At 71.9% G+C, this 56,886-nt stretch carries 50 protein-coding genes (2 of these 50 only partly in view); 32 read left to right on the forward strand and 18 right to left on the reverse strand.

The window, feature by feature from the left end; all coding sequences use genetic code 11:
- Positions 1 to 156, forward strand: partial view of an acyl-CoA thioesterase gene (locus MOJ79_RS06685; RefSeq protein WP_119286752.1) — the end only. 264 nt of this gene lie to the left of the window's left edge; the window shows 156 of its 420 coding nt (coding positions 265-420); the start codon falls outside the window, past its left edge; the stop codon is at positions 154 to 156.
- A 9-nt stretch (positions 157 to 165) separates the two neighbouring features.
- Here the strand turns inward: MOJ79_RS06685 and MOJ79_RS06690 are convergent, their stop codons facing one another.
- Entirely contained in the window at positions 166 to 1,923 is a 1,758-nt protein-coding gene (locus MOJ79_RS06690) for a thiamine pyrophosphate-binding protein (RefSeq protein ID WP_241923431.1), read from the reverse strand.
- Positions 1,920 to 3,605, reverse strand: a complete 1,686-nt coding sequence (locus tag MOJ79_RS06695; RefSeq protein WP_241923432.1) for an AMP-binding protein — start codon at positions 3,603 to 3,605, stop codon at positions 1,920 to 1,922. The genes MOJ79_RS06690 and MOJ79_RS06695 overlap by 4 nt, the downstream gene beginning before the upstream one ends.
- 124 nt (positions 3,606 to 3,729) lie before the next feature.
- Here MOJ79_RS06695 and ligA point away from each other — a divergent pair, with 124 nt between their 5' ends.
- From ligA to MOJ79_RS06720, 5 genes are all read left to right on the forward strand, one after another.
- Positions 3,730 to 5,796, forward strand: coding sequence for an NAD-dependent DNA ligase LigA (ligA, locus tag MOJ79_RS06700; protein ID WP_241923433.1), 2,067 nt, complete (start codon positions 3,730 to 3,732; stop codon positions 5,794 to 5,796).
- Positions 5,797 to 5,848: 52 nt separating this feature from the next.
- A complete protein-coding gene (locus MOJ79_RS06705; RefSeq protein WP_241923434.1) occupies positions 5,849 to 6,718 on the forward strand; it encodes a 2-keto-4-pentenoate hydratase in 870 nt (289 codons plus the stop codon).
- Between the two features lie 40 nt (positions 6,719 to 6,758).
- A complete protein-coding gene (locus MOJ79_RS06710) occupies positions 6,759 to 7,994 on the forward strand; it encodes an anion transporter (protein WP_241923435.1) in 1,236 nt (411 codons plus the stop codon).
- Between the two features lie 13 nt (positions 7,995 to 8,007).
- Positions 8,008 to 8,544, forward strand: coding sequence for a peptide deformylase (gene def / locus MOJ79_RS06715; protein ID WP_241923436.1), 537 nt, complete (start codon positions 8,008 to 8,010; stop codon positions 8,542 to 8,544).
- A gap of 86 nt (positions 8,545 to 8,630) precedes the next feature.
- Complete coding sequence (locus tag MOJ79_RS06720) at positions 8,631 to 10,847, forward strand: DUF6600 domain-containing protein (RefSeq protein ID WP_241923437.1); 2,217 nt, start codon at positions 8,631 to 8,633, stop codon at positions 10,845 to 10,847.
- A 42-nt stretch (positions 10,848 to 10,889) separates the two neighbouring features.
- On the opposite strand, the gene MOJ79_RS06725 is transcribed toward MOJ79_RS06720, so the two are convergent.
- A complete protein-coding gene (locus MOJ79_RS06725; protein ID WP_241923438.1) occupies positions 10,890 to 11,555 on the reverse strand; it encodes an arylesterase in 666 nt (221 codons plus the stop codon).
- On the opposite strand from MOJ79_RS06725, the gene MOJ79_RS06730 reads away from it, so the two are divergent.
- On the forward strand, positions 11,554 to 12,231 hold the full coding sequence (locus MOJ79_RS06730; RefSeq protein WP_119286732.1) for an ABC transporter ATP-binding protein: 678 nt from the start codon (positions 11,554 to 11,556) through the stop codon (positions 12,229 to 12,231). The two genes, MOJ79_RS06725 and MOJ79_RS06730, sit on opposite strands and share 2 nt — an antisense overlap.
- Before the next feature lie 70 nt (positions 12,232 to 12,301).
- On the opposite strand, the gene MOJ79_RS06735 is transcribed toward MOJ79_RS06730, so the two are convergent.
- The 4 genes from MOJ79_RS06735 to msrB form a co-directional block, all read right to left on the reverse strand.
- Positions 12,302 to 13,108 carry a peptidylprolyl isomerase gene (locus tag MOJ79_RS06735; protein ID WP_241923439.1) on the reverse strand — a complete coding sequence of 269 codons (807 nt, stop codon included), beginning with the start codon at positions 13,106 to 13,108 and terminating at the stop codon, positions 12,302 to 12,304.
- 86 nt (positions 13,109 to 13,194) lie between these two features.
- Positions 13,195 to 13,461: a BolA family protein gene (locus MOJ79_RS06740; protein ID WP_241923440.1), complete on the reverse strand. Its 267-nt coding sequence runs from the start codon at positions 13,459 to 13,461 to the stop codon at positions 13,195 to 13,197.
- A 2-nt stretch (positions 13,462 to 13,463) separates the two neighbouring features.
- Positions 13,464 to 14,141, reverse strand: coding sequence for a septation protein IspZ (locus tag MOJ79_RS06745; protein WP_241923441.1), 678 nt, complete (start codon positions 14,139 to 14,141; stop codon positions 13,464 to 13,466).
- Complete coding sequence (gene msrB / locus MOJ79_RS06750) at positions 14,138 to 14,572, reverse strand: peptide-methionine (R)-S-oxide reductase MsrB (RefSeq protein ID WP_241923442.1); 435 nt, start codon at positions 14,570 to 14,572, stop codon at positions 14,138 to 14,140. The genes MOJ79_RS06745 and msrB overlap by 4 nt, the downstream gene beginning before the upstream one ends.
- A gap of 161 nt (positions 14,573 to 14,733) precedes the next feature.
- Here msrB and MOJ79_RS06755 point away from each other — a divergent pair, with 161 nt between their 5' ends.
- The 23 genes from MOJ79_RS06755 to MOJ79_RS06865 all read left to right on the forward strand — a co-directional run bounded on the left by MOJ79_RS06755 (position 14,734) and on the right by MOJ79_RS06865 (position 39,445).
- Entirely contained in the window at positions 14,734 to 16,374 is a 1,641-nt protein-coding gene (locus tag MOJ79_RS06755) for a 3-(methylthio)propionyl-CoA ligase (RefSeq protein ID WP_241923443.1), read from the forward strand.
- Positions 16,375 to 16,497: 123 nt separating this feature from the next.
- On the forward strand, positions 16,498 to 17,739 hold the full coding sequence (locus MOJ79_RS06760) for a branched-chain amino acid ABC transporter substrate-binding protein (protein WP_241923444.1): 1,242 nt from the start codon (positions 16,498 to 16,500) through the stop codon (positions 17,737 to 17,739).
- Positions 17,740 to 17,834: 95 nt separating this feature from the next.
- Positions 17,835 to 18,863, forward strand: a complete 1,029-nt coding sequence (locus tag MOJ79_RS06765; RefSeq protein ID WP_259374361.1) for a branched-chain amino acid ABC transporter permease — start codon at positions 17,835 to 17,837, stop codon at positions 18,861 to 18,863.
- A gap of 4 nt (positions 18,864 to 18,867) precedes the next feature.
- Positions 18,868 to 20,175 carry a branched-chain amino acid ABC transporter permease gene (locus MOJ79_RS06770; RefSeq protein WP_241923445.1) on the forward strand — a complete coding sequence of 436 codons (1,308 nt, stop codon included), beginning with the start codon at positions 18,868 to 18,870 and terminating at the stop codon, positions 20,173 to 20,175.
- A gap of 79 nt (positions 20,176 to 20,254) precedes the next feature.
- Positions 20,255 to 21,034: an ABC transporter ATP-binding protein gene (locus MOJ79_RS06775; protein ID WP_241923446.1), complete on the forward strand. Its 780-nt coding sequence runs from the start codon at positions 20,255 to 20,257 to the stop codon at positions 21,032 to 21,034.
- A gap of 4 nt (positions 21,035 to 21,038) precedes the next feature.
- Positions 21,039 to 21,734 carry an ABC transporter ATP-binding protein gene (locus tag MOJ79_RS06780; protein ID WP_241923447.1) on the forward strand — a complete coding sequence of 232 codons (696 nt, stop codon included), beginning with the start codon at positions 21,039 to 21,041 and terminating at the stop codon, positions 21,732 to 21,734.
- Positions 21,735 to 21,852: 118 nt separating this feature from the next.
- The gene (locus tag MOJ79_RS06785; protein WP_241923448.1) at positions 21,853 to 23,946 is read left to right on the forward strand and encodes a 3-hydroxyacyl-CoA dehydrogenase NAD-binding domain-containing protein; all 2,094 of its coding nucleotides are present in this window, start codon (positions 21,853 to 21,855) and stop codon (positions 23,944 to 23,946) included.
- 38 nt (positions 23,947 to 23,984) lie between these two features.
- Positions 23,985 to 25,160, forward strand: coding sequence for an acetyl-CoA C-acyltransferase (locus MOJ79_RS06790; RefSeq protein ID WP_241923449.1), 1,176 nt, complete (start codon positions 23,985 to 23,987; stop codon positions 25,158 to 25,160).
- 54 nt (positions 25,161 to 25,214) lie between these two features.
- On the forward strand, positions 25,215 to 25,676 hold the full coding sequence (locus MOJ79_RS06795; protein ID WP_241923450.1) for a PaaI family thioesterase: 462 nt from the start codon (positions 25,215 to 25,217) through the stop codon (positions 25,674 to 25,676).
- A gap of 5 nt (positions 25,677 to 25,681) precedes the next feature.
- Positions 25,682 to 27,499 carry an acyl-CoA dehydrogenase gene (locus MOJ79_RS06800; protein ID WP_241923451.1) on the forward strand — a complete coding sequence of 606 codons (1,818 nt, stop codon included), beginning with the start codon at positions 25,682 to 25,684 and terminating at the stop codon, positions 27,497 to 27,499.
- 8 nt (positions 27,500 to 27,507) lie between these two features.
- Positions 27,508 to 27,702: a hypothetical protein gene (locus tag MOJ79_RS06805; protein ID WP_241923452.1), complete on the forward strand. Its 195-nt coding sequence runs from the start codon at positions 27,508 to 27,510 to the stop codon at positions 27,700 to 27,702.
- Positions 27,703 to 27,735: 33 nt separating this feature from the next.
- The gene (locus tag MOJ79_RS06810; RefSeq protein ID WP_241923453.1) at positions 27,736 to 28,527 is read left to right on the forward strand and encodes an SDR family oxidoreductase; all 792 of its coding nucleotides are present in this window, start codon (positions 27,736 to 27,738) and stop codon (positions 28,525 to 28,527) included.
- A complete protein-coding gene (locus tag MOJ79_RS06815) occupies positions 28,528 to 28,980 on the forward strand; it encodes a PaaI family thioesterase (protein ID WP_241923454.1) in 453 nt (150 codons plus the stop codon).
- Entirely contained in the window at positions 28,977 to 30,005 is a 1,029-nt protein-coding gene (locus MOJ79_RS06820) for an NADP-dependent oxidoreductase (protein ID WP_241923455.1), read from the forward strand. The genes MOJ79_RS06815 and MOJ79_RS06820 overlap by 4 nt, the downstream gene beginning before the upstream one ends.
- Before the next feature lie 7 nt (positions 30,006 to 30,012).
- Positions 30,013 to 30,462, forward strand: a complete 450-nt coding sequence (locus MOJ79_RS06825; protein WP_119353812.1) for a GNAT family N-acetyltransferase — start codon at positions 30,013 to 30,015, stop codon at positions 30,460 to 30,462.
- Positions 30,459 to 32,114 (forward strand): isovaleryl-CoA dehydrogenase, encoded by a 1,656-nt coding sequence (locus MOJ79_RS06830; RefSeq protein ID WP_241923456.1) that lies wholly within the window; start codon positions 30,459 to 30,461, stop codon positions 32,112 to 32,114. The genes MOJ79_RS06825 and MOJ79_RS06830 overlap by 4 nt, the downstream gene beginning before the upstream one ends.
- A 22-nt stretch (positions 32,115 to 32,136) precedes the next feature.
- Positions 32,137 to 33,042, forward strand: a complete 906-nt coding sequence (locus MOJ79_RS06835; protein ID WP_241923457.1) for an SDR family oxidoreductase — start codon at positions 32,137 to 32,139, stop codon at positions 33,040 to 33,042.
- A 14-nt stretch (positions 33,043 to 33,056) separates the two neighbouring features.
- A complete protein-coding gene (locus tag MOJ79_RS06840; RefSeq protein WP_241923458.1) occupies positions 33,057 to 33,566 on the forward strand; it encodes an ASCH domain-containing protein in 510 nt (169 codons plus the stop codon).
- Positions 33,567 to 33,645: 79 nt separating this feature from the next.
- Positions 33,646 to 35,211, forward strand: coding sequence for a phytoene desaturase (locus MOJ79_RS06845; protein ID WP_241923459.1), 1,566 nt, complete (start codon positions 33,646 to 33,648; stop codon positions 35,209 to 35,211).
- Positions 35,208 to 36,263 (forward strand): phytoene/squalene synthase family protein, encoded by a 1,056-nt coding sequence (locus MOJ79_RS06850; protein ID WP_241923460.1) that lies wholly within the window; start codon positions 35,208 to 35,210, stop codon positions 36,261 to 36,263. The genes MOJ79_RS06845 and MOJ79_RS06850 overlap by 4 nt, the downstream gene beginning before the upstream one ends.
- Positions 36,260 to 36,472, forward strand: a complete 213-nt coding sequence (locus MOJ79_RS06855) for a hypothetical protein (RefSeq protein WP_241923461.1) — start codon at positions 36,260 to 36,262, stop codon at positions 36,470 to 36,472. Before MOJ79_RS06850 ends, MOJ79_RS06855 begins: the two co-directional genes overlap by 4 nt.
- A 175-nt stretch (positions 36,473 to 36,647) precedes the next feature.
- Complete coding sequence (locus MOJ79_RS06860) at positions 36,648 to 37,385, forward strand: hypothetical protein (protein WP_241923462.1); 738 nt, start codon at positions 36,648 to 36,650, stop codon at positions 37,383 to 37,385.
- Positions 37,386 to 37,582: 197 nt separating this feature from the next.
- Complete coding sequence (locus MOJ79_RS06865; RefSeq protein WP_241923463.1) at positions 37,583 to 39,445, forward strand: ABC transporter ATP-binding protein; 1,863 nt, start codon at positions 37,583 to 37,585, stop codon at positions 39,443 to 39,445.
- Positions 39,446 to 39,463: 18 nt separating this feature from the next.
- Here the strand turns inward: MOJ79_RS06865 and MOJ79_RS06870 are convergent, their stop codons facing one another.
- From MOJ79_RS06870 to MOJ79_RS06880, 3 genes are all read right to left on the reverse strand, one after another.
- Complete coding sequence (locus MOJ79_RS06870; RefSeq protein WP_241923464.1) at positions 39,464 to 40,075, reverse strand: hypothetical protein; 612 nt, start codon at positions 40,073 to 40,075, stop codon at positions 39,464 to 39,466.
- Positions 40,076 to 40,143: 68 nt separating this feature from the next.
- Entirely contained in the window at positions 40,144 to 41,106 is a 963-nt protein-coding gene (locus MOJ79_RS06875) for a transglycosylase SLT domain-containing protein (protein ID WP_241923465.1), read from the reverse strand.
- An 84-nt stretch (positions 41,107 to 41,190) separates the two neighbouring features.
- A complete protein-coding gene (locus MOJ79_RS06880; protein ID WP_241923466.1) occupies positions 41,191 to 42,978 on the reverse strand; it encodes an NAD(P)/FAD-dependent oxidoreductase in 1,788 nt (595 codons plus the stop codon).
- Between the two features lie 115 nt (positions 42,979 to 43,093).
- On the opposite strand from MOJ79_RS06880, the gene MOJ79_RS06885 reads away from it, so the two are divergent.
- Complete coding sequence (locus tag MOJ79_RS06885; protein ID WP_241923467.1) at positions 43,094 to 45,418, forward strand: YgiQ family radical SAM protein; 2,325 nt, start codon at positions 43,094 to 43,096, stop codon at positions 45,416 to 45,418.
- Between the two features lie 70 nt (positions 45,419 to 45,488).
- Here the strand turns inward: MOJ79_RS06885 and MOJ79_RS06890 are convergent, their stop codons facing one another.
- The 8 genes from MOJ79_RS06890 to MOJ79_RS06925 all read right to left on the reverse strand — a co-directional run bounded on the left by MOJ79_RS06890 (position 45,489) and on the right by MOJ79_RS06925 (position 55,217).
- On the reverse strand, positions 45,489 to 46,037 hold the full coding sequence (locus MOJ79_RS06890) for a DUF882 domain-containing protein (RefSeq protein ID WP_119286663.1): 549 nt from the start codon (positions 46,035 to 46,037) through the stop codon (positions 45,489 to 45,491).
- Positions 46,034 to 47,635, reverse strand: a complete 1,602-nt coding sequence (locus tag MOJ79_RS06895) for a L,D-transpeptidase family protein (protein ID WP_241923468.1) — start codon at positions 47,633 to 47,635, stop codon at positions 46,034 to 46,036. The genes MOJ79_RS06890 and MOJ79_RS06895 overlap by 4 nt, the downstream gene beginning before the upstream one ends.
- 64 nt (positions 47,636 to 47,699) lie before the next feature.
- Positions 47,700 to 47,966 carry a GlsB/YeaQ/YmgE family stress response membrane protein gene (locus MOJ79_RS06900; protein WP_241923469.1) on the reverse strand — a complete coding sequence of 89 codons (267 nt, stop codon included), beginning with the start codon at positions 47,964 to 47,966 and terminating at the stop codon, positions 47,700 to 47,702.
- 158 nt (positions 47,967 to 48,124) lie between these two features.
- Positions 48,125 to 49,315, reverse strand: coding sequence for an NAD(P)/FAD-dependent oxidoreductase (locus MOJ79_RS06905; protein WP_241923470.1), 1,191 nt, complete (start codon positions 49,313 to 49,315; stop codon positions 48,125 to 48,127).
- Positions 49,316 to 49,334: 19 nt separating this feature from the next.
- Positions 49,335 to 49,853, reverse strand: a complete 519-nt coding sequence (lspA, locus tag MOJ79_RS06910; RefSeq protein WP_241923471.1) for a signal peptidase II — start codon at positions 49,851 to 49,853, stop codon at positions 49,335 to 49,337.
- Positions 49,854 to 49,855: 2 nt separating this feature from the next.
- The gene (gene ileS, locus MOJ79_RS06915; RefSeq protein ID WP_241923472.1) at positions 49,856 to 52,726 is read right to left on the reverse strand and encodes an isoleucine--tRNA ligase; all 2,871 of its coding nucleotides are present in this window, start codon (positions 52,724 to 52,726) and stop codon (positions 49,856 to 49,858) included.
- Positions 52,727 to 52,926: 200 nt separating this feature from the next.
- The gene (locus MOJ79_RS06920) at positions 52,927 to 53,937 is read right to left on the reverse strand and encodes a bifunctional riboflavin kinase/FAD synthetase (protein ID WP_119286652.1); all 1,011 of its coding nucleotides are present in this window, start codon (positions 53,935 to 53,937) and stop codon (positions 52,927 to 52,929) included.
- 104 nt (positions 53,938 to 54,041) lie between these two features.
- A complete protein-coding gene (locus tag MOJ79_RS06925; RefSeq protein ID WP_241923473.1) occupies positions 54,042 to 55,217 on the reverse strand; it encodes a helix-turn-helix domain-containing protein in 1,176 nt (391 codons plus the stop codon).
- Between the two features lie 184 nt (positions 55,218 to 55,401).
- Between MOJ79_RS06925 and MOJ79_RS06930 the strand changes: the two genes are divergently transcribed.
- Positions 55,402 to 56,886, forward strand: the 5' portion of a protein-coding gene (locus MOJ79_RS06930) for a PQQ-dependent dehydrogenase, methanol/ethanol family (protein WP_241923474.1). The gene runs 207 nt beyond the window's last position; 1,485 of the gene's 1,692 nt are visible here — the first part of the coding sequence; its start codon is at positions 55,402 to 55,404; the stop codon falls past the right edge of the window.

Genomic DNA, 56,886 nt, shown 5'->3' on the forward strand with positions numbered 1-56,886 from the left:
GCGAAGACGTTCCGCCACCGCCACGTCGTCAAGCGCGGCGACGTCGTGCTGTGCGAGGGCACCGAGGTGCGCGCGTTCGTGATGCGCGACCCGGCCGACCCGGACCGCATCCGCGCGATCCCGATCCCCGAGGACATCAAGGCGCTGTGCAGCTGAGCTGCAGGCCTACATCGACAGCGACCCCTCGCGGAACGACGTCCGGTCGAGCCAGACGTTGACGAGCACCGGCCGGCCCGCGCGCGCGAGCTCGCGCGCGTGCCGCAGTGCCGGGCGCACGTCGTCGTCGCGCTGCACGAGCAGCCCGGCGGCGCCGAAGCCGGCGGCGACCTCGTGGTACGCGGTGCGCGCGAGCACGGTGCCGACGTCGTCGCCGAGCATCTTGACCTGCTCGCGCGCGATCTGCGTCCAGCCGGCGTCGTTGCCGACCACCGCGATCACCGGGATGCCCTGCCGCACGAAGCTGTCGAACTCGACGAGGCTCCAGCCGCAGGCGCCGTCGCCGAACACGATCCACACCTCGCGCCCGGGGCGCACCGTCGCCGCGCCGAGCGCGAACCCGGCGCCCACCCCCAGCGTGCCGAACGCGCCGGGGTCGAGCCAGCCCAGGGCTCCTCGCGGGCGCAGGATGTAGCTCGCGGTGCCGACGACGTCGCCGCCGTCGGCGACGAACACGGCGTCGTCGGCGGCCTCGGCGTCGAGCGCACGGAACAGCGCGAGCGGGTTGACGAACTCGCCGCGCACGGCGGCGTCGCGGTCGATCTCGGCTTCGCGCGCCGCGTCGCGCCCGCGCAGCGTCGCGAGCCACTCGGCCCAGCGCGCGGGCGCCGCGGCCGCGCGCTCGGCCAGACGCGCGATCGCGTGGCCGGCGTCGCCGATCAGCGCGATGTCGGGGCGGCGGTTCAGCCGCGCGTCGCGCGCGCTGCGGTTGGCCGCGACGAGCGTCGCGCGGCGGCGCACGTGGCGGCCGTAGTCGAGGCGGAAGTCGCACGGCACGCCGGCCAGCAGCACGCAGTCGGCCTCGCGCAGCGCGTGGCGGCGCGCATGGCGCATCTGCAGCGGGTGGTCGCGGCCGAGCAGGCCGCGCGCCATGCCCGACAGGTACACCGGCACGCCGAGCCGCTCGACGGCCTGCGCGAGCGCGCCGACGTGCCCCGCGTCGACGACGGCCTGGCTGCCGATGACCATCAGCGGCCGCTGCGCCTTTGCGAGCGCCGCCGCCGCGCGCGACAGCGCCGCGTCGCCGGCCTGCGGCACGGTCACGGGCTGCACCGCCGGCGGCGTGGTGTCGCCGCTGCCGGCGAACAGGCGCTCGGCGTGGCGGTTCAGGTACCAGTGCAGCGCGCGGTCGGCGAGGCCCGTGCCCTTGCCGGCGGCGTCGGCGTACCACTGGCGGATCAGCGCCTCGTCGTACAGCAGATCCACCGGCACCTCGACGAACACCGGCCCCGGCACGCCGGCGCGCGCGAGCGCGAACGCGTCGGCCACCGCGGGGCCGAGGTCGCGCACGCGCCGGCACGCGATGAAGCGCTTGACGTGCGGCGCCACCAGCGGGCGCTGCGCGATGTCCTGCAGCGCGCCGCGCCCCTGCAGCGCGGTCGGCGCCGCGCCGCCGAGCACGACGAGCGGCGACTGCGCGAGCTGCGCGTTCTTCAGCGCCGTGATCGTGTTCGTGATGCCGGGCCCGGCCGTCACTGCCGCGACGCCGGGCACACCGCTCAGCCGCGCCGCGGCGTCGGCGGCGAACACCGCGGTGGCCTCGTCGCGCACGTCGACGACGCGCACGCCGCGCGCCTTCGCGCCGGCGAGGATCGGCGAGATGTGCCCGCCGCACAGCGTGTACAGGTGCGTGACGCCGTGCGCGACGAGCGCCTGCGCGACGCGGTCGCCGCCGTGGCGCACGGGCACCGTCGCAGCCGCGCTCATGCCCACACCACACGGTGGCCTTCGGCGTACCAGCGCTCGACGCGGTCGGCGACCGACTTCTCGATCGCGGCGCGCTTGATCTTCATCGTCGGCGTCAGGCAGCCGTTGTCGATCGTCCACGGCTCCTTTGCGATCACGATCATCCGCAGCTTCTCGTGGTCGGCGAGCTGCGCGTTGACGCGCTCGAGCAGTGCCGCCATCTCGCGCTGCACGTCGGCGCGCACCGCGGGGTCGGCGAGCTTCGGGCGCAGGTCCTCGGCGAGCACGACGAGCGCGTACGCGGCCGGCTGGCCGACGCCCGAGACCATCGACAGCTCGACCATCGGGTGCACGTTGATCAGGTTCTCGATCGGCGCCGGCGCCACGTACTTGCCCTTGGCGGTCTTGAACAGCTCCTTCGCCCGGCCGGTGATCCGCAGCATCCCGTCGGGGCGGCGCTCGCCGAGGTCGCCGGTGCGGAAGAAGCCGTCGTCGGTGAACGACGCCGCCGTCAGCTCGGGCTGCTTGTAGTAGCCGCTGAACTGGCCGGGCGACTTGATCAGCACCTCGCCCTCGGGGCTGAGCTTGACCTCGACACCGGGCAGCGGCACGCCGACGTAGCCGGGCTCGGCGAAGCCCTCGCGCGACGAATGCGAGTACGAGTTGTCCTCCGTCATCCCGTAGCCCTCGTACAGCTTCAGCCCCAGGCGCCGGTACCAGCGGATCAGGTCGGGCGGCAGCGGCGCCGAGCCGCTGCCGGCGACCTTGACCGCGTCGAGCCCGAGGCCGGTGAGCACCTTCTTCGCGACGATCCGGCCGAGGATCGGGATCGCCAGCAGCCGATCGAGCTTGGCCGGCGGCATCTTCGCGAACACGCCGAGCTGGAACTTCAGCCACAGCCGCGGCACCGACATGAACACGGTCGGCCGCGCGCGCTTCAAGTCCTGCACGAAGGTGTCGAGCGACTCGGCGAAGAACAGGTGCGTGTCGCCGTCGACGAGCGAGGCGCCTTCGCCCCACGAGCGCTCCATGCTGTGCGCCAGCGGCAGGTACGACAGCGAGCGGCTCTCGCCCGGCCCGACGCGCGCGCGGATGTCGGCGGCGATGCCCTCGGCGGCACGCGTGAAGGCGTCGAAGCGCACCATCACGCCCTTGGGCGTGCCGGTCGAGCCCGACGTGTAGATCAGCATCGCGAGCTCGTCGGCGGTGCGCGCCGGCCGGCCCCCGATCGGCGCGGTGCGCGTCGTGATCGCGTCCCAGCCTTCGCATTCGGCGAGTGCCGACGCCGGCGCGAGCGGCAGCGCGATGCGCGGCAGGTGCGCCGGCACGCCGCCTTGCTGCTGCTCCCAGGTGTCGAGCTTGCCGACGAACAGCAGGCTCGCCTCGCTGTGCTCGAGCACGTAGCGGATCGTCTCGGCGGTCTCGGTCGGGAAGATCGCCACCGTCGTGTAGCCGCCGATCCAGATCGCCAGCTCGGCCATCACGAAGTGCGCGCAGTTCTTCGACAGGATCGCCACGCGCGCCCCGCGCGGCAGCCCCAGCGACTGCAGGTGCGCGGCCATGCGCCGCGACTGGTCGAGCACCTGGCGCCAGCTGTAGTCGCTGACGCGACCGCCGCCCAGCGGCTGCGTCAGGTAGATGCGCTCGGGGTGCGCGGCCTCGTGGGCGTAGACGTGGTCGAGGATCAGGCGGGGTTCGGGCACGGTCGTCTCCTGTCGTGGTCCTTCTCGCGGGCCGGTCGGGCGGTGGCCGCAGCGTACGCGCGGGCGCGCGCGCCGACCACTGGGGCAATCCTGCGCCGGGTGCGTTGACCCACAATGCGCGGCGATGTCCACCGCACCTGCCGCCACGCCGCGTGCCGCCGCCCAGCGGGCGGCCGAACTGCGCGCGCTGATCCAGCACCACGACCACTGCTACTACGTGCTCGACGCGCCGGAGATCCCCGACGCCGAGTACGACCGCCTGTTCCAGGAGCTGCAGGCGCTCGAGGCGCGCTACCCCGAACTGCGCACGCCCGACAGCCCGACGCAGCGCGTCGGCGGCGCGGTGCTCGAAGGCTTCGCGCCGGTCAGGCATGCGGTGCCGATGCTCAGCATCCGCACCGAGACCGACACCACCGAGGGCGGCGCGCGCGCGTTCGACGCGCGCGTGCGCCGCGAGCTCGGGCTGGCCGACGGCGACCCGCCGGTCGACTACGCGTGCGAGCTGAAGTTCGACGGCCTGGCGATCAATCTGCGCTACGAGCACGGCGTGCTCGTGCAGGCGGCCACGCGCGGCGACGGCGAGACCGGCGAGGACGTGACGCAGAACATCCGCACGATCGGCGCGATCCCGCTGAGGCTGAAGGGCGTCGACGCGCCGGTGCTCGAGGTGCGCGGCGAGGTCTACATGCGCCGCGACGACTTCGAGGCGCTCAACGAGCGCCAGCGCGCGAAGGGCGAGAAGACATTCGTCAACCCGCGCAACGCCGCGGCCGGCGCGGTGCGCCAGCTCGACCCGGCCGTCGCGCGCCAGCGGCCGCTGAGCTTCTACGCCTACGGCGTCGGCGAGGTGCGCGGCTGGACGCTGCCGGCGACGCACCACGCGACGCTCGACGCGATCGCCGCGATGGGCGTGCCGGTCGACACGCACCGCGCCGTCGTGCGCGGCGCCGACGGGCTCGTCGCGTTCCACCGCGACATCGCGGCGCAGCGCGACGCACTGCCGTTCGACATCGACGGCGTCGTCTACAAGGTCGACCGGCTCGACCTGCAGCGCGCGCTCGGCTTCGTCACCCGCGAGCCGCGCTGGGCGGTGGCGCACAAGTACCCGCCGCAGGAGCAGACGACGACGCTGCTGGCGATCGACGTGCAGGTCGGCCGCACCGGCAAGCTCACGCCGGTGGCCAAGCTCGAGCCGGTGTTCGTCGGCGGCACGACGGTGTCCAACGCGACGCTGCACAACGAGGACGAGGCGCGGCGCAAGGACGTGCGCGTCGGCGACACCGTGATCGTGCGCCGCGCCGGCGACGTGATCCCCGAAGTCGTCGGCGTCGTGCTCGACCGCCGGCCGAAGCACGTCGGCCCGCCGTTCGACATGTACCGGCTGCTGCACGGCAAGTGCCCGGCGTGCGGCAGCGCGATCGTGCGCGAGGAGGGCGAGGCCGACTGGCGCTGCACCGGCGGCCTGTTCTGCCCCGCGCAGCGCAAGGAGGCGCTGCTGCACTTCGCGAGCCGGCGCGCGATGGACATCGAGGGCCTGGGCGACAAGCTCGTCGATCAGCTCGTCGACGGCGGCATCGTGCGCACGCTGCCGGACCTGTACAAGCTCGGCGTGGCCAAGCTCGCGGCGCTCGAGCGCATGGGCGACAAGAGCGCGGCCAACCTCGTCGCCGCGATCGAGGCGAGCAAGCGCACGACGCTCGCGCGCTTCCTCTACGCGCTCGGCATCCGCCACGTCGGTGAGGCCACCGCGAAGGACCTCGCGCGCCACTTCGGCTCGCTCGACCGCATCATGGACGCCAGCGTCGACGAGCTGCTCGAGGTGCGCGACGTCGGCCCGGTGGTGGCGCGCAGCATCCGCACCTTCTTCGACCAGCCGCACAACCGCGAGGTCGTCGAGCAGCTGCGTGCCGCGGGCGTGCACTGGGACGAGCACGCGGGCGCGCCGCCCGCCGAGGCGCTGCCGCTGGCGGGCAAGACCTTCGTGCTCACCGGCACGCTGCCCACGCTCACGCGCGACGATGCGAAGGCGATGCTCGAAGCCGCCGGCGCGAAGGTCGCCGGCTCGGTGTCGAAGAAGACCGACTACGTCGTCGCCGGCGAGGCCGCCGGCAGCAAGCTCGACAAGGCGCGCGAACTCGGCATCGCGGTGATCGACGAGGCGGGGCTGCGCGCGCTGCTCGGCGGCCGATGACGCGGCCGCGGCTTCGTATCATGCGCGCCGCCACTCACGAGGAGACACGACGATGAGAACGACCCTGTCCCGCCTGGCACTGGCCGCCGCCGCGTTCGTCGCTGCCGCGCCGGCGCTGTCGGCCTGCCTGACCGACGCGCAGGTCGCCGCGCTGGCCGACGCGTACTACGACAAGCGCCCGGCGCCGAACCCCGAGGGGCTCAGCGCCGCCGACGGCGAGTGCTCGCGCGCCAAGCTGCTCGCGCTGTTCGACCTCAACCTGCGCGAGCGCGCCGGCTACAAGGCCGGGCTGACGAACCCGGCGGTGCAGAAGCGCTTCAATGCCGACGCGCCGGTGTGGGGCGTGCTCTATGCGTCGATGCTGCTGCCCGAGGGCAGTACGGTCGACGCGCGCTTCGGCGCGCGGCCGCTGTACGAGGCCGACCTGCTCGTGCGCGTGAAGGACGCGGCGGTCAACGACGCGAAGACGCCGGCCGACGTGATCGCCGCGATCGACCAGGTGATCCCGTTCATCGAGCTGCCCGACCTCGTCGTCGAGGCGCCGCCGCGGCTCAACGGCGCGGCGATCACCGCGATCAACGTCGGCGCGCGGCTGGGTGTCACCGGCCGGCCGATCGCGGTGCCGGTCACGCGCGGCGAGCGCTACCAGCTGCTCGACGCGCTCGGCAAGATGACGGTCATCGTCAAGGCCGACGGCGCCGAAGTCGACCGCGGCAAGGGCAGCGACGTGCTCGAGCACCCGCTGAATGCCGTCGTCTGGCTCGCGCACGACCTCAAGCGCCACGGGCTCGCGCTCAAGCCGGGCGACGTCGTCAGCCTCGGCTCGTTCTCGCGGCTGCTGCCGCCGAAGGCGGGGCAGAAGGTCGAGGTCGAGTACTGGGGCCTGCCCGAGCCCCGCACGGTCAGCGTGAGCTTCCGGTGACGCGGCACCGCGCGCCGGGCCCGCGCGGCGCGCGCCGCCGATGACCGCCGTCGTCGTGGCGACCTTCGCGGTCGTCTACCTCGGGATGATCGCGGGCGGGCTGCCGCGGCTGCAGCTCGACCGCACCGGCGTCGCGCTGCTCGGCGCGATCACGATCGTCGGCTCCGGCGCGCTGACGCTCGAGGAGGCGGCGCAGGCGGTGCACCTGCCGACGATCCTGCTGCTGTTCTCGTTCATGGTGATCTCGGCGCAGATGCGCCTGGGTGGCTTCTACACCTGGGTCACGCGCCGCGTCGCCGCGCTCGACGCGAGCCCGGCGGCGCTGCTCGCGGTCGTGATCGCCGTCGTCGCGGTGCTGTCGGCGGTGTTCTCGAACGACATCGTGTGCCTGGCGGTCGCGCCGGTGCTCGCCGACGCGTGCCTGCGCCGCCGGCTCGACCCGGTGCCGTTCCTGCTCGCGCTGGCGTGTGCGGCCAACATCGGCTCGGCGGCGACGCTGATCGGCAACCCGCAGAACATGCTGATCGGCCAGCGGCTCGCGCTCGACTTCGGCGGCTACCTGCTCGAGGCGATCGTGCCCGTCGTGCTCGGCCTCGCGGCGCTGTGGGGGCTGCTGGCCGCTGCGCTGCGGCGGGCGGCGCCACAGCCCGAGCCCGACGCCGCGCGGCTCGCGGCGCTCGAGGCCGAGTACCCGGCATTCGACCGCTGGCAGACGGCCAAGGGCCTCGCGGTCGCCGCGGCGCTGGTGGCGGTGTTCCTGTTCACGAGTTGGCCGCACGAGGTCGCGGCGCTGGTCGGCGCGGGCGTGCTGTTGCTGTCGCGTCGCTTCCACTCGTCGCAGGTCATGGGGCTGATCGACTGGGAGCTGCTCGTGCTGTTCATCGGCCTGTTCGTCGTCAACCAGGCGCTCGCGCACACCGGGCTCACGCACGAGGCGGTGCAGTGGCTCGCCGCGCAGGGTGTGCACCTGGGCGAGCCGGGGCCGCTGTTCGTCGTCACGCTGCTGCTGTCGAACCTGGTGTCGAACGTGCCGGCGGTGATGCTGCTGCTGCCGGTGGCCGACGGCGCGCACGCCGGGCCGACGCTGGCGCTCGTCAGCACGCTGGCGGGCAACCTGCTGATCGTCGGCTCGATCGCCAACATCATCGTCGTCGACGCGGCACGCAAGCGCGGTATCGTGATCGACTGGAAGCGCCACGCGGCCACCGGCGTGCCCGTCACGCTGGCGACGCTGGCGATCACGGCGGGCTGGATCGCGTGGCGTCACGGGTTCTGAGGAGCGCGTTCGGATGGCGGTGCGAGAGATCCTGAAGATGGGCGACCCCCGGCTGCTGCGCGTCGCGCAGCCGGTGCGCGCGTTCGACACGCCCGAGCTGCACGCGCTCGTGACCGACCTGTTCGACACGATGGCCGCTGCCGATGGCGCCGGGCTGGCCGCGCCGCAAATCGGGGTCGACCTGCAGGTCGTCATCTTCGGCTTCGAGCGCAACGTGCGCTATCCCGACGCGCCGCCGGTGCCGCAGACCGTGCTCGTCAACCCGGTGATCACGCCGCTGGGTGACGAGGAAGAAGAGGGCTGGGAAGGCTGCCTGTCGGTGCCCGGGCTGCGTGGCGTGGTGCCGCGCTGGCGGCGCATCCGCTACACGGGCTTCGACGCGCACGGCCGGCCGATCGAGCGCGAGGCCGAGGGCTTCCACGCCCGCGTCGTGCAGCACGAGTGCGACCACCTGATCGGCCGGCTGTACCCGACGCGCATGCGCGACTTCACCCGCTTCGGTTTCACCGAGGTGCTGTTTCCGGGATCCGCCGCGCCGCCCGACGATTAGCGCGGTCCGTGTAAACCTGTGTGAAGCGCGTCAGCCGGCGTGTGCGCGTGGCCGTTGAACGGACACGGAACCGACAGGAGACGCGTATGACCCGGCCCTTCCCTCCTGCCAGCGATGCGCGCGCGCACCGTGCACGCGGCGCTGCCGCCTGGGCGGCGCTGCTCGCGTTGCTGGCGGTGTTCGCCGCGCGGCCGGCGTGGGCCGATCCGCCCGGCCGCGTCGGGCGTCTGGCCGAGACGCAGGGCACCGTGTGGATCTACGACGCCGGGCGCGGCGGCTGGGACGAAGCGCTGCGCAACCGTCCGGTGACCGGCGGCGACCGCATCGCGACAGACCAAGGCGCGCGGGCGGTGATCCAGGTCGGCTCGGCGACGCTGCGGCTGGGCGGCGCGAGCGAAGTCGAGTGGGTGCAGCTCGACGACGACGCGGTGCGCGTGCGTGTGCTCGCCGGCAGCGTCGCGCTGCGTGTGTTCAGCGCCGACGTCGCGCACGAGTTCCAGCTGCTGACGCCGCGCGGGCGCGTGCTGCCGCTGTTCGCCGGGCACTACCGTGTCGACCTGCTTGCCGACTCCACCGTCGTCGAGGCGCTGCAGGGCGAGGCCGTGTTCGACGCCGACGACAGCCGCCTGACCGTCGTCGCGGGCCGACGCTTGGCGTTCTGGTCCGAGCGCGGACGCACGCACTACGACGTCGTCACGACGCCGCTCGACGACTTCGGCCGCTGGCTGCTCGCGGTGCAGCGCGACGAGCAGCGCGCGTGGGCGTCGACGCGCCACGTCTCGCCCGAGACGACGGGCTGGGAGGATCTCGACCGCCACGGCCGCTGGGACCACCACCCGCAGTACGGCTTCGTGTGGATCCCGTTCGGCGTGGCCGTCGACTGGGCGCCGTACCGCTACGGGCGCTGGGTGTGGATCGCGCCCTGGGGCTGGACCTGGGTCGACGACGCGCCGTGGGGCTTCGCGCCGTTCCACTACGGTCGCTGGGTGTGGTGGGACGGCCGCTGGGCCTGGTGGCCGGGCGGCTACGTGCGCCGGCCGGTGTACGCACCCGCGCTCGTGGGCTGGATCGGCGGCAGCCACTTCAGCATCGGCATCTCGATCGGCTCGACGCCGTGGGTCGGCTGGGTGCCGCTGTCGCCGTACGACGTCTACCGCCCTTGGTACCGCGTCACGCGGCCGCCGGTGCACGTGCCGCCGCCGCGCCCGGTGCCGCGCGACCGCGCCGCCGCGTCGACCTCGTCGTACTTCTACCTCAGCGTGCCCGGCAGCGTGACCATCGTCTCGCGTCAGGTGCTCGACGAGCGCCGCCCGGTCGGGCCGTCGCAGTGGCGTCGCGTCGATCCCGACGAGTGGCGGCGCGCCGCTCGCCCGCCGGCCGTCGTGGCCGCGCCGCCACCGCCGGCCTTCGCGGCGACGCCGCCGTCGCGCCCGGCCGTGCCGCCGCCCCCGCCGCGGCCCCCGCGCGGTGCGGGGTCCGACCGCGACGAGCGCGGCGACCGCGACGCTGGCCCAGGTGGCCACGGCGCGCGCTTCGGCCGCGATGAGCCGCGACCCGTGCCGCCGCCGCCCGGCAACGGTGCCCGCGAACGCAACGAGATCCGGGAGCGCAACGAGATCCGCGAACGCAATGAACCCGGCGACCGCAGCGGCTGGCGCGCCCGCGACGACGCGCCGCGGGCGTCGCCGCCGCCGGGCGTGCCGCTCGAGCGCGGTCGCGGGCCGACGGTCGAGCCGGCGCCGCGCTTCGATGTGCCGCCGCGCGGCGATGTGCCGCGCGCGCCGACACCACCGGTGTACGAGCGCCCGCGCGAGAGCGAACGGGAGCGGGAGAGGGAACGGGAACGGGAACGCGAGCGGGAACGCGACGGCGCCTCGCCCGTGCCGCCGCCGCGCGCGCTGCCGCGCCCGCTGGGGCCGGCTTCCGGTGCGGGCTTCTCGCGCGCACCGGCGTCGCCGGCCGACGCGCCCGCCGGTGGTGGGCAGCCACTGCCGCCGCTCGCGCGCAGCATCGACGCCGGCCCGCCGGGGCGCGGCGCCGCGCCCGATGCGCCCGAGCGCGCGCCGCGGGGGGATCGCCCCGAACGCGGCGGACGGCCCGACCGCGTCGAGGCACCGCCCGCCTGGCGCATGGGGCCGCCCGACGCCGGGCGCCCGTCACCGGCGGTGAATGCGCCGCCGCCTGCGTTCTCGCGCGAGCGCATCCAGCCCGTGCCGCCCGGCGCTCGCCGCGGCCCCGAGGCCGACGGCGCCGCGCCGCCGCGCACGCCGCCGTTCGACGATCCGCGCGCGTTGCCGCGCTGAACGCGCCGCGGTGCGTTCAGCGCCGTCGACGGCCGTGTCGATTCAGCCGCGCAGCAGCGCGCGCAGCGCGGGCCAGACGTTGTCGAGCATGATCGGCTGCGCGTCGGCGTTCGGGTGGATGCGGTCGGGCTGGAACAGGGCCGTCGGGTCGGGGCCGTCGGCGACGCCGGCGAGCAGGAAGGGCACCAGCGCCGCGCCCTCGGCCTTCGCGACGTCGCCGAACAGTGCGGCGAACTCGTCGGCGTAGCGGCGGCCGTAGTTCGGCGGCACCTGCATGCCCACCAGCAGCACGCGCGCGCCGGCCGCGCGTGCGGCGCGCACCATCGCGACGAGGTTGTCGCGCGTCATCGCCAGCGGCAGCCCGCGCAGCGCGTCGTTGCCGCCGAGCTCGATCACGACGTGCGTCGGCCGGTGTTCGGCCAGCAGCGCCGGCAGCCGCGAGCGCCCGCCCGAGGTCGTGTCGCCGCTGATGCTGGCGTTAACGACGCGTGCAGCGATCTTCTCGCGCGCGAGCCGCTGCTCGAGCAGCGCAACCCAGCCGCGCCCGCGCGGCAGCCCGTACTCGGCCGACAGGCTGTCGCCGACGACGAGCACGGTGGCCGGCCGGGCCGCGCGTGCGGGCAATGCCGCACCGCCCCAGGCCGCGAGGGCGAGGCCGCTACAGTGCGCGATCCACCGCCGGCGCGCGGGCGACAACAAGGCAGTCATGGGCGACAACGAACCGATCATCGCCGTCGAGCACGTCACCAAGCAGGTCAGCGACTCGACGGGGGTGCTGACGATTCTCCACGACATCGATTTCACCCTGCCGGCGCGGCAGTCCGCGGCCATCGTCGGCGCCTCGGGTTCGGGCAAGAGCACGCTGCTGTCGATCATCGCGGGCCTGGACGTGCCGACGTCGGGCACGGTGCGGCTGGCCGGCACCGACCTGTTCGCGCTCGACGAGGACGCGCGCGCGGCGGTGCGCGCACGCAGCGTCGGCTTCGTGTTCCAGAGCTTCCAGCTGCTGGGCAACCTGACCGCGCTCGAGAACGTGATGCTGCCGCTCGAGCTGATGGGCCGGCGCGACGCGCGTGCGCAGGCCACCGAGATGCTCGGCCGCGTCGGCCTCGGCCAGCGGCTGGGGCACTACCCGCGCGTGCTGTCGGGCGGCGAGCAGCAGCGCGTCGCGCTGGCGCGCGCGTTCGTCGTGCGCCCGCAGGTGCTGCTGGCCGACGAGCCCACCGGCAGCCTCGACTTCGCCACCGGCGCGACGGTGATGCAGCTGATGTTCGACCTCAACCGCGAGGCCGGCACGACGCTCGTGCTCGTCACGCACGACCGCGAGATCGCCGCGCGCTGCGACCGCCAGCTGCGCATCGAGGCCGGGCGGCTCGTGGCCTGACGGCCGGCAGCGGCAAAGCAAGAGGGGCGCCGCAGGCGCCCCTCGTCGTTCACCGGCGCGCGCCGCGCGCTCACTGCGAGAACTTGAAGTCGGTCTTGGCCTTGTCGCGCAGCGACTGCTGGTACTGCTGCATCTTGACCTGCGCGAGCTGCTGCTCGATCTGCGCGCGCACGTCCTCGAACGGCGGGAACTGCACCTCGCGCGTGTCCTCGAGCCTGATCACGTGCCAGCCGAACTGCGTCTTCACCGGCGACTCGGTGAGCTGGCCCTTGGCCAGCTTGGCCATCGCCTGGCCGAACTCGGGCACGTAGGCGTCGGCCTTCGCGAAGTCGAGGTCGCCGCCGTTGGACGCCGAGCCGGGGTCCTTCGAGTGCTTGGCCGCGAGGTCCTCGAACTTGGCGCCGCCCTTGATCTGCGCGATCAGCTTCTTCGCCTCGTCTTCGGTCTCGACGAGGATGTGGCGTGCGCGGTACTCGGTGCCGCTGGCCTGCGCCTTGAACTTGTCGTACTCGGCGCGGGCTTCGGCCTCGGTGACCGGGTTCTTGCGCTGCCAGTCGGCGAACAGCTCGCGGATCAGGATCGTCTGCCGGGCGAGCTCCATCTGGTTGCGGTAGTTCGCGCTTTGCGCGATGCCGCGGCGCTCGGCCTCCTGCGCGAAGATCTCGCGCAGCACGACCTCCTCGCGCACGCGCGCCTCGAGCTCGGGCGTCACCGGCTGCTGGCCCCCGCGCGTGGCCTGCTGCATCAGCACGTCGACGCGCGACTTGGGCACCGGCTTGCCGTTGACGATGGCGACGTTCTGCGCGTGGACGGGCAGCCACAGGCCGAGGGCCACGGCGGCCAGCGACACGCGCAGCGCGGAAGACTTCGGGTTCATGACGGGCACAGGCCTTTCGAGAGTGCGTGGAGGGTGCGCCGCGGCGGCGGCGTCGCGGGGGCGGCAGCGCGCCGCGCCCCGGCGGGTCAGGGATCGTCGGGGCTGCGCGCCTCGATCGCCAGCGCATGAATGCCGGCGGGAATCAGATCCCTCAGGGCATCATACACAAGGCGGTGGCGCGCGACGCGCGTGCGGCCACGGAACGCGGCCGAGACCACACGCACCGTGAAGTGACGCCCTTCGCGTGCGCCGGCGTGGCCCGCGTGGTGGTGGCTGTCGTCGATCACGTCGAGCGACTGCGGATTCAGCGCGCGCCGCAGCGCGGCCTCGATCTGCTCGGCGGTGACGGCCATCGTCAGGAACTGCCCGCGCCGACCGATGCCGGGCCGGCCTCGTCGCGGCGCCCGCAGCGCGCGACATAGGCCCACTGCGCGAGCGCGAACAGCGGCAGCAGCGCGAGCCCGGCAAAGACCTTGAACTGAAGCCACGCCGGCGCGGCGGCGCTGTACGCGACCCACAGGTGCAGCAGACCGAGCAGGCCGAACGCGCCGACCCACGCGGCATTGAGGTGCTGCCACGCGACGTCGCTCAGGGCGATGCGGTGCACCAGCAGCGTGCGCACGAGGTTGCGTCCGAGCCCGACACGGGCCAGCCACAGCACGAGGCCGAGCAGCCAGTACAGCACGCTCGGCTTCCAGCCGGCGAAACCCGGGCTGCCGCCCATCGCCGCGGCAGTCAGGGCCAGCAGCGCGACGAGCACGACCATCACCGTGAACGCCGGCGCGGCGGCGCGTGCGGCCCCCGTGCGCGGCCGGCGCCAGCGCACGGCGACCAGGTGCAGCGTGAGCACGGCGAGCGCCGCCATCGCGGCCAGCAGCGCCGGGGCCTCGCGCGCACCGACCTGCGCGACGGGCACGCGGTCGGCCATCAGCGTCGCGCCGGACCACGCCGCCGCCTGCGCCGGGTGATCGTCGAACCATCCGAAGACGGCGATGAACACGAAGGCGGGCAGCAGGTCGAACAGCGGCTTCATCGTGGCGAAAAGTCGATCGACGCCGAGTTGATGCAGAAGCGCTCGCCGGTGGGCTCGGGGCCGTCGTCGAAGACGTGCCCGAGGTGCGAGCCGCAGTTGCGGCAGCGGACCTCGACGCGCACCATGCCGTGGCTCTCGTCGAGCACGCGCTCGATGCGCGCGTCGTCGACGGCGCGCCACCAGCTCGGCCAGCCGCAGCCGGCGTCGAACTTGGCGTCGGCGTCGAACAGCACTTGGCCGCAGCCGATGCAGCGGTACGTGCCGTCGGCGAAGTGGTTCCAGTACTTGCCGCTGAATGCGCGCTCGGTGGCGGCCTGGCGCGCGATGCGGTACTGCACCGGGTCGAGCTGCGCGCGCCACTCGGCATCGCTCTTGCGCACGGGGTAGCGCGGGTCGTCGATGGGGTGCGGCGGTTCGATCGGCGTGCTCATTCGGCGTCAGCGGTGGCGGCGGCGAAGCGGTCCATGACGATTGTCGCCGTCGCGACAATCGCTGCAAGCGGGTGGGGGACAATCCCGCGTTGCCCGCGGCCCGGCGGCGCTCCGATACTGCGCGCCGGGCCGCGGGCCCGGACTTTCGCAGGAGATAACCGATGCTCGGTCTGATGCAAGACCAACCGCTGCTGATCTCGAGCCTGATCGAGTTCGCCGCGCGACACCACCACGACGCCGAGATCGTCTCGCGTCGCGTCGAGGGCGACGTGCACCGCTACACCTACCGCGACGCGGCGGCGCGCGCGCGCCGCGTGGCCAACGCGCTCGACCGCCTCGGCCTCGGGTTCAGCGACCGCGTCGCGACGCTGGCGTGGAACGGCCACCGCCACTTCGAGCTGTACTTCGGCGTCGCCGGCAGCGGGCGCGTCGTGCACACGATCAACCCGCGGCTCGCCCCCGAGCAGATCGTCTGGATCGCCAACCACGCCGAAGACCGCGTGCTGTGCTTCGACATGACGTTCCTGCCGATCGTCAAGGCGATCTGGACCCACTGCACCACCGTCAAGCACTGGGTCGCGCTGTGCGACGCCGCCGCGCTGCCGGCCGACACGGGCATCGACGGGCTGGTCGCCTACGAGGCGTGGATCGGCGGCGAGAGCGACGACTACCGCTGGCCGTCGTTCGACGAAAAGAGTGCCGCGGCGCTGTGCTACACGAGCGGCACGACCGGCAACCCGAAAGGCGCGCTGTACAGCCACCGCTCGACGATCCTGCACGCCTACGGCGGTGCGCTGCCCGACGCGCTGGGCATCTCGGCGCGCGACAGCATCCTGCCGGTGGTGCCGATGTTCCACGTCAACGCGTGGGGCATCCCGTACAGCGCGGCGATGACCGGCGCCAAGCTGGTGTTCCCCGGCCCGCACCTGGACGGCAAGTCGGTCTACGACCTGATCGAGGCCGAGCGCGTCACGATGGCCGCCGGCGTGCCCACCGTGTGGCTCGGGCTGCTCAACCACATGCAGCAGCACGAGCTGCGCTTCTCGTCGCTGCAGCGCACCGTGATCGGCGGCTCGGCGTGCCCGCCGGCGATGATCCGCACGTTCAAGGACCGCTACGGCGTCACCGTGCTGCACGCGTGGGGCATGACGGAGATGTCGCCGCTGGGCACCGTGTGCCACCTGAAGAACAAGCACCTGGGCCTGCCGCCCGAGGCGCAGATGGCGATCCTCGTCAAGCAGGGGCGCGCCGTGTACGGCGTCGAGATGAAGATCGTCGACCCTGCGGGCAGGGAGCTGCCGTGGGACGGCCAGCAAAGCGGCGACCTGCTCGTCAAGGGGCCGTGGATCATCAGCGGCTACTTCAAGGGCGAGGGCGGCGACCCGCTGCGCCACGACCCCGACGGCGACTGGTTCCCGACCGGCGACGTCGCGACGATCGACCCCGACGGCTTCCTGCAGATCACCGACCGCAGCAAGGACGTGATCAAGTCCGGCGGCGAGTGGATCAGCTCGATCGACGTCGAGAACATCGCGATGGCGCACCCGGCGGTCGCGATGGCCGCGTGCATCGCGGTGCCGCACCCGAAGTGGGACGAGCGCCCGCTGCTGGTCGTCGTCAAGAAACCCGGCGCCGAGGTCACGCGCGAGGAGCTGCTCGCGTTCTACGAAGGCAAGGTCGCGAAGTGGCAGATCCCCGACGACGTGCAGTTCGTCGATGCGATCCCGCTCGGTGCGACCGGCAAGATGCAGAAGATGAAGCTGCGCGAGATGTTCAAGGACTACCGGCTGCCGACGGCCTGATCGGTGCACGGTACCCCGCGGTCCCGGCAGCGACCGGGGCTTCGGGGTAGTCCCCGAGCCTCAAGCGTCGTCGCTTCCGGTAGGGTGTCCGTTGTGTGCGGTGCAACATCCAAGGAGAAGGCGATGGACTTCACGAGGCGCAGGTTCGGTCTGGCGGTGGGCGCGACGCTAGCGCTGGGCGGCACGGGCGCGTTCGCACAGAAAGGCGAGACGGTCAAGATCGCGTGGGTCGACCCGCTGTCGGGCATGCTGGCCAACATCGGGCAGAACAGCCTGCGCACGTTCCAGTTCATGGCCGAGAAGGTCAGCGCGAACAACCCGGCCGGCGTCAGGTTCGAGATCGTCCCGTTCGACAACAAGCTCTCGCCGCAGGAGAGCCTGACGGCGCTGCGCGCGATCACCGACCAGGGCATCCGCTACGTCACGCAGGGCAACGGCAGCTCGGTGGCCGGCGCGCTGATCGACGCGATCAACAAGCACAACGAGCGCAACCCCGGCAAGGAGATCGTGTTCCTCAACAACGCCGCGGTCGACCCCGACTTCACGAACGCCAAGTGCAGCTTCTGGCACTTCCGCTTCGACGCCGACACGTCGATGAAGATGGAAGCGCTGACGACCTACATGCGCGACGAGAAGAATGTCAAGAAGGTCTACCTGATCAACCAGAACTACTCGCACGGCCACCAGGTCGCCAAGTACTTCAAGGAAGCGCTGGCGCGCAAGCGCCCCGACGTGCAGATCGTCGGCGAGGACCTGCACCCGCTGGGCCAGGTGCGCGACTTCGCGCCCTACGTCGCGAAGATCAAGGCCTCGGGCGCCGACAGCATCGTCACCGGCAACTGGGGTTCGGACCTGTCGCTGCTGATCAAGGCCGCGAAGGACGCCGGCCTCGACGCCAACTGGTACACCTACTATGCCGGCGCCAACGGCTCGCCGTCGGCGATCGGCCCGACGATGGAAGGCAAGGTCAAGTACGTCTACATCGGCCACTCCAACATCCCCGAGCTGGCCACGTGGATGAAGGAGTACAACGCGCGCTTCAAGGAAGACCTGTCGCTGCTGTCGACGCTGCACGTGCTGCCGATGCTCGCGCAGGCGATGGCCAAGGCCAAGAGTACCGACCCGGTCAAGGTCGCGAAGGCGATGGAGGGCCTGTCGATCAAGAGCTTCTCGGGCGAGGTCACGATGCGCGCGACCGACCACCAGCTGCAGCAGCCGCTGTACATCGCGAGCTGGCGCAAGATCACCGACCCGGCCAAGCAGTACAACGTCGAGGGCACCGGCTACACCTGGGTGCAGGAGCGCGTGTTCGAGCCCTACGTGTCGAGCACGCCGACGTCGTGCCAGATGAGCCGCCCGGGCTGACGCGCCGACACCATCGCGCGCGCGCCGTGCGCCGCGCCGGGCCCGCCGGGGGCTGCTCCGACGGGCCCGTTTTTTGACCCGCCGCCGCGACCGACTTGGACCAGGTCCTCATCAATCTGCTCAACGGCGTCAGCTCCGGGCTGCTGCTGTTCATGCTCAGCGCCGGGCTGACGCTGATCTTCAGCATGATGGGCGTGCTGAACTTCGCGCACGCGAGCTTCTACATGCTCGGCGCGTACTTCGCGTACACGCTCAGTGGCCTCGTCGGGTTCTGGGCGGCGCTGGTGGCCGCCCCGCTGCTGGTGGGGCTGGCCGGCGCCGCGTTCGAGCGCTCGGTGCTGCGCCGCGTGCACAAGTTCGGCCACGTCGCCGAACTGCTCGTGACCTTCGGGCTGTCGTACGTGCTGCTCGAGATCGTGCAGCTCGTATGGGGGCGCACGTCGGTGCCGTTCGGGCCGCCGCCGGCGCTGGCCGGCACCGCGTTCACGCTGGTGTCGTCGTCGGCCGAGCCGATGCGCGTCGTGCTCGGCGTTGCACCACCCGAGATGTGCCAGCGCACCGCCGAGGTGATGGTCACGTGCACGCGCTACCCGCTCAACCGCGTGTTCCTTGCCGGTGTCGCGATCGCGATGCTGCTCGCGCTGTGGCTGATGCTCACGCGCACGCGCATCGGCCTCGTGATCCAGGCGGCACTGACGCACCCCGAGATGGTCGAGGCGCTCGGTCACAACGTGCCGCGCGTGTTCATGCTCGTCTTCGGCACCGGCTGCGCGATGGCCGGGCTGGCCGGCGTCGTCGGCGGCATCACGTTCGTCACCGAGCCGAACATGGCGCACATCGGGCCGATCATCTTCGCCGTTATCGTGATCGGCGGCATGGGCTCGCTGCCCGGCGCCTTCCTCGGCTCGATCCTCGTCGGCCTGCTGCAGACGCTGCCGCTGACGGTCGACAAGTCGCTCGTGCACCTGGCCGCGAGCTTCGGCCTGACGGTGGCGCCCGACAGCTGGCTGTACCCGGTGGCCAAGATCACGCTCGCGCAGGCCGCACCGATCCTGCCGTACCTGCTGCTGGTGCTGATCCTGATCCTGCGCCCGCGCGGGCTGCTCGGCACGAGGGAGAGCTGAGGCGATGACGCACGTGCGCGAGACGCGCCCGCACTTCCACTTCCGCCCGTGGAACGTCGCGCGCTGGCTGCTGTGGGGCTCGTTCGCCCTCGTGCTCGCGCTGGCGCCCGTCGTGTGGAACAGCGGGCTCGCGCACACGCTGCTGTCGCAGATCGGCATCGCGATCATCGTGTGCCTGTCGTACAACGTGATCTTCGGGCAGGGCGGCATGCTCAGCTTCGGCCACGCGGTCTACAGCGGGCTCGGCGCGTACCTGGCGATCCACACGCTCAACCTCGTGAGCGCCGGCGCGTTCGCGCTGCCGGTGAGCCTGATCCCGCTGGTCGGCGGGCTCGCCGGGCTCGGCTTCGCCGCGCTGCTGGGCTGGGTGACGACGAAGAAGGCCGGCACGACGTTCGCGATGATCACGCTGGGCATCGGCGAGCTGGTGTGGTCGATGTCGCTGATGCTGCCCGAGTTCTTCGGCGGCGAGGCCGGCATCACCGGCGACCGCGTCGTCGGCAAGCCGGTGATGGGCATCAGCTACGGCCCGCAGGTGCAGGTGTACTACCTGATCGCGGTGTACTGCTTCGTCAGCACGGCGGCGATGTTCGCGCTGACGCGCACGCCGCTCGGGCGCATCCTCAACGCGGTGCGCGACAACCCGGAGCGCGTCGAGTTCATCGGCTACAGCACGCAGACGGTGCGCTACCTCGCGTTCATGATCGCCGGTTTCTTCGCCGGCATCGGCGGCGGGCTGACGGCGCTGAACTTCGAGATCGTCACCGCCGACGTCGTCGGCGCGGCGCGCTCGGGCGCGTACCTGCTGTTCGTGTTCCTCGGCGGTGCGACGTTCTTCTTCGGGCCCATCATCGGCGGCGTGCTGATGGTCGTCGCGCTGGTGCTGCTGTCGGAGTGGACCAAGGCCTGGCTGCTGTACCTCGGGCTGATCTTCCTGTTCATGGTGATGTACGCGCCCGGCGGCATCGCGAGCCTGCTGATGATGAACCTGCGCGTGGCCGCGTTCGGCAAGCTCGGGCGCATCGCTGCGAGCTACCTCGCGCTGGCCGGTACCGCGGCGACCGTGCTGCTGGGCGTCGCCGCGATGATCGAGATGGTCTACCACCGGCAGCTCAATGCCGCGCTCGGCCCCGAGCTGAAGTTCCTCGGCGCGACGCTGCACACCGGCCACGTCGAGTCCTGGTTTGGCGCCGTGTTCCTCGTCGTCGTCGGCGTCGCGCTGTTCGAGCTGACGCGGCGGCAGTTCCGCCGCGAGTGGGACACGATCCAGCAGGAGATCGAGCAGGAAATCAAGCGCAGGGAGGCGCTGTGAGCAGCACCGCGCCGCTGCGCGCACGCGTCGTCCGGCCGGCCCGGGGCGGGCGGGCGTGCCGTGTCGGGAGGGGCGCCTCGTGAGCACACCCGCAGTCGAACTCGTCGACGTGCGCAAGAGCTTCGGCAAGACCGAGATCATCCGCGGCGCGAGCCTGGCGGTGCAGCCCGGCGAGCGGGTGGCGATCATCGGGCCCAACGGCGCCGGCAAGAGCACGCTGTTCAACCTGATCTCGGGGCGCTTCGGCGTCACGAGCGGCGAGATCCGCCTGCACGGCGAGCGCATCGACGGCAAGACGCCGTTCGAGATCAACCGCCGCGGGCTGGCGCGCAGCTTCCAGGTCAGCAACCTGTTCACGCGGCTGTCGGTGTTCGAGAACCTGCGCTGCGCGGTGCTGTGGAGCATGGGTCACCGCTACGCGTTCTGGAAGTTCCTCGCCGACCTGCGCGACGTCAACGACCGCGTCGAGCAGGTGATGGAGATGATCAAGCTCGACCGCCGGCGCGACGTGCTGGCGATGAATCTCACCTACGCCGAGCAGCGTGCGCTCGAGATCGGCATCACGATCGCCGGCGGCGCCGGCGTCGTGCTGCTCGACGAGCCCACTGCCGGCATGAGCAAGAGCGAGACGAAGCGCTTCGTGCAGCTGATCCGCGAGGTGACCGAGGGCAAGACGCTGCTCACCGTCGAGCACGACATGGGCGTCGTGTTCGGCTTGGCCGACCGCATCGCGGTGCTCGTCTATGGCGAGGTCATCGCGTTCGACACGCCCGACGCCGTGCGCGCCAACGCGCGCGTGCAGGAGGCGTACCTCGGCTCGGTGCTCGCCGAGCAGCAAGCCGCCTCGGCCGGAGGGTGAGGCGGTGCTCAAGCTCGACAACGTCCACGCCTTCTACGGCAAGAGCCACGTGCTGCACGGCGTGCACTTCGAGGTGCGCGAAGGCGAGATCGTCGCGCTGCTCGGGCGCAACGGGTCGGGGCGCTCGACGACGGTCAAGACGATCATGGGGATGGTCGACGGCACCGGCTCGATCACGTGGCGCGGCCAGCCGGTGATGGGCCGCAAGCCGTTCGAGATCGCGCACCTCGGCATCGGCTACGTGCCCGAGAACCGCGACATCTTCCCCAGGCTGACGGTGCATCAGAACCTGCAGCTCGGCGAGAAGCGCGGCAAGAACGCGCCGCGGTGGTCGTTCGACGACATGTACCGCCTGTTCCCGCGGCTGAAGGAGCGCCAGCACACCGAAGCCGGCGTGCTGTCGGGCGGCGAGCAGCAGATGCTCACGCTGTGTCGCACGCTGATGGGCGACCCCGACCTGATCATGATCGACGAACCGACCGAGGGCCTGGCGCCGAAGATCGTCGAGCTCGTCGCCGAGTACCTGCGCGAGCTCAAGCGCCGCGGCATCTCGGTGCTGCTCGTCGAGCAGAAGCTCACGATCGCGCTCGAGGTGGCCGACCGCTGCCTCGTGATGGGCCACGGCCAGATCGTGTTCGAGGGCACGCCCGCCGAGCTGCGCGCCAACGCGTACATTCGCAAGGAGTGGCTGGAGGTGTAGGCGCAGCCGCCCCCGACGGCGCCGACCGGGTCCTGTCGCCGAGGAGACGGATGCCGGCTGTGGCGCTCCCTAGAATCGAACGACCGTTCTATTTTTGCCCGACCGACCAGGAGAGCCCATGAACGCGAACTACGAGGTGCGCGGCGACGTCGCCGTCATCACGCTGAACAACCCGCCGGTCAACGGCCTGGGCTTCGACACCCGCAAGGCGTTCGCCGCGGGCGTCGACCGCGCGGTCGACGACCCCGCGGTGCGCGCGATCGTGATCACCGGCGCCGGCAAGGCGTTCTCGGGCGGCGCCGACATTCGCGAGTTCGGCTCGCCGAAGGCGCTCGCCGAGCCGAACCTGCTGTCGCTGATCAAGCTGCTCGAGGACTGCCCGAAGCCGGTCGTCGCCGCGCTGCACAGCGTGTGCATGGGCGGCGGGCTCGAGCTCGCGCTCGGCGCACACTACCGCGTCGCGGCGCCGGGCACGAACATCGCGCTGCCCGAGGTCAAGATCGGCCTCGTGCCGGGCGCCGGCGGCACGCAGCGGCTGCCGCGCGTGCTCGGCGTCGAGACGGCGCTGAACATGATCGTCAGCGGCGAGCCGGTCAAGAGCGAGGTGCTGTTCGCCCTGCCGGGACAGAAGCTGCTCGACCGCCTGATCGAGGGCGACCTGCTCGACGGCGCGGTCACGTTTGCGCGCGAAGTCGCCGACCGCCGGCCGCTGCCGCGCGTGCGCGACCTGAAGGCGGCGCACCCGCAAGGCGATGCCTACTTTCAGTTCGCGCGCAACACCGTCAGGGCGATGGCCAAGCACTTCCCGGCGCCGGTGCGCTGCGTCGACTGCGTCGAGCAGTCGACGAAGGCGAAGTTCGACGACGGCATGGTCTACGAGCGCGCCGCATTCCTCGCGCTGATGATGACGCCCGAGTGCAAGGCGCTGCGCCACGCCTTCTTCGGCGAGCGGGCAGCGAGCAAGATCCCCGACGTGCCCGAGGACACGCCGGTGCGCGAGATCCGCAAGGTGGCCGTGATCGGCGCGGGCACGATGGGCGGCGGCATCAGCATGAACTTCCTCAACGCCGGCATCCCGGTGACGATCCTCGAGACCAGCCAGGAGGCGCTCGACCGCGGGGTCGGCGTGATGCGCCGCAACTACGAAGCGCAGGTCAAGAAGGGCAAGCTCAAGCCCGAGCAGTACGAGCAGCGCATGGCGCTGCTGTCGACGACGCTCGCTTACGACGACATCCGCGACGCCGACCTCGTGATCGAGGCCGTGTTCGAGGACATGGGCGTCAAGGAGCAGGTCTTCCGCCGGCTCGACGAGGTGATGAAGCCCGGCGCGATCCTCGCGAGCAACACGTCGACGCTCGACCTGAACAGGATCGCGTCGTTCACGAAGCGCCCGCAGGACGTCGTCGGGATGCACTTCTTCAGCCCGGCCAACGTGATGAAGCTGCTCGAGGTCGTGCGCGGCGACAAGACCGCCAAGGACGTCCTCGCCACCGTGATGGCGATCGCCAAGAAGATCAGGAAGACGGCGGTCGTCTCGGGCGTGTGCGACGGCTTCATCGGCAACCGCATGCTCGAGCAGTACATCCGCCAGGCGATGTTCATGCTCGACGAGGGCGCGACGCCGGCGCAGATCGACAAGGCGATCGAGGCCTTCGGCTTCGCGATGGGGCCGTTCCGCATGAGCGACCTCGCCGGCAACGACATCGGCTGGGCGATCCGCAAGCGCCGCTACGTCGAGAAGCCCGAGATCCGCTACAGCCGCGTCGGCGACCGCCTGTGCGAGATGGGCCGCTTCGGCCAGAAGACCGGTGCCGGCTGGTACGACTACCAGCCCGGCAAGCGCGACGCGATCCCGTCGCCGGTGGTCGAGAAAATGATCGAGGACCACCGCCGCGAGCTCGGCATCGCGCCGCGCGCGATCGGCGACGAGGAGATCGTGCAGCGGCTCGTGTTCGCGCTCGTCAACGAGGGCGCGAAGATCCTCGAGGAAGGCATCGCGAGCAAGGCCAGCGACATCGACATGGTCTACCTCACGGGCTACGGCTTCCCGCTGCACCGCGGCGGCCCGATGTGCTACGCCGACACCTTCGGCCTGTTCAACGTCGTGCAGGCGATGAAGCGCTTCGCGCGCAACCCGCACGACGACGCCGGGTTCTGGACCCCGGCGCCGCTGCTGGCGAAGCTGGTCGCCGAAAGCCGGACCTTCACCTGAGCCGCCGCGCGAGCCCCCGACGAGAAAGGAACGCTGCCATGACCCGAGCTGTGATCGTCTCCACCGCCCGCACGCCGCTCGCCAAGAGCTGGAAGGGCGCCTTCAACATGACCCACGGTGCCACGCTCGGCGCCTTCGCGGTGCGCGCCGCCGTCGAACGCGCCGGTGTCGACCCCGCGGCGGTCGAGGACGTGCTGATGGGCTGCGCCAATCCGGAGGGCGCGACCGGCATGAACATCGCGCGCCAGATCGCGCTCGCCGCCGGGCTGCCGATCACGACGAGCGGCGTGACGATCAACCGCTTCTGCTCGAGCGGGCTGCAGACGATCGCGCTGGCCTCGCAGCGCGTGATCGCCGGCGAGGGCGAGGTCTACGTGGCCGGCGGCGTCGAGAGCATCTCGTGCGTGCAGCAGGAGATGAACCAGCACATGCTGTTCGACCCGGCGCTCAAGGCGAAGAAGCCCGAGATCTACTGGACGATGCTGCAGACGGCCGAGAACGTCGCCAAGCGCTACGCGATCTCGAAGGAGCGGCAGGACCAGTACGGCGCCGCCAGCCAGCAGAAGGCCTGCGCGGCGCAGGAGCAGGGGCTGTTCGACGCCGAGATGGTGCCCGTCACCGTCACGATGGGTGTCGCCGACCCCGTGCTCGGCCTGCGCACGAAGGAGGTCCGCGTCACGAAGGACGAGGGGCTGCGCCCGGGCACCACGGTCGACGGCATCAAGGACATCCGCCCGGCGCTGCCCGGCGGCGTGATCACCGCCGGCAACGCGAGCCAGTTCAGCGACGGCGCGGGGGCGTGCGTCGTCGTCGACGAGGCCTACGCCGAGCGCAAGGGGCTCAAGCCGCTCGGCCGCTTCCTCGGCTTCGCGGTCGCCGGCTGCGAGCCCGACGAGATGGGCATCGGCCCGGTGTTCGCGGTGCCCAAGGTGCTGCAGCGCCTGGGGCTGAAGGTCGACGACATCGACCTGTGGGAGCTCAACGAGGCGTTCGCGGTGCAGGTGCTGTACTGCGCCGACCGGCTCGGCATCCCGATGGAGCGGCTCAACGTCAACGGCGGCGCGATCGCGATCGGTCACCCGTATGGCGTCTCGGGCCAGCGCCTGACCGGCCACGCGCTGATCGAGGGCAAGCGCCGCGGCGCCAAGCGCGTGTGCGTGACGATGTGCATCGGCGGCGGCATGGGCGCCGCCGGCGTGTTCGAGGTGCTTTGACCGCCGCCGCAGCGGCCTGGCGGCCGCGCGGACGACGGCCCTGACCTGCCAGCGATGGACGCCGAACACGAACAGGCGCTGCTCGACCTCGGGCGCGACATCCTCGCGGCCCAGCCGTTCAGCCGGCTGGTCGGCACCGAGCTCGACGTGCTGCGCCCCGGGCACTGCGTGCTGTCGCTGACGATCGTCGAGGCGCTCATGCAGCAGCACGGCTTCGTGCACGGCGGCGTGCTGGCCTACCTCGCCGACAACGCGCTGACCTACGCCGGCAGCACCGCGATGCGCGCGCCGGTGCTGACCGCCGAGTTCAAGATCAACTTCCTGCGCCCTGCCGTCGGACGCCGTCTCGTCGCACGCGCCGACGCCGTGCACGTCGGCCGGCAGCAGGCGGTGTGCCGCTGCGACGTCGTGATGGTCGACGACGCCGGCGGCGAGAAGCTGTGCGCCATCGCGCAGGGCACGATCGCGCGCACCGGCGACGCCCCGCCGCACGTCGTCGCCGCCGCGAAGGACTGACGCCGGTGCGTGCGACCGTCGACTTCCTGCTGCACGACTGGCTGGCCGTCGAGTCGCTGACCGCGCGCACGCGCTTCGCCGACCACTCGCGCGAGACCTTCGCGCAGGTGCTCGACACCTGCGAGCGCATCGCGCGCGAGAAATACGCGCCGTTCAACCGCCTCGTCGACACCGAGGAGCCGCGCTTCGACGGCGAGAAGGTCGTCCTGCCGCAGGCCACGCACGACGCGTGGAAGGCGTATGCCGACAGTGGCATGCTCGCTGCGGCGCAGGACTACGCGCTCGGCGGCATGCAGCTGCCGTACACGGTCGAGGCGGCGGCCAACGGCTTCTTCGCGAAGGCCAGCGTCAGCATCAGCGCCGCGATGCTGACGGTGGCCAATGCCAACCTGCTGATGGCGCACGGCACGCCGGCGCAGCAGCGCGTGTTCGCGCACGCCGAGTTCGCCGGGCGCTGGTCGGGCACGATGTGCCTGAGCGAGCCGCAGGCGGGTTCGAGCCTGTCCGACGTCGCGACGCGCGCGGTGCCCGACGGCGCCGACTTCGAGGCCGACCCGCTCGGGCCGCGCTACCGCCTCACGGGCCACAAGATGTGGATCTCGGCCGGCGAGCACGAGCTGACCGAGAACATCGTGCACCTCGTGCTCGCGAAGATCCCCGGCCCCGACGGCCAGCTGGTGCCCGGCGTGAAGGGCATTTCGCTGTTCATCGTGCCGAAGTGGCTCGTCGACGCCGACGGGCGCCTGAGCGGCGAGCGCAACGACGTCGCGCTCGCCGGGCTGAACCACAAGTGCGGCTGGCGCGGCACGACGAACACGCTGCTGAACTTCGGCGAGGGCCGCTTCCGGCCCGGCGGCCGCGCAGGTGCCATCGGCTGGCGCATCGGCGCGCCGGGCGACGGCCTGCGCTGCATGTTCCACATGATGAACGAGGCGCGCATCGCGATCGGGATGGCCGCGGCGATGCTCGGCATGGCCGGGTTCGAGGCGTCGCTCGCATACGCGAAGCAGCGGCCGCAGGGCCGGCCGGTCACCGGCCGCGGCAAGGACCCGACACAGCCGCAGGTGCCGATCGTCGAGCACGCCGACGTCAAGCGCATGCTGCTCGCACAGAAGGCCTACGCCGAAGGCGCGCTCGCGCTCGAGCTGTACTGCGCGCGGCTCGTCGACGAGCAGCACACCGGCGAGCCCGCCGCCGCGGCCGACGCGAAACGGCTGCTCGAGGTGCTGACGCCGGTGGCCAAGAGCTGGCCGAGCGAGTGGTGCCTGGAGGCGAACAGCCTCGCGATCCAGGTGCTCGGCGGCTACGGCTACACGCGCGACTTCCCGGTCGAGCAGTACTGGCGCGACAACCGCCTGAACATGATCCACGAGGGCACGCACGGCATCCAGGCGCTCGACCTGCTCGGGCGCAAGGTCGTGATGGACGACGGCGCCGGGCTCAGGCTGCTCGCGGCGCGCGTCAACGCGACGATCGAGCGCGCCGGCCACGTCGAGGGGCTCGCGGCGCACGCGAACGCGCTCGCCGCCGCGCTGCACAAGGTCGGCGCGGCGACGAAGGCGGCATGGGCCACCGGCGTGCCCGACGAGGCGCTCGCGAACGCGACGCCGTACCTGCAGGCCTTCGGCCACGTCGTGCTGGCGTGGATCTGGCTCGACGTCGCGCTCGCGGCGCAGCGCCTGGGCGACGGTGCGATGAAGCACGGCAAGCTCGCGGCGATGCGCTACTTCTACGCCTACGAGCTGCCGAAGATCGATGCCTGGCTCGCCGTCGTCGCGTCGCGCGAGGCGGTGTGCCGCACGATGGATCCCGACTGGTTCTGACCCGCGCGATGAAGACGACGACCGTCGAGACGCTGGCCTGGGTGCTGATCTATGCCGGCCTGCTCGTCGCCTCGCTCGGCGGGTTCGTGCAGCGGCAGCACGACGCGCTCGGCTGGGGTCTCGTCGTCGGCGGTGGTGTGGCCGCCGCCGCCGGCGTCGCGCTGATCGTCGTGCGCTCGCGCATGCAGGACCCGCCTCGCTGACCCCCGGCCCCCGATCACCCAGGAGACCCGCCGATGAGCACCCCCGTCCTTCAACTGTTCGACCTTCGCGGCCGCACCGCGCTCGTCACCGGCGGCTCGCGCGGCCTCGGGCTGCAGATCGCCGAGGCGCTCGGCGAGGCCGGCGCCAAGGTGATGCTGACCTCGCGCAAGGCCGCCGACCTCGAGGAGGCCGCCGCCGAGCTGAGCACGAAGGGCATCGACGCGCGCTGGGTCGCTGCCGACGCGAGCCGGCCCGACGAGATCCGCCGCGTCGTCGACGAGACGCTGCAGCGCCTCGGACACGTCGACATCCTCGTCAACAACGCCGGTGCCACCTGGGGCGCGCCGGCCGAGGACCACCCGCTCGAGGCGTGGGACAAGGTGATGAACCTCAACGTGCGCAGCGTGTTCCTGTTCTCGCAGGCGGTCGGCAAGGCGAGCATGATCCCGCGCCGCTACGGGCGCATCATCAACGTCGCGTCGATCGCGGGGCTCGGTGGCAGCGCCGAGATGAAGTTCATCGCCTACGGCACGAGCAAGGGCGCGGTCGTCAACTTCACGCGCACGCTGGCCGGCGAGTGGGGGCCTTACGGCATCACCGTCAACGCGCTGGCGCCGGGTTTCTTCCCGAGCAAGATGACCAAGGGCGTGCTCGAGCAGTTCGGTGTCGACAACCTCGCGGCGTCTGCGCCGCTGCGGCGCATCGGCGACGACGACGACCTCAAGGGCGCCGCTCTGCTGTTCGCCAGCGCCGCCGGCAAGCACATCACCGGGCAGATCCTCGCCGTCGACGGCGGCGTGTCGGCCGTGCACCGCGGAGGCTGATTGCAGTTCGCCGCGCACATCCCGTTCGTCGAGCACCTGGGCCTCGAGCTGCGGCGCTTCGGCGGCGGCGAGGCCGAGGTGGCGCTCGCGCTGCGCGAGGCGCTGACCAACTCGTGGGGCGTCGCGCACGGCGGCGTGCTGATGACGCTGCTCGACGTCGCGATGGCGCACGCGGCGCGCAGCGCGCACCGCCACCCCGACGACGCACCCGGCGTGGCCACCGTCGAGATGAAGACCACGTTCATGCAGCCGGCCGAAGGCGTGCTCGCCGGCCACGGCCGCCTGCTGCACCGCACCGCGACGCTGGCGTTCTGCGAGGGCTGGGTCGTCGACGACCACGGCCACCGCTGCGCGCACGCGACCGCGACCTTCAAGTACCTGCGCGCCCTGCCCACGCGCGGGCGCAAGCTCAACGAACTGCGGCGCCCCGCGCCGCGCCCGGAGTCCGCATGACCGCCCTCGTCAACCATCAGATCGTGCTCGCCTCGCGCCCCAGCGGCGAAGCGACGCTCGACAACTTCCGCCTGCAGACCTCGGCCGTCGACCCCGACGCGCTCGCCGACGGGCAGGTGCTCGTGAAGATCCACTACCTGAGCCTCGACCCGTACATGCGCGGGCGCATGAACGAGGGCAAGAGCTACGCGCAGCCGCAGCCGCTCGGCGAAGTGATGATCGGCGGCACCGCGGGCGAGGTGATCGCGTCGCGCCACCCGGACTTCGCGGCGGGCGACCAGGTCGTCGGCATGGGCGGCTGGCAGCAGTACCAGCTCGTCGACGCCCGCCAGCGCGGCGTGCTGCGCAAGGTCGACACGACGCACGTGCCGCTGTCGGCATACCTCGGCGCGGTCGGCATGCCCGGCGTCACCGCGTGGGTGGGGCTGAACACGATCATCGAGCCGAAGGCCGGCGAGACGGTCGTCGTCAGCGCCGCCAGCGGCGCGGTCGGCGGCGTCGTCGGCCAGCTCGCGAAGGCCAGGGGTTGCCGCGCGGTCGGCATTGCCGGCGGGCCCGAGAAGTGCGCCTACGTCACCGGCGAGCTCGGCTTCGACGCCTGCATCGACTACAAGGTGCACCGCGACCTGAAGTCGCTCGCGGCCGCGCTCAAGCAGGCGTGCCCGGACGGCATCGACGGCTACTTCGAGAACGTCGGCGGCACGATCCTCGACGCCGTGATGCTGCGCATGAACGCCTTCGGCCGCATCGCGATGTGCGGCATGATCGCCGGCTACGACGGCCAGCCGATCCCGATGGCGAACCCGCAGCTGATCCTGATCTCGCGGCTGAAAGTGCAGGGCTTCATCGTCAGCGAACGCATGGACCTGTGGCCCGCGGCGCTCAAGGAGCTCGGTGCGATGGTGGCCAGTGGCCGGCTGAAGTACCGCGAGACGATCGCGCACGGCCTCGAGAGCGCGCCCGAAGCCTTTCTCGGGCTGCTGAAGGGGCGCAACTTCGGCAAGCAGCTCGTCAGGCTCGTCTAGGGCGACGATGCGCTGGTCGTGGTCGCGCTTCGCCGACCTCGGGGTCGATGGCCTGTACGACGCGCTGCAGCTGCGCTGCCGCGTCTTCATTCTCGAGCAGGGCCCGTACCTCGATCCCGACGGGCTCGACCGCGTCGCCTGGCACCTGCTCGGTCGCGATGGCGCGGGCACGCTGCAGGCCGTGCTGCGCGTCGTCGACCCGGGCGCGAAGTACGCCGAGCCCTCGATCGGTCGCGTCGCGGTCGCGCCCGAGGTGCGCGGCACCGGGCTCGGGCGCGCGCTGGTCGCCGAAGGCGTGGCCGGCTGCGGGCGCCTGTGGCCCGGGCGCGCGATCCGCATCAGCGCGCAGGCGCACCTTCAGCGCTTCTATGCCAGCTTCGGCTTCGAGACCGTGAGCGACACGTACCTCGAAGACGACATCCCTCACGTCGAGATGCTGCGAAAGGAAGGTCCATGAGCTTCGTCACGCACGACGTCACGAACCAGCCGCCGCCGCTGGCCGACCACGACCTGTGGGCGTGGAACCGCCCGCTGCGTGACGCGCTGGCGCACCACCTGCCGGGGTACGAGACGGCGCGGCTCGCGGCGATGGGCGTCGAGTTCGGCCGCGCCGACATGCTCGAGCACGCGCGGCTGGCCAACGTCCACCCGCCGCGGCTGAAGACGCACGACCGCTTCGGCCACCGCATCGACCAGGTCGAGTTCCACCCGAGCTACCACGCGCTGATGGCCAGCGCGCTGCGCCACGGTCTGCACGGCGCGCCGTGGGCGAAGGGTGCCGGTGCGCACGTCGAGCGTGCCGCGGCGTTCATGCTGTTCACCGAGCTCGAGCCGTCGGTGCTGTGTCCGGTGTCGATGAGCTACGCCGTGACGCCCGCGCTGCGCGCCAACGCCGGCATCACGCAGGCGTGGATGCCGAAGATCGTCGCGTCGGACTACGACCCGCGCTTCGTGCCGTTCGAGCGCAAGAGTGGGGTCACGCTCGGCATGGGCATGACGGAGAAGCAGGGCGGCTCCGACGTGCGCTCGAACACGACGCGCGCCGAGCGCGACGGCGCCGACGCCTGGGGCGAGCGCTACCGCATCACCGGCCACAAGTGGTTCTTCTCGGCGCCGATGTGCGACGCGCACCTCGTGCTCGCGCAGGCGAGCGGGGGACTCAGCTGCTTCTTCGTGCCGCGCATCCTGCCCGACGGCAGCGTCAACGCGCTGCGCGTGCAGCGCCTGAAGGACAAGCTCGGCAACCACGCGAACGCGAGCAGCGAGGTCGAGTTCCACGACGCGATCGGCTGGCGCGTCGGCGACGAGGGGCGCGGCGTGCCGCAGATCCTCGCGATGGGTGCGCTCACGCGCCTGGACTGCGCGCTCGGCACCGCGGGCCTGATGCGCGCGGCGCTGACGCTCGCGCTGCACCACACGGCGCACCGCAGCGCGTTCGGCAGGCGGCTCGTCGAGCAGCCGCTGATGAAGAACGTGCTCGCCGACCTCGCGCTCGAGAGCGAGGCCGCCACCGCGCTCGCGCTGCGCGTCGCGGTGACGATCGACCGCACCGAGTACCCCGGCCACCCCGAACGCGAGCACGAGGCCGTGCTGCGCCGCGTGCTGACGCCGATCGCCAAGTTCTGGATCTGCAAGCGCGGCAGCGCCTTCGGCCAGGAGGCGATGGAGTGCCTGGGCGGCAACGGCTACGTCGAGGAGCACGGCGAAGGCGTGATGGCGCGCATCTACCGCGAGATGCCGCTGAACTCGATCTGGGAGGGCGCGGCCAACATCATGGCGCTCGACCTGCTGCGCGCGCTGCGCAGCGCCGACGTCGCGCCGGCGCTCGAGCGCGAACTCGCGGCCGCGCGCGGCATCCACCCGGGCTTCGACCGGCTCGCGGCGGCGCTGCCGGCGCGCATCGACGGCGTCACCGACGAGATCGCCGCGCGCGCGCTGGCGCGCGACGTGGCCCTCTTGATGCAGGCGTCGCTGCTCGCGCGCCACGCACCGCGCGCGGTGGCCGAGGCGTTCTGCCGCGCGCGCCTCGCGCAGGGCAGCGACGTGTTCGGCACGCTGCCGGCGGACCTGCCGTTCGACGCGCTGATCGAGCGCGCGCGGGGCCGCTGACCACCAACGAGGAGACCCGACGATGAAGACCTTCCACGGCCGCACCGCGGTGATCACCGGCGCCGCGTCGGGCTTCGGCCTCGAGGTGGCCCGCCTCGCCGCGCGCGAGGGCATGCACGTCGTGATGGCCGACGTGCAGCCCGACGCGCTCGAGCTCGCGGCGCACGAGATCCGCGACCTCGGCGCGCCCGTGCTGCCGATGCGCGTCGACGTCGCGAAGGCGGCCGACGTCGACGCGCTCGGCGCCGCGGTGCGCGAGCGGTTTGGTGCGCCGCACTTCGTCTTCAACAACGCCGGCGTCGCCGTCGGTGGGCTGGTGTGGGAGCACACGGCCGCCGACTGGGAGTGGGTCGTCGGCGTCAACCTGATGGGCGTCGCGCACGGCGTGCGCGTGTTCGTGCCGATGATGCTCGAGGCGGCGAAGGCCGATGCCGCGTACGAGGGCCACGTCGTCAACACCGCGTCGATGGCCGGGCTGCTGAGCCCGCCGAACATGGGCCTGTACAACGCGACGAAGCACGCGGTGGTGGCGCTCAGCGAGACGCTGTACCAGGACCTTTCGCTCGTCACCGGGCAGGTCACGGCGTCGGTGCTGTGCCCGTACTTCGTGCCCACCGGCATCCACCGCAGCCAGCGCAACCGCCCGGCGGATCTGCCGCCGCCACCGCCCACGCGCAGCCAGCTGATCGCGCAGGCGATGAGCGAGAAGGCGGTGACGAGTGGCAAGGTGACCGCTGCGCAGGTCGCGCAGGCCGTGTTCGACGCGCTGCGCGAGCGCCGCTTCTACATCTACAGCCACCCGCACGCGCTCAAGAGCGTGCAGACGCGCCTCGAGGACGTCGTCCAGGGCCGCAACCCGACCGACCCGTTCGCCGACAAGCCCGAGCTCGGCGCACAGCTGCGCGCGGCGCTGCACGCGGCCGGGTGAGCACGAGGGAGCCGATGTTCGCCGACGAGCGTCCGGCACCCGGCCAGGTCGCGCTGATCGAGCCGTTCTGGCTCGCGTACCAGCGTGCCCGTGGCGTGAAGGTCGAGGGCTTCGCCGCCACCGCGCTCGGCCACACGCGGCGTCTGGCCGACGAATTGGCCGAGCTCGTCGAGCGCGGCGTCAAGCGTGCGCACGCGACGCTGCTCGCGGACTTCGAGCGCGACGGCGACGCGCTGCCCGCCGTCGGCGACCACCTCGTCGTGCTCGACGGCGCCGGCCGCCCGCGCGCGATCGTGCGCACGACGCACGTCGAGAAGCGGCGCTTCGACGAGATCGACGAGGCCGTCGCGTTCGCCGCCGGCGAGGGCGACCTGACGCTCGCGTGGTGGCTCACTGCGCACCGGCAGGACTTCGGCGAGCGCGCCGAGCGCGAGGGCTTCGCGTTCGACGCCTCGAGCGTGCTCGTGCTCGAGTTCTTCGAGCGCGTGTGGCCGCCCGAGGGCGAGACGGGGCACGGCGCCTGACTTGCCGCGCACCGGTTGCCCGCGGTACCGCACGGCACGCCGACTTGTCAACGTGCTATGACACACGTAGCATCAAGCAATGTTGACAGTGTCGCCCCCGCTGGCGGCGCGTGTGCCACGCGCCGGTGCGCCGCACGCCGTCGTGATCGGCAGCGGCTTCGGCGGCCTGGCGGCCGCGGTGCGGCTCGGCGCGCGCGGCTACCGCGTGACGGTGCTCGAGAAGCTCGACGCCCCGGGCGGTCGCGCCTACGTGCACCGGCAGGACGGCTTCACGTTCGACGCTGGCCCCACCGTCATCACGGCGCCGTTCCTGCTCGAGGAGCTGTGGCAGCTCGCCGGGCGCAGGCTGCCCGACGACATCGACCTGCGTCCGGTCAGCCCGTTCTACCGCATCCGCTTCGACGACGGCACGTTCTTCGACTACAGCGGCGACCCGGTCGCGATGCGCGCGCAGGTCGCGAAGCTGTCGCCCGGTGACGTCGACGGCTACGAGCGCTTCCTGAAGGCGAGCGAGGCCATCTACAAGGTCGGCTTCGAGCAGCTCGGCCACGTGCCGTTCGACTCGTGGACCGACATGGCACGGCTCGCGCCGCAGCTGATGAAGCTGCAGAGCTGGCGCACCGTCTACCAGATGGCCAGCCGCTACGTGAAGCACGACAAGCTGCGCCAGATCCTGACGTACCAGCCACTGCTGGTGGGCGGCAACCCGTTCAACACGACGTCGGTCTACTGCCTGATCCTGTTCCTCGAGCGCCGCTTCGGCGTGCACTACGCGATGGGCGGCATGGGCCGCCTCGTCGAAGGGCTCGTCAAGCTGATCGAAGGGCAGGGCAACACGGTGCGCTGCCACGCGCCGGTGCGCGAGATCCTCGTCAAGGAGCGCACCGCGACGGGCGTCAAGCTCGACAGCGGCGAGGTCATCGCGGCCGACGTCGTCGTCTCGAACGCCGATGCCGCGTACACCTACAAGCACCTCTTGCCGGCGCGGCACCGCCGCCGCTGGACCGACCGCAAGATCGAGCGTGCGCGCTACTCGATGAGCCTGTTCGTCTGGTACTTCGGCACCAGGCGCCGCTACGACGACGTCGCGCACCACACGATCTCGCTCGGGCCGCGCTACCGCGGGCTGCTCGACGACATCTTCGAGCGCAAGGTGCTCGCCGACGACGTCAGCCTGTACCTGCACCGGCCCACGGCGACCGACCCGTCGCTCGCGCCGCCCGGCTGCGACACGTTCTACGTGCTGTCGCCAGTGCCGCACCAGCAAAGCGGCATCGACTGGACGCGCGCGGCCGAGCCGTTCCGCCTGAACTTGCAGCGCCGGCTCGAGGCCACGCTGCTGCCCGGGCTGGGCGAGAACGTCGTCACCTCGCGCATCCTGACGCCGCTGGACTTCGAGCGGCGCCTGAACTCGGTGTACGGCGCCGCGTTCAGCCTCGAGCCGGTGCTGACGCAAAGCGCGTGGTTCCGCCCGCACAACCGCAGCGAGGAGCTCGATCGGCTGTATCTCGTCGGCGCCGGCACGCACCCGGGCGCGGGCATTCCGGGCGTGCTGTCGTCGGCGCGCGTGCTCGACACCGTCGTCCCCGACGCCGAGGCGCTCGTCGCGCGCGCCGCGGTGCCGACGGCGATGGCCACTGCGTGAGCGACACGATGGCGCCGCAGGTCTCGCCGATCGACCTCGCCGCGTGCCGCGAGCTGATGCGCGGCGGCTCGCGCAGCTTCTTCGCTGCCTCGCTGCTGCTGCCGCGCGCGGTGCGCGAGCCGGCGTGCGCGCTGTACGCGTTCTGCCGCATCGCCGACGACGAGATCGACGCCAGCGGCGGCAGTGCGCACGCGCTCGAGGCGTTGCGGCTGCGGCTCGACGCCGTCTACCGCCTCGCGCCGACGTCGCACCCGGCCGACCGCGCGCTGGCGGCCGTCGTGCACCGCTATCACATCCCGCGCGCGCTGCCCGAGGCGCTGCTCGAGGGCTTCGCGTGGGACGCGCAGGGCCGCCGCTACGAGACCTTCGACGACGTGTGCGACTACGCCGCGCGCGTCGCGGGTGCCGTCGGCGCGATGATGGCGCTGCTGATGGGCGTGCGCGGGGCCGAACCGCTCGCGCGTGCCTGCGACCTCGGCGTCGCGATGCAGCTGTCGAACATCGCGCGCGACGTGCGCGAGGACGCGGCAATGGGCCGCCTGTACCTGCCGCGCGCCTGGCTGCGCGACGACGGCCTCGACCCCGACGCGTGGCTCGCCGACCCGCAGCCACACCCCGCGATCGAGCGTGCGGTACTGCGGCTGCTCGCGCAGGCCGATGCGCTGTACCGCCGCGTCGACGGCGGCGTCGCGCGGCTGCCGCTGCCGTGCCGCCCGGGTATCAACGCGGCGCGGCACCTGTATGCCGCGATCGGCCACGAAGTGCGCCGTCGAGGCCGGCAGGCGTGGCACTCGCGCGCCGTCGTGCCGGCCTCGCGCAAGGCGTGGCTGCTGGCTCAGGCCGTCGTGCAGCTGTGGCCGCGCGGTGCCGGCGCCGAGCCGCCGCTGCCGGCCAATCGCCACCTCGTGCACGCCGCCGTGTCGGCGCCGCCGCCGCTCGACGACCGGCCCGCGGTGATCGACCGCACGGCGTGGCTCATCGACCTGTTCGACCGCCTCGAGCGCCAGGAACGCGCGCGCTACCCGGTGCGGCGTCCCGTGCGCGCATCGTGAGCCCGTCGACGCTGGTCGCGATCGAGTTCGCGCTCGTGATCGGCGTCGTGCTCGGGCTGGGCATCTGGCAGCTGGTGTCGGTGCGGCGCGAGATCGCGCGCGACCGCGAGCGCGCGTCGCGCTCGCCGCCGGCAGGCGGCGCACCGCCGCACGGCGGCACCGACAGCGCCACCCCGCGCGCCGACGTGCCTTCGGGCCCCGATCGCTGAGCGGTGCTGCGTCGCGCGGCGCTCCCGCTGCGGTGGTCACGACGCGTGCCGCGGGCTGTTACAGCTTGCTGACACCTGGCGTGCAGGGCCGCCGCTAAGCTGCGCAGCCCGAATGCCGCCCGGCGCCACGGCGCGCAGGCATTCGGCGCAGACGACCGGCTGGCGGAGGTGGGCGATGCAGGAACGCGATTTCGACGATTCGTCGCTGTGGCGCATCAGCGAGTTCGAGCGCCTGCGCCGGCAGATGGGCAGCAGCGGCTATGCGCGTCTCGACGGCCCGACGGTGCTGTCGACGACGCTGGTGGCCGAGCTGCAGCGGCGCGACACCGACGCCGCGCGCGGCGACGTGCTCGAAGTGCTCGCCGCGTGTCTGCGCCAGCGCGAGTCGGCGCTGCTGTACCTGAAGCACGACGGGCTCGTGTGGCCGGTGACGGTGTTCCCGGCTTCGGACCTGTACCACTCGCCGCGGCCGCTGCAGCCCAGCCGCGACCTCGGGCTCGCGGACCTGACGCTGCTCGCGGTCGAGCCGCCCGGGCTGCGCCCGCCGGGGCACTACCAGCACGAGCGCATCGGCCGCGCCGAGGCCTACCGGCCGCTGGTGCCGCTGCTGTGGCAGCTCGCGCTGCACGGCCCGCGCGAGCGGCTGCTCGCCGAGGTCGGCGGCACCGCGGCGTACCGTGCGCTGGGTGTGGCCGCCCGGCTCGGCGCGACCGGCGCGATGGGTGCGGCGCTCGAGCGGTTGCGCCGCGAGACGGTGTCGCTGCGCGAGATCGCGACCTGGCCGGGCATGAGCGTCGAGCGCGCCGCGCGCCTGGTCAACGCGCTGTACCTCGCGCGCAGCCTGATGGTGATGCGCGCACACCCGGCGGCGCGTGCCGAGCCGGCGTCACGGCTGCCTTCGTCGCGCCGGTGAGACGCTCACGGGCCGGGCTGGCCGGCTCGTGCGCGACCCCGTGGGCCGGCAGGGCCGGCGAGTTCGGCTAACCTCGCACCCTTCGTCGCGCGCGACGGCGCGCCGGCCCGTGCGCACTGGCGTGCGGCCCCGACCCGCACTGCGGGTGCGGTGGCCGGGCGGCGTGCCGCCCCGCCTTCCACCGAGTCCGCCTGCCCGTGTTCCGCCGCTTCGAGACGCTGGTCTCGCCATACCCCGACGCGCCGCCCGCGCCGCCGCCGCGCGGCTTCGTCGCCTTCATGTGGGCGTGCAGCGAGGGGTTGCGGCCGTGGATACTCGCGATGGCGCTGCTGACGGCCTTGGTCGGCGCGTTCGAGGCGATGCTGTTCGCGATGCTCGGGCGCGTCGTCGACTGGCTCGGCGCCACCGCACCAGGGCAGCTGTGGGCGCAGCAGCGCGGCACGCTGCTGCTGCTGGCGGGCATCCTCGCCGCCAGCCCGCTGGTGGTGGCGCTGCAGACGATGATCAAGCACCAGACGCTGGCCGGCAACTTCCCGATGCGGCTGCGCTGGAATTTCCACCGCCTGCTGCTCGGGCAGAGCCTGGGCTTCTACCAGGACGAGTTTGCCGGGCGCATCGCGACGAAGGTCATGCAGACCGCGCTCGCGGTGCGCGACGTGTGGCTGATCGTCACCGACATCCTCGTCTTCGTCGTCATCTACTTCGTCACGATGACGGCCGTCATCGGCACGTTCGACCTGCGCGCGCTCGGGCCCTTCGTCGCGTGGCTCGCGCTGTACGCCGCCTCGCTCGCGTACTTCGTGCCGCGGCTCGGGCGGGTGGCCAAGCGGCAGGCCGACGCGCGCTCGCTGATGACGGGGCGCATCACCGACGCCTACACCAACATCGCCACCGTCAAGCTGTTCAGCCACGCGCGCCGCGAGGCCGGCTATGCGAGGAGCGCGATGCAGGAGTTCATGCAGTCGGTGTACGCGCAGATGCGGCTGGTCAGCGGCTTCGAGGTCGTCAACCACACGCTGAGCATGGCGCTGATCGCGAGCACCGCCGGTGTCACGCTGTGGCTGTGGTCGCGCGGCGACGTCGGCGTCGGCGCGGTCGCAGCGGCCACCGCGATGGCGCTGCGCCTGAACGGCATGTCGCACTGGGTCATGTGGGAGTTCGCGTCGCTGTTCGAGAACATCGGTACCGTGCAGGACGGCATCAACACGCTGGCGAAGCGCCACACGGTGGTCGACCGCGCCGATGCGAAGCCGCTCGTCGTCACGCGCGGCGAGATCCGTTTCGAGCACGTCGACTTCGCGTACGGCGGCGCGCGCAAGGTCGTCGACGACCTCTCGCTCGTGATCCGGCCGGGCGAGAAGATCGGCCTCGTCGGTCGCTCGGGCGCCGGCAAGAGCACGCTGGTCAACCTGCTGCTGCGCTTCTACGACGTCGACGGCGGGCGCATCCTGATCGACGGCCAGGACATCGCCCACGTCACGCAGGAGAGTCTGCGCGCGCAGATCGGTATGGTCACGCAGGACACGTCGCTGCTGCACCGCTCGGTGCGCGAGAACATCGTCTACGGGCGCCCCGACGCCGACGACGCCGCGATGGTGGCCGCCGCGAAGCGCGCCGAGGCGCACGACTTCATCGAGGGCCTCGTCGACCCGAAGGGCCGGCGCGGCTACGACGCGCACGTCGGCGAGCGCGGCGTCAAGCTCTCGGGCGGGCAGCGCCAGCGCATCGCGATCGCGCGCGTGATGCTCAAGGACGCGCCGATCCTGCTGCTCGACGAGGCCACCAGCGCGCTCGACAGCGAGGTCGAGCAGGCGATCCAGGCCAGCCTGAACACGCTGATGGAAGGCAAGACGGTGGTCGCGATCGCGCACCGTCTGTCGACGATCGCGGCGATGGACCGCCTCGTCGTGATGGACCGCGGCCGCATCGTCGAGGAGGGCACGCACGCGCAGCTGCTCGCGCGCGGCGGGCTGTACGCGCGGCTGTGGGCGCGCCAAAGCGGCGGCTTCCTCGGCGAGGAGGCCGACGAGGAGGCGGGCGCCGCCGTCGCGCTGCCGTAGCGCGACGGCCGCGCGGTGCTACAGCCGGTCGCCGAGGTCGCCGCCCGGCCGCGCGCGCGACGGCGCGCCGGCGGCCAGCGCACGCGCCTTGGCCTCGTCGGTGTACGACAGCGTGACGTCGCCGACGCGCGGGTGCTCGTAGACGAGCCGCATCCCGTCGGCGAAGGTCCAGAAGTACGCGCCGCGCGGGCTCACGCGGCCGTCGAAACCCTGCGCCGGCAGCGGCCGTGCCGAGACGACGAGCGGCACGCCGTACTTGGCCAGCAGCGCGCGGCGCAGCGCCTCGTTGTCCTGGCCATAGCCCTTGACGGTGAAGCGCGCCGTGACGACCTTGCCCTCGTGCGCGATGACGGTCAGTCGCTCGAGCGCCGGCACGCCGGCCTGGCGGGTGTCGAACTGCGGCGGCTCGCCGGCCGGCACGCCGAGCGCGACGCCGCCGGCGGCGCGCACCGCGGCGACGAACACGTCCAGCGGTGCGTCCTTCAGCGCGACGCCGTACAGCGACAGCACCTCCTGCCCGTCGTCGCGCCGGCTGGCCTGCGCGCACACCGCGCGGGGCACCGCGAGCACGGCGAGCGCCGCGACGACGCGCCGGCGGCGCACGGCATACGACTCGATCGGACGCGGCATGGGCCGCACTGTAGCGCCGCGGGCCGGCGGCGACGCCGGCGTCGGGTACGGCGCCAGGGCGGCGAGGCTCAGCGCGCCGCGGTGCGGCGCCCGCGCAGCACCGCCGACGGTGCCGTCACGCTCGCATCGAACGGGTGCACCACGGTGCCGACGGTCTCGAGGACGCGGCGCACGTAGTCGCGCGTCTCGCGGTACGGCGGAATGCCGCGATAGCGCTCGACCGCGCCTTCGCCGGCGTTGTAGGCCGCGGTGACGAGCGCCAGGTCGCCCTCGAAGTACGCGAGCAGCCAGCGCAGGTACGCCATGCCGCCGCGCAGGTTCTGTGTCGGGTCGTAGGCGTTGAGCACGTTGAAGCGCTGCGCCGTCTCGGGGATCAGCTGCATCAGCCCCTGCGCGTTCTTCGGCGAGCGCGCGACGGTGTCGAAGTTCGATTCGACGCGGATGATCGCGAGCACCAGGTGCGGCTCGAGCTGGTACTGCGGGGCGAGCCGGTCGACGAGGTCGACGATCATCGGCGGCGCGCTGCGCCGCAGCTCGGCCGCCTGCGGCGGCAGCGCGGGCGCCGCAGGCGCCGCCGCGGCGGGTTGCGGCGGCGGCACGACGACCGCGACCGCCGGCGGTTCGCGCATGCAGTCGGGGACCTCGACCGTCTCGGGCAGGCGTGCGAGCAGCCGTTCGGCCGGCGCCAGGCCCTGCTCGGCCGCCGCGCGCAGGAAGAACGACGCCAGCGCGTCGTTGCGCTCGACGCCGCGGCCGTTGGCATACATCCACCCCAGCGCGTACTGCGACTTCGCGTCGCCGAGCCGGGCCGCCTTGCAGTACAGCGTCGCGGCGCGCGCGCCGTCGCGCGGCACGCCCTCGCCGTGCTCGTAGGCCTGCGCCTCGGCGCGGTAGCTGCGGACGAGCGCCGACTCGTCGACCGGCAGCGGGTTCGCCGTCGCGTGCCCTGGCACGGCGACGGCCAGCGCGACGCCAGCCGTGCGCAGAGGGGCGGCCAGACGGGCTATGAGGGTCCGGGGTGGGTGCGTCATGGTGCGGCCAAGGCCACAGTGTGCCAGCCGCGCCGGCGCGCGCCACCCATCAATCGAGCGGGTGGCGGGCCTGCCGCGCGCGGCTCACGCCTTGTGGTACACCGGCGCCAGCCCGTAGACCGGCGTCGGCAGGCCCTCCATGCGCGCCTTGAGCTGCAGCGCCAGGCACAGCGAGTAGTGCCGGTTCTGGTGCAGGTTGCCGCCCTGCATCCACAGGTTCGGCACCTGCGTGGGCTTCCACATGTTGCGCAGCTCGCCCTCCCACGGCCCTGGGTCCTTGCGCGTGCCCGAGCCCAGCCCCCAGCACTTGCCGAGGCGGTCGGCCGTGTCCTGGTCGATCAGCTGCGCGACCCAGCCGTTCATCGAGCCGTAGCCGGTGGCCCAGACGATCAGGTCGGCCGGCAGTTCGGTGCCGTCGGCCATCTTGACGCCGGTGGGCGTGACGCTGTCGATCGCGCCGGTCTTGAGCTTGATCTTGCCGTCGGCGACGAGCTCGGAGGCGCCGACGTCGATGTAATAGCCCGAGCCGCGGCGCAGGTACTTCAGGAACAGGCCCGAGCCGTCGTCGCCGAAGTCGAGCAGGAAGCCGGCCTTCTCGAGCCGGGCGTAGAAGTCGGCGTCGCGCTCCTTCATCTGCTGGTACACCGGCACTTGCAGCGCCGGCAGCGCCTTGTACGGCAGGCTCGCGAAGATCAGGTCGGCGGTGTCGACATCGATGCCGTTCCTCACCGCCTGCTCGCTGTAGAGGGCTCCGAGTGCGAGCTCCATCAGCGTGTCGCTGCGCGCCACGTGCGTGCTCGAGCGCTGCACCATCGTGACGTCGGCGCCGTGTTCCCACAGATCGGCGCAGATGTCGTGCGCCGAATTGTTCGAGCCGACGACGACCGCGCGCTTGCCTTTCCAGTCCTCGCCGCTGCGGAAGCGGCTCGAGTGCATCTGCGTGCCCTTGAAGTCGCCCATCCCGGGATAGTCGGGCAGGTTCGGCACGCCGCTCATGCCGGTGGCGAACACGAGGTGGCGCGGGCGCAGCACGACGGTCTCGCCCTTGTGCTCGACGGTGACTTCCCACTCCTGGTTGGCCTCGTTCCAGCGCGCGCCCTTGCACTCGGTGCTCGCCCAGTAGTTGAGCTCCATCAGCTTGGTGTAGCTCTCGAGCCAGTCGCCGATCTTGTCCTTCGGCGTGAACACGGGCCAGTCGTCGGGGAAGGGCAGGTACGGCAGGTGGTCGTACCACACCGGGTCGTGCAGGCACAGGCTCTTGTAGCGCCGGCGCCAGCTGTCGCCCGGGCGCTCGTTCTTCTCGACGATGATCGCCGGCACGCCGAGCTTCTTCAGCCGCGCGCCGAGGATGATGCCGGCCTGCCCGCCGCCGATGATCACGACGTAGGGCTGCTTCGTGAAGCCGAGCGTGCGCTCCTCCTCCTGCCGCTGCTCGAGCCACGTGCGCCGCCCCGGGTGCACGCCGTGCTCGACGCCCTTGTCGCGGCGCTCGCGCTTCTTTTCCTCGAAGCCCTTGAGCTCCTGCAGCGTCGTCAGCAGCGTCCACGCCTTGCCGCCGATCAGCCGCAGGTGGCCGCGGCCGCGTCCGGTCGCGGTCTCGAACGTGAACCAGCCCTCGGTGACCCCGTTCGCTTCGCTGCCTTCACCCTGGATCGTCCAGGCCGAAGGCTTCGCATTCGGCATCGTGCCTTCGAGCATGTCGCGGATCTGCGCCGGACCTTCGGCGGTCTTGATGTTCCAGGTGAACGACACCAGGTCGCGCCAGTACGACTCGTCGCCGAACATCGCCGTGGCCGCAGCGTGGTCGCCGCGCGCGCAGGCGGCGCCGAACTCGTCGAGCCAGCGCTGGATGGTCTGGGTGGGGGTGCTCATCGGGGAGGTCTCCTTCGCTGTTGTGGGGCGGGACGTCCGTCGCCCCGCGGCGGCGACTTTAGAGTCCCGCAGCCAGCGCTGCCACGCGCCTGCACCGAGAATCCCCGATCTCACCATGGATGCCGTCACCCACGTTCCCACCGCGATGCCCGCCGCCCGGCCGCTGACGTCGTGGCGCCCGTACTGGGCCAAGCGCTTCGGCACCGCGCCGTTCCTGCCGATGAGCCGCGCCGAGATGGACGCGCTCGGCTGGGACGCGTGCGACGTCATCGTCGTCACCGGCGACGCCTACGTCGACCACCCGAGCTTCGGCATGGCGGTGATTGGGCGCGTGCTCGAGGCGCAGGGCTTTCGCGTCGGCATCATCGCGCAGCCCGACTGGCACTCGGCCGACCCGTTCAAGGTGCTCGGCCGCCCGACCCTGTTCTTCGGCGTCACCGCCGGGAACATGGACTCGATGATCAACCGCTACACCGCCGACCGCAAGATCCGCAGCGACGACGCCTACACGCCCGGCGACGTGGCCGGCAAACGGCCCGACCGCGCGAGCCTCGTCTACGCGCAGCGCTGCCGCGAGGCGTACCCCGACGTGCCGATCGTGCTCGGTGGCATCGAGGCGAGCCTGCGCCGCATCGCGCACTACGACTACTGGCAGGACAAGGTGCGCCGCTCGATCCTCGTCGACGCCAAGGCCGACTTGCTGCTGTACGGCAACGCCGAGCGCGCCGTCGTCGAAGTGGCGCACCGGCTCGCGCGGCGCGAGCCGATCGCCTCGATCACCGACGTGCGCGGCACCGCGTTCATCCGCCGCCCCGACGACCCGGCGCTGGCCGGCTGGTTCGAGATCGACTCGACCGAGGTCGACACGCCGGGCAAGGTCGATGCGCTGGTCAACCCGTACCAGACGACGCAGCAGACGGCCGCCGAACGCGGCGGTGCGTGCGCCGCGCCCGACGCCGGCGCGGCCGACGGCGCCAAGCCGGTGGCGATCGTGCGCCGCCACCTCGAGAAAGCCGGCTCACGTGCGATCACGACGCCGCGCGAGCGCACCGTGATCCGGCTGCCGAGCTACGAGCAGGTCAAGAGCGACCCCGTCCTCTATGCCCACGCCAACCGCGTGCTGCACCTCGAGACCAACCCCGGCAACGCACGCGCGCTGGTGCAGCGCCACGGCGACCGCGACGTGTGGATCAACCCGCCGCCGATCCCACTGACGACGGCCGAGATGGACCACGTGTTCGACCTGCCGTACGCGCGCAGCCCGCACCCGCGCTACGCCGACGAGCACGGCCGCCACGACGGGCCGACGAAGATCCCGGCGTGGGAGATGATCCGCTTCAGCGTGAACATCATGCGCGGCTGCTTCGGCGGCTGCACGTTCTGCTCGATCACCGAGCACGAGGGCCGCATCATTCAGAGCCGCAGCGAAGACAGCATCCTGCGCGAGATCGAGACGATCCGCGACAGGGTGCCGGGCTTCACCGGCGTCATCAGCGACCTCGGCGGCCCCACCGCGAACATGTGGCGGCTGGGCTGCAAGAGCCCCGCGATCGAGGCCGCGTGCCGCAAGCCGAGCTGCGTGTACCCGGGCATCTGCCCGAACCTGAACACCGACCAGATGCCGCTCGTGCGGCTGTACCGCAAGGCGAGGGCGATCCGCGGCATCAAGAAGATCCTGATCGGCTCCGGGCTGCGCTACGACCTCGCGGTGCAGACGCCCGAGTACGTCAAGGAACTCGTCACGCACCATGTCGGCGGATATCTGAAGATCGCGCCCGAGCACACCGAGGCCGGGCCGCTGTCGAAGATGATGAAGCCCGGCATCGGCAGCTACGACCGCTTCAAGGCGATGTTCGACAAGTTCTCGAAGGAGGCGGGCAAGGAGCAGTTCCTGATCCCGTACTTCATCGCCGCGCATCCGGGCACGAGCGACGCCGACATGCTGAACCTCGCGCTGTGGCTCAAGCGAAACGGCTTCCGCGCCGACCAGGTGCAGACCTTCTACCCGAGCCCGATGGCCACCGCCACCGCGATGTACCACACGGGGCTGAACCCGCTGAAGGGCATCCACCGCGATGTCGGACCGGGTGGCCGCGCCGAGAAGGTCGACATCGTGCGCGGCGAGAAGCGCCGCCGTCTGCACAAGGCCTTCCTGCGCTACCACGACCCGGCCAACTGGCCGCTGCTGCGCGAAGCGCTGAAGGCGATGGGCCGCGCCGACCTGATCGGCAGCGGCAAGCACCAGCTGGTGCCCGCGTACCAGCCGTCGACAGCCGGCGGCTACGTCAGCCCGCGGCGCAAGAACTCGACACCGCCGCCGGCGGCCAAGGCGGCGCCCGCCGCGCCGCGGCGCGGCACCGTGCTGACGCAGCACACCGGACTGCCGCCGCGCGACAGCGGCTCCCGGCCGGTCAAGCCGTCGCGACGCGGCAAGGCCTGAGCCGGCGCTCGACGGGCAGGCGCCTCGCGACGCCACCCGAGACGGTGCAGCCGCTGCGCGGCGTCGAGATTCACCAGCGGCGCACGCGCCCGGTGTCGATGTGCACGAACTGCTCGCGCGGGTAGTAGCCGACGCCGCCAGCCTGCAGCGACAGCGCGGCGTCGCGCAGGTCTTCGAGCGGCACACCGGGGATGCGCACGTCGATCGCGCGGCCTTCCATGTGCAGGCTGCGCGTGGCCACACCGCCACCACGCGTGGCCTTCAGGTGCGCGTTGGTCTCGGGTGCGCGGTAGCCGGAGATCACGTGGAACGGGCGCTCGGTGCCGAGCACCTGCCGCACCGCGTGCAGCAGGTCGTGCAGCCGCGGGTCGATGCGGCCGACGGCGCCGCTGTAGTGGTCGCGCAGGAAGTGGTCGAGCGAGCCGAGCGCCTCGGGCACGTAGCTGTCGCCGACCGCGTAGACGACCTCGATGCGCTCGTGCGTGTGCAGGTGGTTCAGCGCCAGTTCGCGCACCGGCGCCGTGCGCGCCCGCGCCGTCAGGCTGAACGCCGGCAGCGTCGCGACGGCGGCAGCCCCGTGGCGCAGGAAGCGACGGCGGGCGTGGCAGGGGATCGTCATGGGAAGGGGCTCCCTCGTTCGTGGGCGGGCGACGCGCGACCGCGCAACGCGGCATCGAGGCGCGCGTCGTGCCCGTACAGATCATCGTAGAAATGAACGCGACCATTCTTCACAAGTACGGTTCCGTAGGCGATCAATACCGGTACCGGCGCCGCGAGCCGCACCGTGGTCGACGTGCCACCGGCCATCGCCTCGCGGATGCGCGCCTCGTCCCAGCCGGGCATGCCCGCCATCACGAAGCGCGCCAGCTCGACCGGCTTCTCGACGCGGATGCAGCCGTGGCTGAAGTCGCGCCGCTCGCGCTCGAACAGCGCGACGCCGGGCGTGTGGTGCAGGAAGATATTGTCGTTGTTCGGGAACACGAACTTGATGTCGCCCAGCGCGTTGCGCTCGCCGGGACGCTGGCGGATGCGCAGCCGCCCGGCGAGCACCGCATCGAGCTTGTCCGCCGTCAAGACGGTGTCGACGCGCCCGTCCGGCGCGACGAACTCGAAACCCTCGCGCTGCCAGTAGCCGGGGTCTCGGCGCAGGCGTGGCACCGTCTCGTTGCGCGCGATCGACGGCGGGATGTTCCAGTACGGCGCGAACTCGATGAAGCGCATCGTCTCGTCGAACAGCGGCGTGCGCGTGTCGAGCGCGCGGCCGACGATGACGCGCATCTGCTCGCGCACGTGGATGCGGCCGTCGACGACCTCGTAGGCGCGCAGCTCGAACTCGGGCACGTTGACGACGATCATGCGCGGGGCCTGCATCAGCGGCGTCCAGCGCAGGCGCTCCATCGTCAGTTCGATCTGGCGCGCGCGTGCCGCCGGCGTCACGTCGAGCGCGGCGACCGTCGCGCGCCCGACCACGCCGTCGACCGCAAGGCCGTGGCGCTGCTGGAACGCGCGCACTGCGTCGACGACGGCGCCTTCGTAGCGCGGAGGCACGGGCACGTCGGCGGCGAGGTCGCCGAGCACCTGCAGCCGTTGCACCAGCAGCGGCAAGCCGGACCAGGGCTGACCCGGTTCGAGTTTGCCGGCGCGGCTGCCGCGCGGCACCGGCAGTGGCGGCAGCGGCTGCGCCCACGCGGCCGGGGTGCCGAGCGCGCGGTACACGGCGAGCGCGGCGCGCAGCTGGCCGTACAGCGGCAGCGGCGGCTGCGCGGCGCGCACCGCGTCGGCCAGGCGCCCGCGCGCCAGCGCCGTCTGCAGCGCCGTGGCGGCGTCGAAATCGCTGCGCGCGGCGACCCGGTAGCGCTGGTGGATGCGCCGCGGGTCGATGCGGCCGTGCGCGAGGTCGTGCAGGAACTGCTGCATCGCCGCCGTCAGCGCGCCGTCGAGGCGCGCCGCGGCCGCCGTCGGCAGCGGCGCCGTGTCCGCGGCCGCGACGGCACGCGCCAGGGCCTCGGCGTCGTAGTCGCGCGGGTCGAGGCCGTCGTCGGCGGCGGCATTCAGCAGCGCGACGGCCTCGCGGGCCAGCGGCGTCGCTCGGCCGCCTTCGAGCCACGCCGTCGCCGCGCCGTTGGCCAGCAGGCGAAGCGGCCACGGCGTGGCCAGCGCGGCGCACGTGGCACCGAGCATCCATTGGCGGCGGCGCAGCGGCACGACGGTCACCATCGCGACATTGTCGGCGATGGCGCCCGCTCGCGCGGGCCGTGGCGCAGGCCGCGGCCGCCGTGCGTCAGTGCGCGCGGCCGCGGGCGATGAAGCCGCTGAGCGCGAGCAGCACGATCGCACCGAACGCCGCGACGAGCAGCCCGCCGGCACTGAAGTCGCGCAGCGTGGTGCTGAAGCCGAACAGCGGGGTCAGCAGCGAGCCGCTGAACAGCGCGCCGAGGATGCCGACGGCGATGCTCGACGCCACGATGGCCTTGTCCTCGACACGCATGACCAGGCACGCGATCCGACCGAGCACGGCACCGACGACGAGCCAGATGATCAGGTTCATGACGGATCCTCCGCGTGGTGGCAGTTGACTGCGCGAGGTGTGGCAGGCGACGGGTGGCGACCGGCCGGGGCCCACCGGGACTGCGCAGCGGCAACGCTGCATGCCGGCCCCATGGCAAAGTATCCGTCGGCCGGTGCCTGCGGTCCACCGGCTCTGGCTCAGATGACGTTGCGTTCGGTCAACGGACGGCCCTGTGCGATGCGCGCCGGCGACAGCGGTGCGAGGTCGGGCGCGTGCGACGGTGCGCCGACGAGCAGCGCCGCCAGCGCGCAGCCGACCGCCGGTGCCTGCTGCATCCCGTGGCCCGAGAAGCCGCACGCGGTGAACGCGTTGCACCAGCCGGGCAGCGCGCCGGCCAGGCCGTTGTGGTCGAACACGTTAATCTCGTAATAGCCGGCCCACGCTGCACGCCGCCGCACCGCCTCGAACGCCGGCACGCGGTGCGCGAGCGCGGGCCAGATCACGTCGTCGAACAGGCCGTGGTCGATCGCCTCCAGTGGCGGCTCGTCGGGGTCGCCGGGCCACGGTTCGCGCGGCGGCATGCCGCACAGGAAGCCGCGCCCCTCGGGCCGGAACCACAGCCCGCCAGGGTCGATGACGAGCGGACAACCCGGCAGCGTCGCCGGTGCGTCGAACACGAACACGTCGCGCTTGCGCGCACGCACCGGCAGCGCGACACCGAGGCACGCGGCCAGCGGTGCCGACCACGCGCCGGCAGCGATCACGACGGCGTCGGCGGCCACGCGCGCGCCGTCGGCGGTGCGCACGGCGTGCACGCGGTCGCCGCGGGTGTCGAAGCCGGTCGCCTCGGCGGCGACGAAGCGCGCGCCGCACGCCGCCGCCTTGCGCCGCAGCGCCTGCGCGAGCGCCGGGCCGTCGAACCAGCCTTCGCCCGACGCGGGCGTCGACAGCCCGAGCGCGCCGAGCGCGAGGTCGCCGGTGTGCAGCCACGGCCAGCGCGCGCGCAGCGCCGCGGCATCGAGCAGCGCGACCTCGGCACCGCAGCGCTGCTGCACCGCGTGGTTCGCGCGCAGCACGCCGGCGCCGGCGTCGGTCGCGAGGTACAGGTAGCCGGGCTCGACGAGGCCGATCACCGGTCGCTCGCCGCCGACCGCGAGCTCGTCGCCGACGCGGCGCAGGAACGCGAGGCTCCAGCGCGACAGCGCGATGTTGACCGGCTGCGAGAACTGCACGCGGATCGAACTCGCCGACAGCGCGCTCGACGCACGCGCGTACGTCGGGTCGCGCTCGAGCACCGTCACCGCGGCGCCGTGGTCGCGCGCGAGGAAGCACGCGGTGGCGGCGCCCATCACGCCGCCGCCGACGATCACGACGTGCCGTTGCGCCATCGCTGCCGCCGCGGCGCGTTCAGCGCCCGCGGCGCACGCGCAGGATCTCGTCGAGCACGAGGCTCGCGGCGCCCACCGTGATCGCGCTGTCGGCGAGGTTGAAGCTCGGGAAGTAGCCGCCGCGGAAGACCGGCTCGAGGACCGCGAAGCGGAACTGCAGGAAGTCGACGACGTAGCCGTGCAGCAGGCGGTCGACGACGTTGCCGACCGCGCCGCCGAGGATCATCGTGACCGCGAAGCAGAACAGCGTCTGCGTCGGGTGCTTCTTCAGCATCCAGACGATGAAGGCGGAGGCCGCGACGCCGATGCCGACGAAGAACCAGCGCTGCCAGCCCGACGCGCCGGCGAGGAAGCTGAACGCCGCGCCGGCGTTGTGCACGCGCACGAGGTTGAAGAACGACGTCACCGGGCGCACCTCGCCGTGCGCGAACGCGCCGAGGATCAGCGTCTTCGTGAACTGGTCGAGCACGACGACGAAGGCCGCCAGCGCGAGCCAGAACACGAGGCCGGCGCCGCCGGCCGACGACTTGCCGCCCATGGTCAGGCGACCGTGCGCGCCTCGCCGGCGCCGTACAGGTTGCTCGTGCAGCGGCCGCAGATCGTCGGGTGCGCGGCGTCGTGGCCGACGTCGTCGCGCCAGTGCCAGCAGCGCTCGCACTTGGTGGCCTGCGACGGCGTCACCGTCACCGCGAGCGCGTCGCCGGGCACGAGCGTGGCCTTCGACGTGATCAGCACGAACTTCAGGTCGTCGCCGAGCGAGGCGAGCAGCGCGTGCGTCTCGGGCGGCGCGGCGATCGTGACCTCGGCTTGCAGCGACGAGCCGACGCCGCCGGCGGCGCGCACGTCCTCGATGGCCTTGTTGACGGCGTCGCGCACGTCGCGGATCGCCTGCCACTTGGCCAGCAGTGCGGCGTCGGTCGCGGCACCGACACCGGCGAAGGTCCAGTACGTCTGCTTGAAGATCGAACCCTGGCCCGGCGCGACGAGCGCCCACGCCTCCTCGGCGGTGAAGCTCAGGAACGGCGCCATCCAGCGCAGCATCGCCTGCGTGATCTGCCACAGCGCCGTCTGCGCGCTGCGCCGTGCGAGGCTCTTCGGGGCCGTCGTGTACAGGCGGTCCTTCAGCACGTCGAGGTAGAACGCGCCGAGGTCTTCGGAGCAGAACACCTGCAGCTTCGCGACGACGGGGTGGAACTCGTAGACCTCGTAGTGCTTCAGCACCTCGGCCTGGAAGTCTTCGGCGCGCGCGAGCGCCCAGCGGTCGATCTCGAGCATCTGCTCGAGGGGCACCGCGTCCTTCTGCGGGTCGAAGTCGCTCGTGTTGGCAAGCAGGAAGCGCAGCGTGTTGCGGATGCGGCGGTACGCGTCGACGACGCGCGCGAGGATCTTGTCGTCGCCGGCGATGTCGCCCGAGTAGTCGGAGGCGGCCACCCACAGGCGGATGATCTCGGCGCCGAGCGTCGAGCTGACCTTCTGCGGCTCGATGCCGTTGCCGAGCGACTTGCTCATCTTGCGGCCCTGCGCGTCGACCGTGAAGCCGTGCGTCAGCAGCCCGCGGTACGGCGCGCGCCCGAAGATCGCGCAGGCCAGCAGCAGCGAGCTGTGGAACCAGCCGCGGTGCTGGTCGTGGCCTTCGAGGTAGAGGTCGGCCTCGGGGCCTTCGTCGTGGTGGCCGAGGCTGCCGTGCTGGTTCGCGTGCGTGCCGCGCAGCACGTGCCAGAAGGTCGAACCGCTGTCGAACCAGACCTCGAGGATGTCGCTGCTCTTGACGTAGTGCTTCGCGTCGTCGGGGCCGAGGATCTCCTCGGCGCTCACCCGGCTCCACGCTTCGATGCCGCCCTTCTCGACGATGTCGGCGGCCTGGTCGAGGATTTCCATCGTGCGCGGGTGCAGCTCGCCGGTGTCCTTGTGCAGGAAGAACGGCAGCGGCACGCCCCAGCTGCGCTGGCGGCTGATGCACCAGTCGGGGCGGTTGGCGATCATGTCGCGCAGCCGCGCGCGGCCGTTCTCGGGATAGAACTTCGTGTGCTCGATGGCTTCCAGCGCCATCTGGCGCAGCGTCTTCGGCGCCTTGTCCTTCGTGAAGACGCCGTCGCCTTCGTCCATGCGGATGAACCACTGCGCCGCCGCGCGGTAGATCACCGGGCTCTTGTGGCGCCAGCAGTGCGGGTAGCTGTGCGTGAGCGGGCCGGTGGCCATCAGCCGGCCGGCGGCCTTGAGCGCGTCGATGACGACGGGCACCGCCTTCCAGATGTTCTGGCCGCCGAACAGCGGGAAATCGTCGGCGTAGCGGCCCTGCGGGCCGACCGGGTTGAGGATCTCGTCGACCGCCATGCCGTGCGCGCGGCACGAGTTGAAGTCGTCGATGCCGTACGCGGGCGCCGAGTGGACGATGCCGGTGCCCTCGTCGGCGGTCGCGTAGTCGGCCAGCAGCACCGGGCTCGCGCGGTCGTAGCCGGGGTGTGTCGCGGCCAGCGGGTGGCGGAACTTCAGACCGCCGAGCTTCTCGCCCGCCGTCGTCGCGACGACGGCACCGACGAGGCCGTAGCGCTCGAGGCAGCGCTCGACGAGCGACGCGGCCATCACGAGCAGCCCGCGCTCGGTGTCGACGAGCGCGTACTCGAGCGCCGGGTTCAGGTTCAGCGCCTGGTTCGCGGGGATCGTCCACGCCGTCGTGGTCCAGATCACCGCGAACGCGTCCTTCGCGATCGGCGTCGTGCCGAACGCGGCGAACAGCTTGTCGGGCTCGGCGCAGGGGAACGCGACGTCGAGCGTCTGGCTCTGCTTGTCGGCGTACTCGATCTCGAATTCGGCGAGCGACGAGCCGCAGTCGAAGCACCAGTACACGGGCTTGAGCCCGCGGTAGACGAAGCCGCGCTCGATCACGCGCTTGAACGCGCGGATCTCGCCGGCCTCGTTGGCGGGGTCCATCGTGCGGTACGGGTGCTGCCAGTCGCCGAGCACGCCCAGACGCTGGAAGTCGGCCATCTGCTGCGCGATCTGCTCGGTCGCGTAGGCGCGGCTCTTGGCCTGCATCTCGTCGCGGCTCAGGCCCCGGCCGTGTGCCTTCTCGATCGCGTTCTCGATCGGCAGTCCGTGGCAGTCCCAGCCGGGCACGTACTGGGCGTCGAAGCCGGCGAGCTGGCGCGCCTTGACGATCATGTCCTTGAGCACCTTGTTGACGGCGTGCCCCATGTGGATCTGGCCGTTGGCGTACGGCGGGCCGTCGTGCAGGATGAACTTGGGCGCGTGGCGGCGCGCGTCGCGCAGCTGCTTGTAGACGCCTTGCTCGTTCCACTGCTTGACCCACGCCGGCTCGCGCTTGGCGAGGTCGCCGCGCATCGGGAACGGCGTGTCGGGCAGGTTCAGCGTGGCGCGGTAGTCCGTGGACGGGGGGGTCGGGTCGCTCATGGTCGGCGGCGCCCCTGGCAGGGCGCTCTCGGCGGGGAGGAGGGCGCGGGCCGGCGGCGAGCCGCAGCCCGTGGCGGCGTCAGGGGCCCGGCGGCCGAATTCGATCGCGTGTGGTCTGCCGGCGCGTGCCGCTGCGCACGCGCTGCTCGGGCCGGGGCACGAGGTACGAAGCCATCGCGACCGATTCTACCGGCGCCACTTCATGACGCCGCCGCGGTGGCCGGGCCGTGCGCGGCCCACCAGCGCCGCGCGTCGGCGACGTCGGCGGCGATGCCGTCGCGCAGCGCCGCCAGCGATGCGTAGTGGCGCTCGTCGTGCAGCTTGTGCAGCAGCTCGACCTGTACCAGCCGGCCGTAGGCCTCCGCGGCGCCCAGCGGCCACGCGAGGCAGTGCACCTCGAGCAGCACGCGTCCCGAGTCGTCGACGGTCGGGCGCACGCCCAGGCTCGCGACCCCCGGCAGCGGCTGCGGCGCCAGCCCGAGCACGCGCACGACGAAGATGCCGCCCGCCGCCGGGCGCGGGTGCGCGAAGCGCAGATTCAGCGTGCGAAAGCCGTCGCCGGCGCCGGCGGCGCTCTCGCCGAGCGCTCGACCGAGCTTGGCGCCGTGCACGACGTGGCCGCTGACGGTGTACGGCCGCCCGAGCAGTGCCGCCGCGCGCCCCATGTCGCCGGCGGCGAGCGCGTCGCGCACCGCCGAGCTCGAGACGCGCTCGCCGTGCACCTCGTAGCTGAGCATGCGCGCGACCTCGAAGCCCTGGCGCTCGCCGGCGGCGTCGAGCGTCGCGTAGTCGCCGGCGCGCTTCGCGCCGTAACGGAAGTCGTCGCCGACGAGCACGTAGCGCGCCTTCAGGCCACGCACGAGGACCTCGTCGACGAAGGCCTCGGGCGACAGCGCCGCCAGCCGCGCGTCGAAGCGCAGCACGACGGCGCGGTCGATGCCGCAGCGGCGCAGCTCGGCGAGCTTGTCGCGCAGCGTCGCGATGCGCGCCGGCGCGAGTTCGGGGCGACCGGCGCGCGCGGCGAAGAAGTCGCGCGGGTGCGGCTCGAAGGTCAGCACGCAGCTGGGCACGCCGCGGTGGCGCGCCTCGTTCGTCAGCAGCGCGAGCATCGCCTGATGGCCGCGGTGCACGCCGTCGAAGTTGCCGATCGTCAGTGCGCAGCCGGCGCTGTCGGCGAGCTCGCGATGGTGGACGCCGCGGAAGATGCGCATTGGTGCATTATTGCGAGCCCTGCGCAGCCTCATCGGCTGTACCGAGATGCGAGGCCCGATCACGGGCTGCGCGGTTCCTCGCCGCGCGCCGGGCGAGCGGCGCGTCAGTCGCGCTGCGCCGTTCCGTTGCGGAGCCGGCGATAGATCAAGCCGCGCGACACGCCCAGCCGTCGCGCTGCCTGCGAAATGTTGCCACCGCATTCCGCAAGGGTGCGTTCGACCAACGTGCGGTTGTGCTCGTCGAGCGTCGCGACGGGTGGCGGGGGAGTCGGCGCAGGCCTGGCGGTGACGTCGGGCGCGATGGGTTCTCGCACGGCGGCACTGCCCAGCAAATGGCCTCGCCTGCCTTCATGTGTGTGCAAGCAGACGCGGATCCAGACCGACAAACCGTTCGGCAGTGTCAGCGGCGCGGCGTCGCTGCTGTGCACGCGGGTCAGCAGGGCGTGCAGGGTGCAGCCGAATTGGGTCTCGACGTCGCCGTACCTTGTTCCCGCGATACGCGCTCCGTTCGCGTTGATCCACGCGATGCGGCCCCGTTCGTCGACGCCGGCCAGCCCCTCGAACGGGCCATCGAGCAGCGACGGCACGGTGTGGAAGTGCAGCACGAGCAGGCCTTCGGACTGCGCCTGCAGCAGTCGGTTCTCGATCGCCATCGCCGACAGTGCGACGACGCTGGCAGCGTCGAAACCGAAGGGCTGCGATTCGACCGACAGGTCGAGCACCCCCGCCAGCTGTCCTTTTGTGTCACGAATCGGCGCAGCGGCGCAGTACATCACCTGAACGGTGTCGAAAAAATGCTCGCTGCCGGAGACAGTGCAGGCGGCACCGGTTTTCGCGACGATGCCAGGCGCGGTCGTGCCCACGACGTTCTCGGCGAGATTGACACCGACGCGCGCGGCAATAGGCATCAGCGTCTCTTGGCTGCCCGCGCACGAGCGGCTCGCATGAATCACGACACCGTCGCTGCCCGTCAGCAGCGCGTGACAACGCGTGCCGGCGAGGGACTGGCCGAGCCGCTCGAGCTCGGGCGACGCGGCGGCGAGCAGTTCACGGTGGCGTGCCAATGCACCGTGCAGGCGGCTGTACGTCACCGGCTCGAAACTGATGCGTTCGCGCGGATGCCGACGTGCCTGCAGGCATCGCGACCACGACTGGATGACAGCCTCGCTGACCAGCCCCGAAGGTCGCACGCCTTCGTCGAAGAATCGTTGGCGCGCCAGCGCCAGACGCTGCTCGGGCGTTGAGAAGAAAGGGCCTCCGGCTCGTGAGGAGAGGGACATCGCCAGTGCGTCGGGGTGGAAGCAGCTTGCACTTTGTCGCGAAGCGGAACAGTCTCACCCTAGGGAAAGCACCGAAGTTGGCACATCAGTGCCCGCGGCCTATCTTTCCTGCGGCGCCAGTAGACAGGGTCACCCGGGACACGGGCGGCGGACGGCGGCGTCAACTTTGGCAACGGAGACGACAATGAAAACCCCGCATCCTCTCTTGGCCGCGGCGGTGGCGTGTTTGGTGGGCGCCATGCCGTTGGCCGCGCAGACGCTCGATGACCTGCGGCGTGACGCTGCGACGCCGGGCAACGTGACGACCTACGGCATGGGTTGGAGCCAGCAGCGTCACAGCCCCCTGACCCAGATCACCCCGGCCAATGTCGGGCGTCTGGTGCCAGTGTGGAATCTGAGCCTGGACCATTCGGCAAACGCATCGACGCAGCCGCTGCTGGTCGACGGCACGATGTACGTCGCGACGCACTCGCACACGATCGCGATCGATCCGATGACCGGGCGTCAGAAATGGAAGACCCCGATAGATTTGCCGGCCGACATCAACGGCTACCTGTGCTGTGGCGTCCACAGTCGAGGCATGGCTGCGCTCGACGGCGTGCTGTACCGCACGACGATCGATGCGCACGTGATGGCGATCTCGATGAAGGACGGCAAGACGATCTGGAAGCAGAAGGCCGCCGATTACAAGCAGGGTTACAGCATGACGCATGCGCCGTTGATCGCCGGCAGCGTGCTGATCACTGGCATTTCCGGCGGCGAGTACGGCACACGTGGCTTCCTTAACGGATGGGACCTGAAGACCGGGGAGAAGAAGTGGCACCGCTGGACCACCGCGGCGCCAAACGAGAAGGGTGGCGACACCTGGAAACCGGGCCGTCACGAGTTCGGCGGCGCACCGACGTGGCTCACCGGCACGTACGATCCGGAGCTCGACCTGGTCTACTGGGGCACGGGCAACGGCGGGCCTTGGAACCCGGCGAGCCGCGGCGGTGACTCGCTGTACATCTGCTCGGTACTCGCGATCCGGCCCTCGACGGGAGAAATTGTTTGGTACTACCAGTTCTCCCCGGGCGATCCGTACGACTACGACGGGACGAACGAACTCGTCCTCGCCGACTTGCCGATCGACGGTAAGACGACGAAGGTGCTGATGCAGGCCAATCGGAACGGCTACTTCTACGTTCTCGACCGCACCAACGGCAAGCTGCTGAAGGCAGACCCGTTCGCACGCAAGATCAACTGGGCCAGTGGCATCGATTTGAAGACGGGCCGTCCCGTGGATACGCCGATGACCGCGAAGGTGCGAACCACGGAGCAGGCGACCGATTTCGTCGACGTCTGGCCGAGCGCCTTCGGCGGCAAGAACTGGATGCCGATGAGCTTTGATCCTCAGCGTCGCCTGGCCTTCATGAACACGGTCAACCTCGGCATGAGGGTCAAATATGTCCGGCAGGATCGGCCTGGTGGCCCGAACTGGTTCCTCGGTCTGGAACTCGGCGGCTTTTTGTCGCCCGAGGATGGCATGCGAGGATCGCTGGTTGCGTGGGATCCCGTGGCTGGCAAGAAGGTATGGGAGGTGCCGACCAAGGCGCCGTTCTGGTCGGGTGTGCTCTCGACCGCGAGCGGCCTCGTGTTCACCGGCGCCCAGACTGGCGAATTCATGGCC

This window comes from Calidifontimicrobium sp. SYSU G02091 (genome assembly GCF_022631395.1).
In the GTDB taxonomy this organism is placed as follows: domain Bacteria; phylum Pseudomonadota; class Gammaproteobacteria; order Burkholderiales; family Burkholderiaceae_C; genus Calidifontimicrobium; species Calidifontimicrobium sediminis.

Excerpts from the sequence above, each read along its gene's own strand:
- MOJ79_RS06755 (WP_241923443.1), top strand. The coding sequence starts at position 14,734 with ATGCTCGGTCTGATGCAAGACCAACCGCTGCTGATCTCGAGCCTGATC.
- MOJ79_RS06905 (WP_241923470.1), bottom strand. The coding sequence starts at position 49,315 with ATGGCGCAACGGCACGTCGTGATCGTCGGCGGCGGCGTGATGGGCGCC.
- MOJ79_RS06760 (WP_241923444.1), top strand. The coding sequence starts at position 16,498 with ATGGACTTCACGAGGCGCAGGTTCGGTCTGGCGGTGGGCGCGACGCTA.
- MOJ79_RS06805 (WP_241923452.1), top strand. The coding sequence starts at position 27,508 with ATGAAGACGACGACCGTCGAGACGCTGGCCTGGGTGCTGATCTATGCC.
- MOJ79_RS06690 (WP_241923431.1), bottom strand. The coding sequence starts at position 1,923 with ATGAGCGCGGCTGCGACGGTGCCCGTGCGCCACGGCGGCGACCGCGTC.
- MOJ79_RS06795 (WP_241923450.1), top strand. The coding sequence starts at position 25,215 with ATGGACGCCGAACACGAACAGGCGCTGCTCGACCTCGGGCGCGACATC.
- MOJ79_RS06890 (WP_119286663.1), bottom strand. The coding sequence starts at position 46,037 with ATGACGATCCCCTGCCACGCCCGCCGTCGCTTCCTGCGCCACGGGGCT.
- def (WP_241923436.1), top strand. The coding sequence starts at position 8,008 with ATGGCGGTGCGAGAGATCCTGAAGATGGGCGACCCCCGGCTGCTGCGC.
- MOJ79_RS06875 (WP_241923465.1), bottom strand. The coding sequence starts at position 41,106 with ATGACGCACCCACCCCGGACCCTCATAGCCCGTCTGGCCGCCCCTCTG.
- MOJ79_RS06745 (WP_241923441.1), bottom strand. The coding sequence starts at position 14,141 with ATGAAGCCGCTGTTCGACCTGCTGCCCGCCTTCGTGTTCATCGCCGTC.
- MOJ79_RS06720 (WP_241923437.1), top strand. The coding sequence starts at position 8,631 with ATGACCCGGCCCTTCCCTCCTGCCAGCGATGCGCGCGCGCACCGTGCA.
- MOJ79_RS06885 (WP_241923467.1), top strand. The coding sequence starts at position 43,094 with ATGGATGCCGTCACCCACGTTCCCACCGCGATGCCCGCCGCCCGGCCG.
- MOJ79_RS06840 (WP_241923458.1), top strand. The coding sequence starts at position 33,057 with ATGTTCGCCGACGAGCGTCCGGCACCCGGCCAGGTCGCGCTGATCGAG.
- MOJ79_RS06830 (WP_241923456.1), top strand. The coding sequence starts at position 30,459 with ATGAGCTTCGTCACGCACGACGTCACGAACCAGCCGCCGCCGCTGGCC.
- MOJ79_RS06845 (WP_241923459.1), top strand. The coding sequence starts at position 33,646 with ATGTTGACAGTGTCGCCCCCGCTGGCGGCGCGTGTGCCACGCGCCGGT.
- msrB (WP_241923442.1), bottom strand. The coding sequence starts at position 14,572 with ATGAGCACGCCGATCGAACCGCCGCACCCCATCGACGACCCGCGCTAC.
- ligA (WP_241923433.1), top strand. The coding sequence starts at position 3,730 with ATGTCCACCGCACCTGCCGCCACGCCGCGTGCCGCCGCCCAGCGGGCG.
- MOJ79_RS06740 (WP_241923440.1), bottom strand. The coding sequence starts at position 13,461 with ATGGCCGTCACCGCCGAGCAGATCGAGGCCGCGCTGCGGCGCGCGCTG.
- MOJ79_RS06730 (WP_119286732.1), top strand. The coding sequence starts at position 11,554 with ATGGGCGACAACGAACCGATCATCGCCGTCGAGCACGTCACCAAGCAG.
- MOJ79_RS06790 (WP_241923449.1), top strand. The coding sequence starts at position 23,985 with ATGACCCGAGCTGTGATCGTCTCCACCGCCCGCACGCCGCTCGCCAAG.
- MOJ79_RS06810 (WP_241923453.1), top strand. The coding sequence starts at position 27,736 with ATGAGCACCCCCGTCCTTCAACTGTTCGACCTTCGCGGCCGCACCGCG.
- MOJ79_RS06825 (WP_119353812.1), top strand. The coding sequence starts at position 30,013 with ATGCGCTGGTCGTGGTCGCGCTTCGCCGACCTCGGGGTCGATGGCCTG.
- MOJ79_RS06835 (WP_241923457.1), top strand. The coding sequence starts at position 32,137 with ATGAAGACCTTCCACGGCCGCACCGCGGTGATCACCGGCGCCGCGTCG.
- MOJ79_RS06705 (WP_241923434.1), top strand. The coding sequence starts at position 5,849 with ATGAGAACGACCCTGTCCCGCCTGGCACTGGCCGCCGCCGCGTTCGTC.
- MOJ79_RS06735 (WP_241923439.1), bottom strand. The coding sequence starts at position 13,108 with ATGAACCCGAAGTCTTCCGCGCTGCGCGTGTCGCTGGCCGCCGTGGCC.
- MOJ79_RS06925 (WP_241923473.1), bottom strand. The coding sequence starts at position 55,217 with ATGTCCCTCTCCTCACGAGCCGGAGGCCCTTTCTTCTCAACGCCCGAG.
- MOJ79_RS06725 (WP_241923438.1), bottom strand. The coding sequence starts at position 11,555 with ATGACTGCCTTGTTGTCGCCCGCGCGCCGGCGGTGGATCGCGCACTGT.
- MOJ79_RS06920 (WP_119286652.1), bottom strand. The coding sequence starts at position 53,937 with ATGCGCATCTTCCGCGGCGTCCACCATCGCGAGCTCGCCGACAGCGCC.
- MOJ79_RS06770 (WP_241923445.1), top strand. The coding sequence starts at position 18,868 with ATGACGCACGTGCGCGAGACGCGCCCGCACTTCCACTTCCGCCCGTGG.
- MOJ79_RS06870 (WP_241923464.1), bottom strand. The coding sequence starts at position 40,075 with ATGCCGCGTCCGATCGAGTCGTATGCCGTGCGCCGCCGGCGCGTCGTC.
- MOJ79_RS06895 (WP_241923468.1), bottom strand. The coding sequence starts at position 47,635 with ATGGTGACCGTCGTGCCGCTGCGCCGCCGCCAATGGATGCTCGGTGCC.
- lspA (WP_241923471.1), bottom strand. The coding sequence starts at position 49,853 with ATGGGCGGCAAGTCGTCGGCCGGCGGCGCCGGCCTCGTGTTCTGGCTC.
- MOJ79_RS06820 (WP_241923455.1), top strand. The coding sequence starts at position 28,977 with ATGACCGCCCTCGTCAACCATCAGATCGTGCTCGCCTCGCGCCCCAGC.
- MOJ79_RS06785 (WP_241923448.1), top strand. The coding sequence starts at position 21,853 with ATGAACGCGAACTACGAGGTGCGCGGCGACGTCGCCGTCATCACGCTG.
- ileS (WP_241923472.1), bottom strand. The coding sequence starts at position 52,726 with ATGAGCGACCCGACCCCCCCGTCCACGGACTACCGCGCCACGCTGAAC.
- MOJ79_RS06710 (WP_241923435.1), top strand. The coding sequence starts at position 6,759 with ATGACCGCCGTCGTCGTGGCGACCTTCGCGGTCGTCTACCTCGGGATG.
- MOJ79_RS06860 (WP_241923462.1), top strand. The coding sequence starts at position 36,648 with ATGCAGGAACGCGATTTCGACGATTCGTCGCTGTGGCGCATCAGCGAG.
- MOJ79_RS06900 (WP_241923469.1), bottom strand. The coding sequence starts at position 47,966 with ATGAACCTGATCATCTGGCTCGTCGTCGGTGCCGTGCTCGGTCGGATC.
- MOJ79_RS06880 (WP_241923466.1), bottom strand. The coding sequence starts at position 42,978 with ATGAGCACCCCCACCCAGACCATCCAGCGCTGGCTCGACGAGTTCGGC.